Source organism: Glaciecola sp. G7-5 (genome assembly GCF_055808975.1).
Genome location: NZ_CM147892.1, coordinates 2,883,575 through 2,941,245 on the forward strand (window position 1 = coordinate 2,883,575; position 57,671 = coordinate 2,941,245).

At 41.1% G+C, this 57,671-nt stretch carries 42 protein-coding genes and 1 pseudogene (2 of these 43 running past the window's edge); 30 read left to right on the forward strand and 13 right to left on the reverse strand.

Features of this window, described 5'->3' with window-relative positions; genetic code table 11:
• The 6 genes from AC0L6H_RS12745 to AC0L6H_RS12770 all read left to right on the forward strand — a co-directional run.
• On the forward strand, positions 1 to 321 hold the 3' end of the coding sequence (locus AC0L6H_RS12745) for a hypothetical protein (RefSeq protein ID WP_473389392.1). It extends 903 nt beyond the left edge of the window; the window shows 321 of its 1,224 coding nt (coding positions 904-1,224); its start codon lies off the left edge, out of view; its stop codon occupies positions 319 to 321.
• Positions 322 to 714: 393 nt separating this feature from the next.
• Positions 715 to 951: a TOBE domain-containing protein gene (locus AC0L6H_RS12750; protein ID WP_473389393.1), complete on the forward strand. Its 237-nt coding sequence runs from the start codon at positions 715 to 717 to the stop codon at positions 949 to 951.
• A gap of 24 nt (positions 952 to 975) precedes the next feature.
• Positions 976 to 2,448: a mannitol dehydrogenase family protein gene (locus AC0L6H_RS12755; RefSeq protein ID WP_473389394.1), complete on the forward strand. Its 1,473-nt coding sequence runs from the start codon at positions 976 to 978 to the stop codon at positions 2,446 to 2,448.
• 15 nt (positions 2,449 to 2,463) lie between these two features.
• Entirely contained in the window at positions 2,464 to 3,132 is a 669-nt protein-coding gene (locus AC0L6H_RS12760) for an HAD family hydrolase (protein WP_473389395.1), read from the forward strand.
• A gap of 11 nt (positions 3,133 to 3,143) precedes the next feature.
• Positions 3,144 to 4,100: a sugar-binding transcriptional regulator gene (locus AC0L6H_RS12765; protein WP_473389396.1), complete on the forward strand. Its 957-nt coding sequence runs from the start codon at positions 3,144 to 3,146 to the stop codon at positions 4,098 to 4,100.
• A 12-nt stretch (positions 4,101 to 4,112) separates the two neighbouring features.
• On the forward strand, positions 4,113 to 5,075 hold the full coding sequence (locus AC0L6H_RS12770) for a PfkB family carbohydrate kinase (RefSeq protein ID WP_473389397.1): 963 nt from the start codon (positions 4,113 to 4,115) through the stop codon (positions 5,073 to 5,075).
• A gap of 93 nt (positions 5,076 to 5,168) precedes the next feature.
• Here the strand turns inward: AC0L6H_RS12770 and AC0L6H_RS12775 are convergent, their stop codons facing one another.
• From AC0L6H_RS12775 to AC0L6H_RS12785, 3 genes are all read right to left on the reverse strand, one after another.
• Entirely contained in the window at positions 5,169 to 6,185 is a 1,017-nt protein-coding gene (locus AC0L6H_RS12775; RefSeq protein WP_473389399.1) for a family 43 glycosylhydrolase, read from the reverse strand.
• 122 nt (positions 6,186 to 6,307) lie between these two features.
• Positions 6,308 to 7,897 (reverse strand): TonB-dependent receptor, encoded by a 1,590-nt coding sequence (locus AC0L6H_RS12780; RefSeq protein ID WP_473389400.1) that lies wholly within the window; start codon positions 7,895 to 7,897, stop codon positions 6,308 to 6,310.
• Positions 7,833 to 9,035 (reverse strand): TonB-dependent receptor plug domain-containing protein, encoded by a 1,203-nt coding sequence (locus AC0L6H_RS12785; protein WP_473389402.1) that lies wholly within the window; start codon positions 9,033 to 9,035, stop codon positions 7,833 to 7,835. Before AC0L6H_RS12785 ends, AC0L6H_RS12780 begins: the two co-directional genes overlap by 65 nt.
• A gap of 410 nt (positions 9,036 to 9,445) precedes the next feature.
• On the opposite strand from AC0L6H_RS12785, the gene AC0L6H_RS12790 reads away from it, so the two are divergent.
• From AC0L6H_RS12790 to AC0L6H_RS12800, 3 genes are all read left to right on the forward strand, one after another.
• The gene (locus AC0L6H_RS12790) at positions 9,446 to 12,508 is read left to right on the forward strand and encodes a TonB-dependent receptor (RefSeq protein ID WP_473389403.1); all 3,063 of its coding nucleotides are present in this window, start codon (positions 9,446 to 9,448) and stop codon (positions 12,506 to 12,508) included.
• Positions 12,509 to 12,574: 66 nt separating this feature from the next.
• Complete coding sequence (locus AC0L6H_RS12795) at positions 12,575 to 19,252, forward strand: pectinesterase family protein (protein ID WP_473389404.1); 6,678 nt, start codon at positions 12,575 to 12,577, stop codon at positions 19,250 to 19,252.
• Positions 19,253 to 19,399: 147 nt separating this feature from the next.
• Positions 19,400 to 20,176 carry a rhamnogalacturonan acetylesterase gene (locus AC0L6H_RS12800; protein WP_473389406.1) on the forward strand — a complete coding sequence of 259 codons (777 nt, stop codon included), beginning with the start codon at positions 19,400 to 19,402 and terminating at the stop codon, positions 20,174 to 20,176.
• A gap of 26 nt (positions 20,177 to 20,202) precedes the next feature.
• On the opposite strand, the gene AC0L6H_RS12805 is transcribed toward AC0L6H_RS12800, so the two are convergent.
• The 6 genes and pseudogenes from AC0L6H_RS12805 to AC0L6H_RS12830 form a co-directional block, all read right to left on the reverse strand.
• Positions 20,203 to 20,976 (reverse strand): rhamnogalacturonan acetylesterase, encoded by a 774-nt coding sequence (locus AC0L6H_RS12805; RefSeq protein WP_473389407.1) that lies wholly within the window; start codon positions 20,974 to 20,976, stop codon positions 20,203 to 20,205.
• Positions 20,961 to 21,989 (reverse strand): LacI family DNA-binding transcriptional regulator, encoded by a 1,029-nt coding sequence (locus AC0L6H_RS12810; protein ID WP_473389409.1) that lies wholly within the window; start codon positions 21,987 to 21,989, stop codon positions 20,961 to 20,963. Before AC0L6H_RS12810 ends, AC0L6H_RS12805 begins: the two co-directional genes overlap by 16 nt.
• A 35-nt stretch (positions 21,990 to 22,024) precedes the next feature.
• Complete coding sequence (locus tag AC0L6H_RS12815) at positions 22,025 to 23,317, reverse strand: TRAP transporter large permease (RefSeq protein ID WP_473394529.1); 1,293 nt, start codon at positions 23,315 to 23,317, stop codon at positions 22,025 to 22,027.
• A 5-nt stretch (positions 23,318 to 23,322) separates the two neighbouring features.
• Entirely contained in the window at positions 23,323 to 23,808 is a 486-nt protein-coding gene (locus AC0L6H_RS12820) for a TRAP transporter small permease (RefSeq protein ID WP_473389410.1), read from the reverse strand.
• 5 nt (positions 23,809 to 23,813) lie between these two features.
• Positions 23,814 to 24,790: pseudogene (locus AC0L6H_RS12825) on the reverse strand (TRAP transporter substrate-binding protein).
• A gap of 8 nt (positions 24,791 to 24,798) precedes the next feature.
• Entirely contained in the window at positions 24,799 to 25,560 is a 762-nt protein-coding gene (locus AC0L6H_RS12830; RefSeq protein WP_473389411.1) for an SDR family NAD(P)-dependent oxidoreductase, read from the reverse strand.
• 131 nt (positions 25,561 to 25,691) lie between these two features.
• Here AC0L6H_RS12830 and AC0L6H_RS12835 point away from each other — a divergent pair, with 131 nt between their 5' ends.
• From AC0L6H_RS12835 to AC0L6H_RS12855, 5 genes are all read left to right on the forward strand, one after another.
• On the forward strand, positions 25,692 to 27,158 hold the full coding sequence (locus AC0L6H_RS12835; RefSeq protein WP_473389412.1) for a tagaturonate reductase: 1,467 nt from the start codon (positions 25,692 to 25,694) through the stop codon (positions 27,156 to 27,158).
• A complete protein-coding gene (locus AC0L6H_RS12840) occupies positions 27,158 to 28,651 on the forward strand; it encodes a UxaA family hydrolase (protein ID WP_473389414.1) in 1,494 nt (497 codons plus the stop codon). Before AC0L6H_RS12835 ends, AC0L6H_RS12840 begins: the two co-directional genes overlap by 1 nt.
• A 169-nt stretch (positions 28,652 to 28,820) precedes the next feature.
• On the forward strand, positions 28,821 to 30,254 hold the full coding sequence (gene uxaC / locus AC0L6H_RS12845) for a glucuronate isomerase (RefSeq protein ID WP_473389415.1): 1,434 nt from the start codon (positions 28,821 to 28,823) through the stop codon (positions 30,252 to 30,254).
• Positions 30,255 to 30,263: 9 nt separating this feature from the next.
• Positions 30,264 to 32,771 (forward strand): glycoside hydrolase family 88 protein, encoded by a 2,508-nt coding sequence (locus AC0L6H_RS12850; RefSeq protein ID WP_473389416.1) that lies wholly within the window; start codon positions 30,264 to 30,266, stop codon positions 32,769 to 32,771.
• Positions 32,772 to 32,827: 56 nt separating this feature from the next.
• Entirely contained in the window at positions 32,828 to 34,201 is a 1,374-nt protein-coding gene (locus tag AC0L6H_RS12855) for a glycoside hydrolase family 28 protein (protein ID WP_473389418.1), read from the forward strand.
• A 49-nt stretch (positions 34,202 to 34,250) separates the two neighbouring features.
• On the opposite strand, the gene pelA is transcribed toward AC0L6H_RS12855, so the two are convergent.
• Entirely contained in the window at positions 34,251 to 36,377 is a 2,127-nt protein-coding gene (pelA, locus tag AC0L6H_RS12860; RefSeq protein ID WP_473389419.1) for a pectate lyase, read from the reverse strand.
• On the reverse strand, positions 36,364 to 37,440 hold the full coding sequence (locus AC0L6H_RS12865; protein ID WP_473389420.1) for a pectinesterase family protein: 1,077 nt from the start codon (positions 37,438 to 37,440) through the stop codon (positions 36,364 to 36,366). Before AC0L6H_RS12865 ends, pelA begins: the two co-directional genes overlap by 14 nt.
• A 321-nt stretch (positions 37,441 to 37,761) precedes the next feature.
• Between AC0L6H_RS12865 and AC0L6H_RS12870 the strand changes: the two genes are divergently transcribed.
• From AC0L6H_RS12870 to corA, 9 genes are all read left to right on the forward strand, one after another.
• On the forward strand, positions 37,762 to 38,586 hold the full coding sequence (locus AC0L6H_RS12870) for a hypothetical protein (RefSeq protein ID WP_473389422.1): 825 nt from the start codon (positions 37,762 to 37,764) through the stop codon (positions 38,584 to 38,586).
• Between the two features lie 21 nt (positions 38,587 to 38,607).
• Entirely contained in the window at positions 38,608 to 40,191 is a 1,584-nt protein-coding gene (locus AC0L6H_RS12875; RefSeq protein ID WP_473389423.1) for a S8 family peptidase, read from the forward strand.
• A gap of 197 nt (positions 40,192 to 40,388) precedes the next feature.
• Entirely contained in the window at positions 40,389 to 41,294 is a 906-nt protein-coding gene (rimK, locus tag AC0L6H_RS12880; RefSeq protein ID WP_473389424.1) for a 30S ribosomal protein S6--L-glutamate ligase, read from the forward strand.
• A 91-nt stretch (positions 41,295 to 41,385) separates the two neighbouring features.
• Positions 41,386 to 42,855, forward strand: coding sequence for an OmpA family protein (locus AC0L6H_RS12885; RefSeq protein WP_473389425.1), 1,470 nt, complete (start codon positions 41,386 to 41,388; stop codon positions 42,853 to 42,855).
• Between the two features lie 58 nt (positions 42,856 to 42,913).
• Positions 42,914 to 43,174, forward strand: coding sequence for a hypothetical protein (locus tag AC0L6H_RS12890; protein ID WP_473389426.1), 261 nt, complete (start codon positions 42,914 to 42,916; stop codon positions 43,172 to 43,174).
• Positions 43,175 to 43,182: 8 nt separating this feature from the next.
• Positions 43,183 to 44,025, forward strand: a complete 843-nt coding sequence (locus AC0L6H_RS12895; protein ID WP_473389427.1) for a mechanosensitive ion channel family protein — start codon at positions 43,183 to 43,185, stop codon at positions 44,023 to 44,025.
• Positions 44,026 to 44,036: 11 nt separating this feature from the next.
• Complete coding sequence (locus AC0L6H_RS12900) at positions 44,037 to 44,612, forward strand: sigma-70 family RNA polymerase sigma factor (protein ID WP_473389428.1); 576 nt, start codon at positions 44,037 to 44,039, stop codon at positions 44,610 to 44,612.
• Positions 44,613 to 45,065: 453 nt separating this feature from the next.
• Positions 45,066 to 46,382 carry an NAD(P)/FAD-dependent oxidoreductase gene (locus AC0L6H_RS12905; RefSeq protein ID WP_473389429.1) on the forward strand — a complete coding sequence of 439 codons (1,317 nt, stop codon included), beginning with the start codon at positions 45,066 to 45,068 and terminating at the stop codon, positions 46,380 to 46,382.
• Positions 46,383 to 46,429: 47 nt separating this feature from the next.
• Positions 46,430 to 47,500, forward strand: a complete 1,071-nt coding sequence (corA, locus tag AC0L6H_RS12910) for a magnesium/cobalt transporter CorA (protein WP_473389430.1) — start codon at positions 46,430 to 46,432, stop codon at positions 47,498 to 47,500.
• Positions 47,501 to 47,521: 21 nt separating this feature from the next.
• Here the strand turns inward: corA and AC0L6H_RS12915 are convergent, their stop codons facing one another.
• Positions 47,522 to 47,926: a hypothetical protein gene (locus AC0L6H_RS12915; RefSeq protein ID WP_473389431.1), complete on the reverse strand. Its 405-nt coding sequence runs from the start codon at positions 47,924 to 47,926 to the stop codon at positions 47,522 to 47,524.
• Between the two features lie 324 nt (positions 47,927 to 48,250).
• Here AC0L6H_RS12915 and AC0L6H_RS12920 point away from each other — a divergent pair, with 324 nt between their 5' ends.
• The 4 genes from AC0L6H_RS12920 to AC0L6H_RS12935 are packed head-to-tail and all read left to right on the forward strand — an operon-like array spanning position 48,251 to position 53,477.
• On the forward strand, positions 48,251 to 50,791 hold the full coding sequence (locus tag AC0L6H_RS12920; protein ID WP_473389432.1) for an efflux RND transporter permease subunit: 2,541 nt from the start codon (positions 48,251 to 48,253) through the stop codon (positions 50,789 to 50,791).
• Positions 50,792 to 50,795: 4 nt separating this feature from the next.
• Positions 50,796 to 51,608 carry an outer membrane lipoprotein-sorting protein gene (locus tag AC0L6H_RS12925; protein WP_473389434.1) on the forward strand — a complete coding sequence of 271 codons (813 nt, stop codon included), beginning with the start codon at positions 50,796 to 50,798 and terminating at the stop codon, positions 51,606 to 51,608.
• A 1-nt stretch (position 51,609) separates the two neighbouring features.
• Entirely contained in the window at positions 51,610 to 52,911 is a 1,302-nt protein-coding gene (locus AC0L6H_RS12930) for a hypothetical protein (RefSeq protein ID WP_473389435.1), read from the forward strand.
• Positions 52,912 to 52,958: 47 nt separating this feature from the next.
• Positions 52,959 to 53,477: a PepSY domain-containing protein gene (locus AC0L6H_RS12935; protein WP_473389437.1), complete on the forward strand. Its 519-nt coding sequence runs from the start codon at positions 52,959 to 52,961 to the stop codon at positions 53,475 to 53,477.
• 220 nt (positions 53,478 to 53,697) lie between these two features.
• Here the strand turns inward: AC0L6H_RS12935 and AC0L6H_RS12940 are convergent, their stop codons facing one another.
• Positions 53,698 to 54,615, reverse strand: coding sequence for an AraC family transcriptional regulator (locus AC0L6H_RS12940; protein WP_473389438.1), 918 nt, complete (start codon positions 54,613 to 54,615; stop codon positions 53,698 to 53,700).
• A 134-nt stretch (positions 54,616 to 54,749) separates the two neighbouring features.
• Here AC0L6H_RS12940 and exaC point away from each other — a divergent pair, with 134 nt between their 5' ends.
• The 3 genes from exaC to AC0L6H_RS12955 all read left to right on the forward strand — a co-directional run.
• Positions 54,750 to 56,270: an acetaldehyde dehydrogenase ExaC gene (gene exaC / locus AC0L6H_RS12945; protein WP_473389439.1), complete on the forward strand. Its 1,521-nt coding sequence runs from the start codon at positions 54,750 to 54,752 to the stop codon at positions 56,268 to 56,270.
• Between the two features lie 316 nt (positions 56,271 to 56,586).
• Positions 56,587 to 57,159 (forward strand): outer membrane beta-barrel protein, encoded by a 573-nt coding sequence (locus AC0L6H_RS12950; RefSeq protein WP_473389440.1) that lies wholly within the window; start codon positions 56,587 to 56,589, stop codon positions 57,157 to 57,159.
• Between the two features lie 367 nt (positions 57,160 to 57,526).
• Positions 57,527 to 57,671: the 5' end (the start) of a BspA family leucine-rich repeat surface protein gene (locus AC0L6H_RS12955; protein ID WP_473389441.1), read on the forward strand. It continues 5,684 nt past the right edge of the window; 145 of the gene's 5,829 nt are visible here — the first part of the coding sequence; it begins with the start codon at positions 57,527 to 57,529; its stop codon lies beyond the right edge, outside the window.

Below are 57,671 nucleotides of genomic sequence, written 5' to 3' on the forward strand. Positions count from 1 at the left end.
CCCAGTGTAAAAGAGCAAATTACAGCCAACAAAGACTACCAAAAAGCCCAAGCTTTAAAAAATACACCCGCCGCTAATGCCACCCAGGCCTTGTTGGGCAAAGGCTGTAAAGGAGCCGGCCATAGTGACGAATTTTGTTCATGCTTTGTTACTAGCTTTATAAGCGAAATAGGCGGGGAAGGCGGCGCAGCAGCGCTACCTGTGATCCAAGATGGTATTAACACGTCTGAAACCATGGCGTTGATGCAGTCCATTGACCAAAGTCGTTATATGCAAGACATGTTAAAGGCACAATCCATTTCAAACGAGTGCGAACAGTAAATAAGTACTTAGCCAACTTACTACTATTGCCACTTTCAACCTTCGCTCGCAAGCCCTTGCAAGCGAATACACCATTCATTATTTACCTAATCTCCTTAAAATATTTCTCGGATACAGCCAGATTTTTGCCCTTCCCAGAAATAACTTCTTATTTCTAAGTTAACAAGCCATAACAAAGCCTTTAAAACTATAAACCTAAAACCAAATAAAAACGATGGCTTAAGTTGTTTTTTACAAAATAGCAACAAAACAGTTGATCGTGGTTGAAAAAACTGGAATTATGCATACCTTGATCGGGCATATGCCCGCTTGGATAGCATATGCCCGTTTGGTTGGCATATGATTAGGTTGGCTTGAGGCGTGCAATAAGATTGCGGTTGAGTATTGATGTAATTGCATAATATTTTTAAACCAAATTTAGCTAAAAGTGAACATTTGGGGTCAGAGTCCTTTTTGCATGTGAGTTTGAATGATGGAACGTCGATCACGGTGAAAGCCTCGGGCGATTGTGAGCTTGAATACGGCGATGAAATTAGCCTGACTGCAAGTGAAGATAAAATGTTTTACTTTGACCAAGCCGGTTTAAATATCAGCGACAAAGTACCTAGTTATATTCAACTATTCTCATAAACATTCTCTTTAAGGAAACTGCAAATGTCTATTGCATTAAGTAACTCGTCGTTGGGCGAGTTATCTAAGCCCGTGCGAATTCCAAGCTATGACAGAGCTTCGCTTAGCAAGGGAATCGTTCATGTGGGTGTTGGAAATTTTCATAGAGCACACCAGGCTATTTACTTACACAATTTATTTGAAAAAGGTGAAGGCTTAGAGTGGGGCATATGTGGCGCAGGCGTTAAATCTTACGATAAAGTCATGCGTGATAAGTTAATCAAGCAAGACTTTCTTACTACTGTGGTAGAGCTAAACGAAGACAACATTACAGCGCAAGTTTGTGGCGCGATGATTGATTTTATCGACATTGATGCAGCGAAAATTATCGCTACTATGGCTGAACCATCAATAAAGATAGTGTCATTAACCATTACCGAAGGCGGTTATTATATTGACCCTGATACAGGTTCATTTGATAAGTCATCTAGCGAGATTCAGCATGACATTAAACACCCTGAGCAGCCACAAAGTGTGTTTGGAATTATCTTGCAAGCACTAAAACTAAGACGTGATAAGGGCTTAAAGGCGTTTACGCTAATGTCTTGTGACAATATTCCGCACAACGGCGATGTGGCTAAAAAAGCGGTAATTGGTTTAGCAAACGAAGTTGATGAAATTCTGTCTACTTGGATTGAACAAAACGTTAGCTTCCCTAACTCGATGGTTGACTGTATTGCGCCGGTGGTAACACCACAGCAAATAAAGCGAATTGAGACTTTGTTTGGTATTGTAGATAACGCGCCGGTTGTGTGTGAATCCTTTCGCCAATGGGTACTTGAAGATAAGTTTGTAAACGGACGGCCCGCACTTGAGAAAGTGGGTGTTCAGTTTGTTGAGAATGTTGCGCCTTACGAATTAATGAAGCTAAGAGTATTAAATGGTGGCCATGCTGCCTTGGCTTACGCATCTGGTTTGTTGAGTATTGAGTTTGTTCATGAAGCTATGCAAAACGACTTGGTCACACAATACCTTGAGAAACTGATTATTAGCGAGGTTATTCCTACTTTGCCAACTGCGCCTGGTATTGATCCGAATGACTATTTGCAGATCATCAAGCATAGGTTCTCAAACCCAGAAATAAAAGATACTATTGAGCGCTTGTATCAAGACGGTTCAAACCGTTTGCCTAAATTTATCTTGCCTACGATTGCAGACAATATCGAGCAAAACAAAGGCATTGACGGACTATCGTTGGTCATTGCCTTATGGTGTAAACTATGCGCAAGTACAACTGAGGAAGGTGCAGGTATCACTATTTTAGATGCTCAAAAGCAGGTACTTGCAGACAAGGCTAATGTTGCCGCAAATGATTCAAGTGCTTTTATTGGTATGCAAGAGGTATTTGGTAACTTGGGCCACAACGAGCGTTTTCAACAAGCCTTTGAGAAGTGGTTAGATATCATTGATAACAAAGGTATAGAGAAAACCTTAGCTATTTACATAGACGCTGATTAATTAAGGAGTGCGGCATTGAAGCCTGAAGATATTCAACTGGTCATTTTTGATTGCGATGGTGTGCTAATTAATAGCGAGATCCTAAGCAGGAGAGTGCTATTAGCGCTGTTAGAAAGCAAAGGTGTATCAGTAGATGAAGCTTATTTCAATGCCCACTTTTTAGGCCGTACATTTGAAAGTGTGACACAACAAGTATTAGACGATTTTTCTGTTGTGCTTGATGAGCAGTTTAGAGAGCAATTTCGTTTGTCGCTTTTTGATACATTTTCAAAAGAGCTTGAGCGGACTGAGGGAATTAAAGAGGTTTTGGACGAACTGAATAAACCGTGCTGCGTTGCGACCAGTAGCAGCCCGGCTAGAGTGACACATGCCCTTGGTGTTACTGATTTAGCAAGCTTTTTTGTTGAAAATATTTTTACCGCATCGCTTGTAAAAAACGGCAAACCAGCGCCTGACATATTTTTATATTCAGCTGAAAAAATGGGCTTTACACCTTCTCAGTGCTTGGTGATAGAAGATTCTATATCAGGTCTTAAGGCGGCATTAGCAGCCAATATGCAAGTCGTTCAATATAATGGCGCAGCGCATATGCAACATTTACAAGATAAAGCACTAATCGATGGCGTATCGGTAGTGTCATCGTGGACTGACTTTAAAACAAAACTTCCTTCTTTATTTAATTAACAAGGCAAAACATGAGCTTAGCTTCTAAAGAATCTAAAAAGCTAGATGATGCTGCCCGCGCTGGTTGGCTGTATTATGTAGCGGGTAAAACGCAAGATGAAATTGCGCAAAGTTTGAATGTATCTAGGCAAAGTGCCCAGCGCATGGTGGCTTTGTCGGTGAGTGAAGGTTTGATAAAAGTTAGGCTTGAACATCCTATCGCTAAGTGTATGGATTTATCTAATCAGTTAAAAGAAAAATACAATCTACGCGAATGCATAGTGGTCCCAAGTCCTGGTGGCGATAAACGTTCAACACTCGGCCTTGCTCAGGCTGGCGCGGCTGAAATTGAACGTCATTTAAAGGGGAGCGATCCTATTGTCATGGCTTTTGGAACAGGGCGCGTATTAAAATCATGTGTTGAAGAGCTTGGCTACTTTTCATGTGAACAGCACAAGATAGTGGCTTTGTTAGGCAATATTGCTAACGATGGTTCTGCTTCTGATTTCAACGTGGTTGTACAAATGGCGCAGCGTGTTAACGCTAAACACTATCCTATGCCACTGCCAGTGTTACCTAAAAGCAAAGCGGAAAAAGACCATCTACATTCTTTAGAACTCGTCTCACGCACAATAGGTATGGCTGAAAAGTCTGACGTGATTTTTGTTGGCATAGGGAATGTGGGACTAAATTCACCCATGCTAAATGATGGCTTTATTAGTGAAAAAGAAGCCAAGCAATTACTTGATTTAGGCGCTGTAGGTGAGGTGATTGGCTGGGTATATGATAAACACGGCCAGTTATTGGATTGCGACCTAAACCACAGAGTTGCTAGCACCAAGCTCAATGCCAATAAAAATAATTTGATTTATGGCATCGCGTCGGGCGAAGAGAAGGTGCCGGCCATTCATGGCGCTTTGCAATCAACCTTTATTAACTGTCTAATTACTAATGAGTATACGGCAGAATCCTTACTAAAACTTAAATAACACGGGGTATTTATGACTGAAAAAGCAGCTGTTTTTGGTGAAGCACTTTTTGATTTAATTGAGCAAAAAGATGGGACGATCCATCCTTTTATTGGAGGCTCTCCTTTTAACGTCGCTCGCAGCTTTGCCAAGCAAAATATAGATATCAGTTATTTATCGCCTATCTCAACGGATGAATATGGAAAGCGTATTTATAACTATGCGTTAAGCGAAAACATTCATTTGCCGGCAAATAATCGCTCTGATTTACCTACCTCGTTAGCGCTCATATACAAAGACGACAAAGGCCAGCCTGACTATCGCTTGTATCGTAAACATATCGCTGATTTAGATATAGATACAGCGCAGCTAATATCACTCATTTCAAATGACATTTCACTTTTCCATACAGGCTCATTGACTCTGGTACCAAGTATGGTGAATGTACTAAAACCATTATTCACTGAAATAAAATCTCGGGGAATAGTCCTTAGTTTAGATATCAACATGCGTAAAAATGTTGAGCTAGATGAAGCGAAATATATTGATGCTGTGCTTTCACTACTTCCCTTTGCCGACATAGTTAAAGTAAGTGATGAAGACTTGCTACTACTGGGCATTGATGCACCGCCTTTAGAGGGGGCTAAACAAATATTAAGCAAGCTTACCAACGGTATGGTCTTACTTACAAAAGGCGAGCTAGGAGCAACACTGCTAAGCAATGAAGTATCGATTACTAAACCTGTTTTTCAACCTTCTCAGTTTGTTGATGCGGTGGGTGCAGGAGATACCTTCTTCTCTGCGTTTTTGTCTTATCTATTAAGAGAGGGCCAAATTAAACAACCGTGGCAAGAAGACGTGCTAGCTAAGGCGCTAGAATATGGTTTGATGGCCGCAACCCTAAATGTTGAAAAAGATGGCTGCCAACCACCATCGAAAGAACAGGTGTACGAGGCACTAGAGTTGCAAAGAGGTCGTTCAAGAGACCCACTGTAGTTAAATGAGTGGTAGAAGTAAGGAGACCTATTAATTTCGAGCCAAATAGGTCTTTTATTTACAACTTCATTCTTCAGGAGGCTAGCTTACATATTATTGATTGGTAAAATCGCTTACACCTTTCTCTGTCCTTTGCACCGGTTTAATAGTGCCATCTTCGTTAAAGTATAAGTATTCAGCAGCACTATGACGTTGGCGGCCACATTGCGACGCTAATTCTAACCAACGATGATAAAAAAGTATCCACTGACCTTTATATTGAACGATTGAGTGGTGGTTATTGCTATTATGTTCTTGCTCCATAAACTGGCCTTTATATTCCCATGGTCCAGTAGGTGATGTAGACATGTAGTATGTTAGCACTCTGTTGTTTTCTGGCATGGTAAAATAATAGTATTGGCCACGTTTAAACACCCAAGGTCCTTCCATTTTGGGTTCGTAGCCGCCCATATCCATTTTGCTTAGCTCGCCTTTGGTGCTGCGCATATCGTCAGCCATTTTGATAACGTGGTAGTCTTTATTTGTTGCATGAACATATAAATACGCCTGACCATCATCATCTATAAACATAGCAGGGTCGTTAGAATAGGGCGTGCGCCAAAGTGGCTCGCCTATCATGTCTTTAAAGGGGCCTGTGGGGCTATCGCTTTCGGCGATACCAATGCCCATCCATTTAGTGCTGTTTTTGGGGTTAACTCTGTCTTTGTGACCGGTGCCTGCGGGAAAAACAAAATAATATTTACCATTTTTATAGGCAGCATCGGGCGCCCAAGCATAATTGTCTGCCCAACTTAGGTCATCAACAGAAAATATGGGGCCATGGGATTCCCAATTTTGTAAATCATTAGATGAAAACGCATACCAATCTTTCATCCAGAAATCTTCTTGGCATTCTTGATCATGAGACGTGTACACATACATTTTACCGTCTTTCCAAACATGAGCTGAAGGGTCAGCCGTTCTTAGGCCTTCACCAAAACGCAGGGGATTGCCATTAACTTGAATAAGGCTACTTGCGTCTTTTTTACTTGTGCCATTTTCTATAACACATCCTGCAACAAACAATGTAATTAAGGCAATACAAAACACTTTCTGTTGAATAATTGACATATCAAGCTCTCTTTATTTAGCCATATACTTCTTATTTACATGGATCTTCATCTATTAGCGGTCAAACGGAGTAAAAAAAAGGCATGTACCTAAGTAGCATGCCTCACTTCACACACGAAAACTTACATTTTGTATGAAACGCCTAGCATCCACTGGGTGCCAGTGATTTGCTCGGTAATTAAGCGCCCAACGCCGGGAGCCATATAATCACCAATCGTTTCATCCGTTAAGTTAATTCCATCTAAACTCACTTTCCATTGATCAGTTATTTGGTAACTTGCAGCGAAATCTAGAGACTTAGCGGGCTCTCTATAACGGATTTTATCGGTATTAGAATCATTTCTTGTGGTGTAGTCACCTCTGTAGGTATATGCCAAACGAGTGCTGAACGCGTCATCCTCGTAATAAACAGTAAAGTTGTATGTTTTATCAGATTGACCAGTTAGAGGGAGACCCGACCCATCAACCTTTGAATCAACAATAGTAAGGTTACTTATTACGCCTAGGTTTTGCATCCACTCTTGTGGTAAGAAGGTCAAGTTCTGTTGGTATTGAACTTCAAAACCATCAAGCGTAGCACCGCCACCATTTGTTCTTCTTGAAACCTGAAATTCGGCATCTATCAAGTCGTCAATTTGCGACCCTAATAAACTATTAGGAAGGCCTGTGTCTGCCCACAGCAAAGTCGTTGTTTCACTGGTTGGGAATGATTCAATATCTTTATCAAAATAGGCAACTGAGAGTAGGGCACCAGACTCAAAGTACCACTCTACCGCTAAATCAATATTGGTTGCTCTAAATGGTTCAATAAAAGGGTTACCATAACTTACCGCTGGGTCTCCAAAAATACTTACGCTTCCGCCTGGGTTTAGGTCTGTCAAATTTGGACGAGACATTACTTTTGCCCAGCTCGCTCTTAATACAACATCTTCAGTAATATCATAGGCTAAATTGAATGAAGGTAAGGTATCGCTATATGAGTGAGTAACATTGACCGTTTGACCACTATTAATACCCGTTGAATCTAAGTCAGTATCAACTTTTCGAACCCCCGCGTTACCTTTTAACTCGCTGTCACCAATGTCTAGTAAAAAATCTACTTGTACATACATGCCCATAACTGATTCTTCGACATCGCGAGTATCGCCAGCTCTAATGGCTGCTGGCCAACATGAGTTAGTTCTTAAATCAGCAATTGAATTAATATCACCAATAAAGAAGGTTTGGCCGCCATAGGTTTCTACAGAGCCCATTGAAGACGTGACTTCAGGAGTAACGCCACAAGCAACGTTGTCAACAGTGCCATCAAGAGCATCAGCTGAAGCGAAAGATCTATCTGCTCTGGTACCTTCTATTTGATAGCTGTAGTCACGATTTGAAATCCCAGCTTTAAGTGTAAAAGTGTCATTTAAATCATAAGCTAGGTCCAATTTCAAAGAATCTGACCCCGAAGAAGCTACATATACGCGGTCTCTAAACTCTGACAATTCCCAATTCGCTGGGTTAGCAGTATCAAAACTATAGCCAATTGTTGGCGATGTCATTGAGCTGAAATCGTAAGATACAGCCGACGTGTTGTCTGCGTAATTGATGAGTTTACGGTCATCATTTGAACTGTAGTGTTCAAAGATAATAGTTGATTCGCGATTATCTAGAATCAGAGGTGGCAGTTGATGCCATTCCTTTAATACGGAAATCGTCATTAAATTCATGTTCAACTTCAATGCTATATTGTTTGAAGTCTGATTCCCAGTCAGCAATAAATGCTTCTGAGCGTATATCAACTTCATCCATTGTTGCTGAAATAAGGGTGTTGTTTGCATCAATATTATAGGCAGCAACATCAGTTTGTTGCACACCTGTTGAGCCTGTTCTCGCAAGCGAGATGGCTTGCATGAAAGGTTCTTCACGATGAGACTCTAATACGGCAGAAAGTGCATCTACTGTGATTAATGTTCTGTCAGTAGGTCTAAACTGGAAGGAAGCAGTTAAGCCTGTGCGGTCTTGATCATGTGTTTTTTCTGCAACCCTGGGGAATCTTGGGTGCCAAGCTGATTTTACTTGATCAAAGTCGGCGTCGGTTGCGCATGCGCTACAACTGCCAAAATTATCGTCTTCCCAACGCCCAGTATCAGCGCCTTCATTTTGTACAAATCGTTGTGCAACTGAAAAAGATAGTAAGGCGCCAAAAGTGCCCTCATCATTTTGATAAGTAAATAAACCAGAGGTTCTTGGTTTTATCTCACCTGCTTGGTCGTTATAACTAAGTTGGCCGTTTAGCACGACGGTATTGTCAGCATAGTCAAAAGGGCGACCGGTATGCAAGTTAACGGTTGCGCCTAAAGAACCTTCTTCCAGTTCAGCTGATTGGCTTTTATACACATCTAATTGATTAAAAAGTTCAGATGCAAATACGTTGAAATCAAACGCTCTAGAGGTTCGTACGCCGCCTGAACCTGCTGCTAAGCTTTGGCCCATTGCATTGTTGATCATGACTCTGGTATAGGTACTTGATAAGCCTCGTACAGTTATTTCTCTACCTTCACCAGCTTCTTTTGTAATTGCGACGCCAGGTATGCGCTGCATTGATTCTGCTAAGTTGGTGTCTGGAAAGTCGGCGACATCTTCAGCCAAAATAGTATCGACCATACTGGTGCTGTTGCGTTTGTTATCTAACGCTTCTGCTAAACTACCACGATAACTGCCTTTTACATTGATGACTTCTACCGCTGAATCATTCTCTTGGGTTTCTTGTGCAAATGACATTGCGCTACCCATGACCGCTAAATTTGCAATGATGAGTGCTTGGCTTATTTTGTTAAATCGATACTTTTTTTGTTTAATGTGCATGTTATGTCCTTACTTTAAATATGTTTGTGTGTTTTTAATAACGATAACAGCCACTGATTTGCTACCGGTGGCAAATAAGTTAACAAAGTTGTCTACCGGTGGCAACAAAAAATTACAAAATATTCACAATAAATTTAATTCACCTTATTTTTACTGCTAATCATTTCACAGTAACGCAACTTATGTCTACGCTTTTTTTGAGTGTAAATTTCGCTTCAACCCCATATTCTATAGTCTATACAAGATGGCACGCTTCACTTTACACCACTATTTTAATATTAAATAAGAACTAATTTCTGAAACAATTAAATAACAATTTGACAACGTAAAAATAAAAGTGATATTGTTTGCTACCGGTGGCAATGAGAATTTATAAGCTAATCTTACAACTAACTTGGTAGGACTAAAATATGAAGCATTGGAAATTAAATGCTTTTGCTCTCGCAATTGCAGTGAATTATCCGGTTCATGCAATGCAAGCAGAAACTGAAAATGAAAAGAAAGAAGAAGAGGCTGTTGAAGTTATTGAAGTGACAGGAGTTCAATATAGTGATCAAAAAGCCCGCTTGCTTGAACGGGAGAAAAAACAATTTAGTTCGGTGGTCTCAACCGATGATTTGGGCAACTTTGTTGACCAAAACGTCGCTGAATCGCTTCGCCGTATGCCTGGTGTCACGCTGCAACGTTCAGAGGGCGAAGGCAAATTTGTTACCGTACGAGGGTTAGGCCCTGAATTTGTGTCTGTCAACATGAACGGTTCACAAATGGCAGGTATGGGTGATGAGCGTAAAATTGGGCTCGATGCGCTGACAGGTGATGCGCTAGGGTCAATTGAAGTATTTAAAACCTTAACACCAGATATGAACTTAAACTCTATTGGTGGTGCGGTAAACGTAAAAGCGATATCAGCTTATGAGCGTGGAAAAAATACTTTAAAACTAAAAGCGCAAAATTCTTATTCAGAGCTACGTGAGGCCAACTCTCCTAAATTTACCGTAGACGGCACCCAGTTTTTGTTTGATAAAAAGATTGGTTTAGGCTTTGTGTTATCGCGTGAAGACCGCAGCTCAGTTGTTAATGAACAACGTCACCATAGCTCAAACAACATGCAGTTTTACCAACAAGATTTTGGTCAGCCTGTATTTGAAGTTAACGAAAATGGCAGCGTAGGGAATGTCATTGATTATAGTGTTGATGATGTCGATAGAATTTTAGGTCCTCAAGAATACGAAATTCGCCAAGAGTTAGCTGATAGAACCCGAAATACGGCGGCCCTTAATATAGAATATAGGCCCAACGATGCAAACCAGTTCTACTTGCGTGGCAACTATGTTGACTATACCGATGAAGATGTCGCTTACCGCGAATTTTACCGTTTTACCTCTGGCGGCGGCAGCACCGGTGAAACGCTTTACGTTAATCCCCAGACCAAAGAATTTATCGTATCAGATGCGGATTTGCAGCACCAATTCTTCATTCAAACTTCAAAGAAAGAGACCACTACATTTAACTTCGGTGGTAAGCATCAATTAGGCGAAGCCTGGACTATAGAATACGATGTAACTAATTCTAAAGCGGTAGAGGATGGCACCGGAGACCGCCGCGTACAATTTAGAGAACGTGATTTAATCATTTATGGGCGCGGTAGTAGTGACCGTATTGATGCGCGTATATTGTCACAAGAAGACGTTTTAAATTATCGTACAGATTTGGGCATTATTAATCCAAGTTATTCAACGGATATCGATCCGAATAATAACAATGATATTTATGGAATTGGTTTAACAAAAACGCCAACTGCGACGAGTAACGCAACCAGTGGTGACATCAACAACCCCGCCAATATACAGTTTGACAATGTGTTCTTAGAAGGCAGTACACGCACCGATGAAATAAAAACATTTAACTTCGACGTGCAGTATGACTTTATCGATTCTGACTGGCTATATTACGTAAAAGCCGGTATCGCTGGCAGTAATCGTGACCATGTTACTGATAAGAATCGCTGGAGCTATGTGCCTGAAACTAGCTATTGTAATGAGGGTGATACAGTATGTACTAGCGCAATTGGTGCAAACCATGAAAATATTGTCAGTGATTTTGGTTTTGATGTAGCTATCCCCAAAAATAGTGATTTCCAATATCCATTTGTGAGCCAAGATGCGCTCAATTATTTAATTGATTCAATTGAATATACCAAAGACATCGCTACATCGGGCACTCAAGGTTACGTTAGTTTAGCCAATGACTATGAGTTAACCGAAGATACTCAAGAAGCTTATGTGATGGGCGAAATGGAGTTGGCAGAAAATGTCACCTTAATTACAGGTGTACGTTATGTTCAAACCGAATATGCATCAACAGGCTTTATGACCATTCGCAACGATGAATTTTCATTTGCAGGTTCTGCGGTTGATGTTTTCCAACCGCTCCCAGAAGCATCAATCAAGTACAGCGAGTTTTTCCCAAGCTTTCACTTACGTTACGAACCAACAGATGATTTGTTAGTACGTGGCGCAATTTGGACCAGTTATACGCGGCCTTCTTTCAGCCAAAGCCGTGCATTTGCGCGAATGGATGACCGTGTGTTTTTGTGTTCACCCGGAAGCACTGATGAAAACCCTGATTGCTATGATGACCCTGATGACTTTGCAAATTACTCAGCTTTGGATTTGCAAGATTATACTCTTGCCCCTGGCAACAGCATTGACATTGGTAACCCAAATCTTATTCCGATGACGGCGACTAACTATGATGCATCAATCAGTTGGTATCAATCTGAAGATCTCTTTATGGAAGCGGCTATCTTCTATAAGGATATTAAAGACTTTATCGTTGACGCCCGTGGCACAAGAGGCAGTTTTGATACCTTGCCAATATCATTGCCGATTGGTCAAGTGACTGAATTTATCATCCCGCAAGAACAAACCCTTGCAAACATCAACATGACACTAAACGGCGAATCAGCGAAGGTGTATGGGGTTGAATTAAGTTACAACCAATTTTTTGATTCGGGCTTCTTTATTCAAAGTAATGCGACCATTCAAACCAGTGAAGCCAAAATAGATCCCACTGTGCGTCAAGGCAGCATCGTTTTACCAGACCAAGCTGACACCACGGCCAACTTAACCCTTGGATGGGAAAATGATGATTTAAGTGTTCGTTTGATTGCTAACTACCGCTCTGACATTTTGGAAGAAATTGGTGCGTGTCCAGAAGGGGAAGAACTCAACAGCGCAGAAAACTGCCGAATTTGGTCTGATCAATATCAGTCTGGTCTTAAAACGCTAGATTTTAAGGCGATTTATGACGTCAGCAAAAACTTATCTGTTTACTTTGATGCAATCAACTTAACTGACAATGTTGACCTTAGATACTTTGAAGGTAACGAGTTAAGTGGTGGTAACGTCTTGTACCAGCGAGAAGAATACGGCCGTACGTTGCAAGTTGGCGTGAATTACAAATTCTATTAAGAAAAAACGCTTACTTATGCAAGCGACCTGCGCCTAGTGTAAAGCTAGGCGCTAGATAGAGGATTTATGATGAAATTTAAAATATCGTTTATAAGCACTATTGTTAGTGCATCACTGCTATTTGGCTGTGGTCTTGAAGTTGAAAAGAATGTAACAGAACCGCTGCCACCAGCGCTTTCAGGGCAGTTTGTAGATAGCCCAGTTAGTGGCCTTGAGTTTGATAGAAAAAATATTGATGACGAAGTCGTCGTAACAGGTACGACTGATGCTGACGGCAACTTTGAGTATCTTAGGGGCGACCGCATAATCTTTAAAATTGGTGACAATTTTAAATTGCCTGAAATATCACCTAAAAACTTTGTAACGCCGTTGAGTTTTTTTACTACCGACAATCCGGTTGCACCACAAGTGGCTAATTTAGCGCGTTTGTTGCAATCATTGGATGTAGATGGCGATCCGACAAATGGAATTGAAATTACGCCAGCGGCATCTTCAGTTGCGAATATGCCGTTAAATGACGGTGAAACGGTTGCTGAATTCTTTAATCGCTCACCAGAAGATTTTGCGGCTGCCATTGAGCCTTGGCTGGCCCAAGCTATTCCTGATCGCACTATGACATCCTTTGATGACGCGGTTGCACACTTTGTTAATACCTTAGAAAACGATTTTGGTGATGTATCGAGTGGCGCTTTTGATTTAAGTCTGTTTAGTGGAGAAGTCTTTAACCCCTTCATTGGAAATGCAGAAGTTATAGATCAAATTGTCACCTTTACGCCTGATGAGTTAGACGATAACGACCCAAATGCCGTTGCTGGCAAAAAAGGCACTTATAGCATTAGTGTAGATGGCACAGTAACACAAAGCGGCACTTATGAGTTTGTATTTGGACGCAGAGTGCTTGCTATGACCTATATGGATGGCGACACTAGTTCGACTAAATATCTTGTCTCTTTAGCGTTTGACACGCAATCTCAGGTATACAGTATTTGCGCCGCAGATGACAGCATGGGCGTGGCATCTATAGTTGCTAACTGTGATGCGGTAGATGAACGCAATGTTAATAAAGTCGCATTTTCAGAGACGGTCAAAGATGCACTGATTATCGATTTAGAGCAAGCAGCAGAAGAGCTGTCTATCGAATTAAAAGAAGATTTTAATACCGATACACAAAACTTCTTTTCTTCTAACCACAAACGCTTAAGCCAAGACTTATCTAGTGGTGCACTGTATTCAGTCATCAGCGGTTCACCAGAAATTGTAGATGGTCAATTTGAATTTAATGGCGATAGAATTTCTATTGGTAACACTACGCCTGGACGCACAACTACTGCCGCTGATACCACTGGCTCAGGAATTTATAACTTAAGTGAAGGTTTTACCATTTCCTTTGATGTCATTGCTGCAAGTGAAACCGGTAATTTTTACTTTTATGCTGACAACAATACGGCGTCGCAATCTCAGTCATTACATGGCGATATTTCGAAAATGGTACAAATTGATTTAGCTACCGGCGAGACAACAGAAGGTGGTTTGTTTACCTTAGGTGCTTCACTTCCTACTTTTACCGTAGGTGAGAGAGTGACATTTACCTACGAAGGTGACGCTTATGCAGGTTCGAGCAATTCATTTATTCAGTTTCGTGCGGCAGGTGGCTCTTTAATCACTATCGATAATTTAGTGATTGATACCGTAGCTAGCTCCACTGGCGAGCCTGACACACCAACAGAACCTACCGGTCCCAATGATTCAGACGTATCTGTTGATTTACCATTTTCATTTGATTTTAGCACCGTCACAGGCGATTTATTTGACTCAAGTACACTCGCTATTGATGGCTCAGTAGATGCAAGTGGTCAAGCAGATCCCATGTTCTTTAAAACAGGTGGTACCGTAGAAATTACCGACAATGGCCTTATGCTAAGTGGCGGTCGATTTACCATTGGTAATACAGAAACACTGTATGAAACTACGGCAGAAGAAACAGCGACTGTTGGCGTGTTTGATTTATCTAAACCTTACAATATTGTAATGGATATTATTCAAGTTCAAGAGCCAACAGCAGGCAAGAAGTTTCAAGTTTATATTGATAACAACACCTCAGGTAGTGCGAATTCGCAACATGGTGGGTCTTCTCGTATATACAACGAAGCCGCAAGCTCGGTGCCTCTTGGCACGCTAACTATCCCAGGTGAAATAGGCACAGCCAATTCGTTTATTCAGCTACGTACAGAAGGTGATTCTATTGTTGAATTTAACAACTTACGAATAGAGTACTTGAATCCCTTTGAAGCACCTACGTTTAGTTGTGACAACGCTGCAGACGAAGTTTACTATTGTGATGATTTTGCCGACGGTAATTTAGACGATTGGGATTTAGATGCAGGTTCTAATGATGGTGTATTTGATGTACTTGAATTAGCAAGCGGCAACAAAGTGATGAGATACACTGCAGGTAGCGAAGGTGGCGTACTGGCAACACTTAAAGATTCAGTGATGTCGAATGTACCTAGCGCGGATTATTTTGTTGAGATGAAAATTCGTCCTCGTCAAAATAGCACAACCAGAAATAAACAGTTGTATGTGTTAGGTCGTTATCAAGATGAAGACAACTGGTACGGTGCAGGTTTAAATCTACAAAATGCATCTACGTCTACTCAAGTCGAGGTTGCTGTTAACCTTGATGGTAGTTTGAGTCGTCCAGTGCAATCAAGAGTTCCTTTATTCTTAGGTGAAAAAGACGCAACTGAAGATGGTGTTTGGTATACCGTGCGCTATGAAGTCCTTGGCAGTGACATCAGCCTTTACCTTGATGGTGAAAAAATGGGTACCCACACCGATACTACATTGACTGCTAAAGGTTTGATTGGTCTATTTACTAACAATCGTTCTTTTGAAATCGATGATTTAAAAATAGGTGACGCAACAGTAAAGCCTGTTTTACTAAGCACTGATTTAACACAAAGCAACTGGACAGGTAGTGCTTTAGGCGACCAATTGGTATTTACTGTCAATGCTGTTCAAAAAGATGGCGTAACGCCTGACACCTTTATCGCAGAATCATCTGACGTTTCTGTTGCAACAGTTGAAGTTAACGGTAACACGGTAACCATCACGCCGCTTAAAGAGGGTACGGCAACACTCTATTTAAGCGCTGGTTCAGATGCTTCTGTTATCCGTCAAATTGACTTGGATATTGGGCCTGCATTTAATGAGTCATCAACACTGTATGGTGACTTAGCAACTAAAGTTGTACCTATTCCAGGTTCACAAGCACAGTACATTGATACAAGCATTATGCTTGAGTTTGATACTGCGCCAACCCTCGGTGTTTCTGGTGTGGTTAGAATATTTGATGTCACTACTGATGAAGTGGTTGATGAGATAAAAGTGTCTGGTGACACTACATCTTTAGGCCAAAGTGTAGCGCAAATTACGGGGAAAACTCGTGACTTGAATTATCGTCCATTTATGATTGAAGGTAATACACTAACAATCAAACCAGCAGACGGTGTACTAGAGTATAACAAGACTTACCGTATTGTTGTGGGTAACGATGTAGCGACGGGTACAGCTATTAATGGTGTTGATTTTGACGGCATCGGATCGGCTGCTAATTGGACCTTTACCACAAAAGAAGCAGCTCCAAGCACTACTGATATCACTGTTGATGATGACGGTTTTGCTGACTTTAGAACATTGCAAGGTGCATTAAACTATGCAATGACTGATAAAAATACCGCGATGACGATTACTGTTAAAGAGGGTGTTTACAATGAGCTGTTGTTTTTACGTAATAAAAATAACCTAACCATTCAAGGCGAAAGCCGCGAAAACACCATTGTTCAGTATGATAACTCTGAAGGCTTTAATGGTGGCTCTAGCTCGCGTGGTGTGTTCTTAGTTGAAAGTGCAGATAACTTAGTGCTAAATAACTTTACGCTGAAAAACACACATACACGCACGGGTTCTGGCGACCAAGCTGAAACTATCTACTTTAATAGTAGCTACCGATTAATCGCCAACAACATGAACTTTATCAGCGAGCAAGATACCTTGCTAATGAAGGGATACAACTGGTTCTATAATTCACTTATTGCCGGTAACGTTGATTTCATTTGGGGTTATAGCGTAGCGACCTTATTTGAAAATAGTGAAATTAGAAGTATAGGTGACTCTAAGAATGCGCCAAGTGATTCTAGTGGTGGCTACGTGCTACAGGCGCGTATTCAAGACCCATCTTATCCTGGCTTTGTATTTTTGAATAACGAGTTTACTTCTGGTCCTGGGCCTTTAGGTAATGGCGTACAAGACAATTCAACTTACATTGCACGTAGCGCAGGTGTGGGTGATTTATACGATAATATTGTATTGATTAATAACAAACTCGGGCCGCATATGATAAGCGAAGGTTGGCACATTTCGCCAATACCTAATCCTGTAAGCGCTGATGCAACCTCTGGCTGGCGCGAATATGGCAGCATGGACTTGCAAGGTAATCTACTGGACATAAGTGGTCGTGTTAGCAATGCTACAGCTGAAACTACACTAGCTAACGCACCGTATGCGACTCGTGCAGAAGTATTTGCTAGCTATAATGGTGGTCAGGGTTGGGATCCTCAACCCCTTGACGCTCCCGTTGTTGTTGACACTGAAGCTCAGGGCGATGGCGGCTTTGCTGGAGAATTAGGTGAAGTTACTGGTGGCGCTGGCGGCACGATTGTTACGGTTGACAATGGTTTAGACTTAATCGCAGCACTTGAAGAAGCTAAGACCAATTCAATGCCCGTTACCGTGTATATTGCAGGTACCATTACTGCAGCTAACTCAGGTGATACTAACCGCAGTATTCCGATTAAAGATATGCAAGACGTATCCATAATTGGTGTTGGTACTCAAGGTGAGTTTGCTGGGATTGGTCTGCAAATTGAACGTGCGAAAAATATCATTGTGCGTAACTTAAAAATCCATGAGGTTCCTGCCGGATTTGGCGATGCAATTGGTATCCAAAGCGATCAGGGGCAAGACGATACCATGCAAATTTGGATTGACCATAATGAACTTTATGGCTCATTAAATGTGGATAAAGACTTGTATGATGGCTTGATCGACTCGCGCTATAACGCGAGAAATATCACCATTTCATACAATCATATTCACAACCATCATAAAGGGATGTTGAATGGTTCAAGCGATGCAATAGAAGAGAAGGGTGACCGCTACATTACTTGGCATCATAACTATATTGCTAATTTGTCATCACGTGCACCGCTGTTTCGATTTGGTTATGCTCACATTTACAATAACTATTTCTATAATATTACGGGCTCAGCTATAAATACTCGTATGGGTGCGGAAATACTGATAGAAAACAACGTATTTGAGAACGTAAAAAACCCAGTTGTAACGATGGACTCAGCAGAACCGGGCTACTGGAATGTACGTGGTAACGAGTTTACTAACGTCACATATTCACCTGCAAATACCTTTGGCAGTGGCGAAAATTCACTAGAACTTGAAAATGGCCAATCTACCTCTTCTTATGAAGTCAGTTATGATTATCAAGATCACCTAATGGATACGGCTGATGTTAAGAACTACGTTTTAGCTAATGTGGGTGTAGGTATCATTGATCAAACTCAAGATGATATTCCAGAAATCGAGGGCGGTGGTGATGGTGGTGGTGGTGAAACGCCAGCGACAGGTTCTTTAACTGAAGATTTCTCAGCTGCTGATAGAGATACTTTCTTTAGTGCGGATTATCAATCATTGTCAACAGATGTCACAGCACCTCTTTATGTAAGAACCGGTGGTGGTGTTGACCCTGTAGATGGTCAATTGGTTATTGGTGGGTCAAGTGGTGGACGCTTTACTATTGGTGATATTGATGCCGCATTAGGCGTTAATACCGCCAATGAAGTAGCGCCTAATGGAACCTTAGATTTATCTGCTGGTGTGACTATTACCTTTACCCTTGTTGATATCGCGCTTGTGGATTCAACAGGAAGTGATAAATCCTTTATGGTCTACATTGATAATAATACGTCAAGCAGTTCAGCTTCAATTCATGGTGGCGATTCTAAGATTGTGATTGGTACCGTCTCTGAATTAATACCGCGTATTGGTGAGATGATTACTGTTGACACTGATTTAGGTACAGCTATGTCTTTCATTCAGATACGTTCTGAAAGCAATGTGCTAGCAACCATAGATGACCTAGTCATTACGCCAAAAGTGAATGGTTGGGCTGAAGATTTCTCAGCCGCAGACAGAGACACTTTCTTTAGCGCGGACTATAAATCTTTACCAGATGATAGCACTGCTCCTTTCTATACCAGAACGGGCGGTAATGTAGACCCTGTTAATGGCCAATTAGTCATTGGCGGCAGCAGTGGCGGACGCTTCACGATTGGTGATGCAGGAAGTGAAGATACTTCTGATTTAACATCACCTGAAGGCGTCTTGGATTTATCAAATGGGGCTACGGTTAGCTTTACTTTGATTGACGTTCAAGGGGATGAAAAAGGCTTCTTTGTATATATTGATAACAATACATCAAGCAGCGGTAAATCAATTCACGGTGGTTCTTCAAAAATTACTGTGGGTACTTTGTCTGAACTTACGCCTTTAATTGGTCAAACGATAACGGTAGATGTGCCTGTTGGCACAGCAACTTCGTTTATTCAATTAAGAACAGAAAGTAATATCACTGTGACGATAGATGATTTATTAATTACACCTAAATAAGTGGCAGGTAGACAAGTACAGTTAGCGTATTTTAGCTGTGCTTGCATCATATACAAAACGATAGGGGTGAAGCAGCGATGCATCATCCCTCTTTTATTTACGCAGTTATATCATGCGCGTTTTACTTAACCCGCTTTTGGATACATAATGAATATTAAAATAAGCCTTTCTCTACTAATAATAGCGCTATTACTAGTGCAACCCTGTTACGCAAGTACACTGTTTTTGGCAGGAGATTCAACCATGCAAGATGTAGATCCTTTGCGTGGTCCTGACTTTGGTTGGGGGCAGTTACTTCCTAAATTACTCAAAGAAGATTCAGGACTAAAAATAGATAACCGCGCAAAAGGGGGTCGTAGCACCAAAACCTTCATCAGTGAAAATCGCTGGCAAGACCTAATAAAGGACACCAAACCAGGCGACTGGGTAGTCATTCAATTTGGCCACAACGATGCGTCGTTTGAAAAACAAAAACGCTATACCGCGCCGGTTGATTATAAGAAGAACTTAATACAATTTGTAAATGACGTTAGGCAACGCCATGCCTTTCCAATTCTTGTTACACCAGTGATGCGTCGCTATTTCGATAACGAAGGAAAGCTAAAAGATGCACATGGAATTTATCCCAGCATTGTCCGCGATGTGGCAGCTAATATGGAGGTAGCACTGATTGACTTAATGCGCTCTAGCTCACAATTATTGCTTGAATATGGGCCCGGAAAATCCGCAGATTTATATATGAGCGTTAAACCAGGTGAACATCCCAGATTCCCAGAGGGAAAGACTGATAAAACGCACTTTTCAAAGTTTGGTGCGCTTGAAATAGCAAAACTGGTGGTAAATGAAGCAACGCAAAAACATGTTCAAGTCTTTACTTTGCATTTTAACAGTGAGTTGGCGCAACTAGCCCATAAAAACGATTAGTGTAGAGACCTTTGGCGCCGGGTCTTTTAATAACTATTTTTTAAATGCTTAGGATCGACGTCTCTTAAGTGTTTACTTAATTTATGCTGGTGTGTTCTTAACTCTTTTAAAACTAACTGGGCTACTTCTCTGGCGCCTAATTCATTAAAATGAGTGTCATCTCTTACCCCATTTGGATAATTGGGGTGAGTATTGGGTTTTATGTGCATAAATCTAATCGTTGAATCTGCATCGCCCAGTTGAGTGAGCCAATCGTGACTAATATTTTCCATATCGATAAACAACACGCTAGGGTTGGCTTTAGCAAGCTTTCTTACATTGTCGGCGTATGGATGGGTTCTTTTTAATGTACCGTCAGTGTCAAAATGGCGGCGAGAGACGGGCGATAATAGTATAGGATTGGCTTTTTTTGCCTTAACTTGGTCAATCATAAGTTGCAAGTTATTGCTGTATTGTTCAGGCGTTGTGTAGCGTTCTTTTTTACTTATTGACTGATCATTGTGACCAAATTGAATAAATACAAAATCATTCGCTTTTAAGTCATCTATGATTGTTTGCCACAATCCTTCTGATTGAAAAGTTTTTGTACTGCGGCCATTTTTGGCTAAATTAACAACTTTTATGTTATCGGCAAAAAAAGTTGCGAAGGGCACGCCCCAGCCGGTTTCAGGATAGTCTTTTGGATCTTTGATAGACATAGTTGAATCCCCAGCCATATAAATCGATATTTCATCCGCTGCGTTAGCTAAATTGGACATTAATAATAGACTAAGGGTTAAAACAACTATTTTTCTACGCATTTTCCGGTTGACTCCCGTTTGATTAAATAAGGTTTGACTTGCGTTGTTGATTCAGGCTTTGAAAAATTAGGATTAATACTACTCATGAGCTTGTTGGCAGCAGAGGTCGCCATTTCTTCTACAGGTCGTTTTATGGTCGTTAAAGACGGAATAATACGACTGGCAAATAAGTTATCATCAAAGCCAGCAACAGAAAGTTCATCCGGAATGGAAATATTCATGTCGCTTGCTACTTTGATCACGCCTGCCGCCATTTCATCATTGTTAGCAAAAATTGCGGTGGGGCGGTTTTCCATAGAAAGTATGGTTTTTGCCCATTCGATTCCACTTTGATAGGTATTTAAGCCTTCGACGATATGCTCGTCTAGCAATGTAATTTTTTTCTTTTCTAGTGCGGTAACGAAACCTTCTAAACGTTCTTGTGACGAAGTAAACTTTTGTGGGCCGGTGATCATCATAATGTTTTTATGCCCGAGTTCTACAAAGTGGTTTGCAATTTCGCTCATGGCTAGTCGGTCTTTAGACACTACGATCTTTTCTTTGCTGTCTAATTCAGATGAGGCAATTCTTACATAAGGAAATTCTCTATCTGCTAAGACGCGCGCCAATTTATTGCTTTCAGATACAGGCGGTAGAATAATAACGCCTTCAACCCCAGAGCGCTGGATAAACATTTCACAGTCTTGAATAAAATTTTCTTTATTCCATTGGCAAGGGTGGATAATTAGCTCGTAGCCAACGGCGTTGCATACATTTAATACACCCCGTTGCACTTGGTCGATATACAGAGCATCTGGATTGTCATAAATAATCCCTATTAAATAAGACCGTTTAGACGCTAAACCACGAGCTTGTTTGTCTGGTTGATAATTGTATTCTTTTATGACGCTCTGTACGCGCTCCAAAGTGGCTTTGCCCACCAAAGGTGAACCATTCAATACTCTAGATACTGTTCGTTTTGAAGTTTGCGCCAAACGAGCAATATCGTTGATGGTTATATTGGTTTTTTGCACAGCTAGTTCCCTTGTTTATTTTTATTGTTAATATACTACAACAAATTGAAAAACCTAGGTAATACTTCACTTACTTGAGGCACATAAGTGACTAGCATTAACACGGCAAACATAACAAAGTACAAAGGGATCATGGGTTTAATAATTTTGTGTATAGAGGTTTTGCCTACCGCACAGCTGACAAACAGTACGCTCCCCACAGGCGGCGATACTAGCCCTATAGATAAGTTAAGCACTAACATAATTCCAAATTGAATGGGTGACATACCCATTTCCATCGCTACCGGCATAAATATTGGTGTAAATATCAATACCGCAGGGGTCATATCAACGAAAGCGCCCACTACGATCAATATTAAATTGATCATCAATAATATAAGAATGGGGTTGTCGCTGAGCGTAAGGAAAAAGTCACTTATCGTTTGTGGTATATGAGCGTAGGATAAAAGCCACGACATGGCTGATGATGCACCAATAATTAACATCACGATGGCTGTTGTTTCGCAGGCTTTCAGTAAAATTTCGGGCAACTTGCTAAGCGGTATTTCTTTATAAATAAACACAGCCAGTACAAATGCGTAGAGCACTGCTACAGCGCCAGCTTCGGTTGCCGTAAATACGCCACCAATAATGCCACCAATAATAATAAATATTAAAAATAAAGACGGAAGGGCGGCGATAATTTTTTGTAATGCAATACCTATTGGTAATCTTGCTTGTATTGGATACTTATTCTTAATCGCAAAACCAGCACAAACTACCATTAGAGCAAGGCCCACTAAAATGCCGGGCAAATAGCCGGCTACAAATAAAGCGGCTACGGAAACACCACCGCTGGCAATTGCATATATTATCAGTATATTGCTGGGCGGTATAAGCATTCCGGTTGTTGCCGCTGAGGCTGTTACCGCTGCTGAGAAGTTTTCGTCATAACCGTGTTTTTTCATTTCAGGTATCATAAAACTGCCAATAGCCGAGGTTGCCGCCACGGCTGAACCTGAAATTGCGCCAAACAGCATGCAGGACATTACATTAACCAATGCTAAGCCACCCGGTAATGAACCTATCAGGGCCATGGCACAATCAATCAACCTTTTGGCGATGCCGCCTTGGCCCATAATTAAGCCAGATAGAATAAAAAAAGGTATGGCTAAAAGTGCAAAACTGTCTATACCACCAACGAGTTGTTGGGCAATGGTTGTCGTTGCGGGTGAAAAGTCTATATGCAACACAAATGCAGCCAAAGTGGCCAGTGCGATACAAATAGAAATAGGGACATTAAGGACCAATAGACCAAAAAACACACATAATAAAACAATTGCTGACATATCCACTATACTTCTCCTGTAAGTTTAATTAGGTGTATTAAATTGTTAATTGTATGCAAGCTTATTAAGCATCCAGATAAGGGCAAAACACTGTATACCCATGCTATTTGTATACCTAAAGTCGCTGATCTCTGTTCTAGCTCTAAGGTAAGCAATACTAATGAGAGTCCACCATAAACCAGTATTAGTAGGGCAAAAATAATGACCACTATTTCGTTTAGAATTTTGGCTATGCGCTGATTGTTTGGCTGTAGTTTAGTCACAAAAAGATCTAAGCCTAAATGTGCTCGCGTGAAATAAGCGTATGACGCACCCAATACCCCAATCCAAATTAGTAAGAATCTAGAAAGCTCTTCAGTGAAGGAGCTAGGCGTTTGTAGAATAAACCTAGAAAATACCTGCCAAGTCACCGTGAGCACGATGGCAAGCATCATGATAATGAGCAACTTCTGTATAATATTGTGAATGCCTTGAACGAGTGAATTTAGCATATGTATTACATCTCTTTTATTATTTGCATGGTGGCAGCGACAGGGGTATCAGCAAAAGACTGATGAAAGACCTCTACTTGGTCTTGAAACTTACTTTTGTCAGGGTAGATGACAGTGACACCTTCGGCTATTACGGCTTGCAATGCGTCGTCTGAGGCTTGTTGCCAAAGAGACTTTTGATACTCGACTGAATCTGCCATGGCTTGACTTAACCAGCCTTGTTGCTGCTCGGTTAAATCATCCCAAACGGGTAGACTGGCTAAAATAATGTCTGGTACAAAAGTATGCTCATCAAGAGTGTAATAGGGTGCAATTTCATAGTGGCGTGACAAATAATAACTTGGAGGGTTGTTTTCTGCGCCATCAACAACGCCTTGTTGGATTGCCGCGTATAATTCACCCCATGCGATAGGTGTGGCCGCGCCGCCTAGCGCTTGTACCATCGCTATAGCCGTTGGACTATTGAGTACTCTGATTTTTTTCCGTTTAAATCCGCAGGACTTTCAATAGCCGCGCCAGAAGTATAAAAGCTACGACTGCCGGCATCATAATAAGCCATGCCTTTTAATCTTGCAGATTCTGTTTTTTTCAATAAGCCTTGTCCTACAGGGCCATTTAGCACGCGCCAAAAATGTTCTCTGTTGCGCATTAAGTAGGGAATACTAAACACTTTCATTTCGGGAACAAAACCTTCAAGTGGGCTGGCTGATACTTTCGTCATCGACAAGCTACCAATTTGTAAAAGTTCGATCATTTCGCGTTCAGAGCCTAATTGACCGCCTGGATAAATAACCAATTCCATACTGCCATTTGAATATTCGTCTAAGCGTTCACCCATAAATACCATGGCTTTATGAACAACATGGCGCGTATCTAATGTATGGCCTAAGGTTAAGGTCAACGTTTCCTTCTTATCAGCACAGCTAAGCAGTAATGTGCTTAAAAAAAGAATAAATGCAAGTGGGTACTTTTTAGTTTTCATCACTTTTCCTATCGAGCCAGCCAGCCACCATCAACAGCTAAAATATGGCCGTTAACGTAATTACTCGCACTTGAACTTAAAAAGATTGTCGCTCCTACTAAATCTTCAGGCTCACCCCATTTTGCGGCAGGAATGCGGCTGACTATCTCTTTATTTCTGACTTCATCATCTTGCAAAGCTTGGGTATTGTCTGTGCGAAAATATCCCGGCGCAATCGCATTAACTTGAATGTTGTGGTGAGCCCATTCGTTTGCGAGTGCTTTTGTTAGGCCGGCAACAGCATGTTTACTCGCTGTATAAGCAGGCACAGTAATTCCACCTGTATAAGAGAGCATAGATGCTATATTGATAATTTTTCCCGCTTTGTGGGCGATCATATGAGGGGCTAGCGCTTGAGCCAATAGGAAACTAGCATCTAGGTTTACTTGCATAACTTTTTGCCATTGAGCATAGTCATAGTCAACAGCAGGACTCCGATAAATAGTACCGCCCACATTTACCAAAATATCGACGCCACCACTTTTTTCTAGTGCCATCTGTGCCAATGCTTTGACTGAGCTTGCATCACTTAAATCAGCGGCTAACTCAATGGCTTGACCATTTTGCTTTGCGATGAGTTCTAATGTTTCTGCACATCCGCCTTTTCTTGAGCTACTGCAGATAACGCTTGCACCGGCACTCGCTAGACCGAGAGCAATTTGTTGACCTAAGCCTCGGCTAGCACCTGTGATTAATGCTGTTTGTCCGTCTATTTTAAATAAGCTATTCATGTCTATTGTTTGCTCTTGTTGTTAATAATACGTTACTATTGTTTGCTACCGGTAGCAAAAAGTCAATTGTTTTGTTGCTACCGGTGGCATTTTAATGTAAAGTTTGTGAAAATATCGCATTGGAGATTGGAATGAAACAGTTAAACCGCGCGTTAATCAAAACGCAAAACTTCCCTACCAAAATTATGCAATTTGGTGAAGGAAACTTTCTCAGAGCTTTTGTTGATTGGCAAATCGATCACTTGAATAAACATACGGATTTAAACGCGGGGATAGCGATTATTCGCCCGATTGACTATGATCAATTGCCATTATTGAATACACAAGACGGTTTGTACAATTGTATTATTCGGGGCATCAACGAACAGGGCGAACCTACAGAAGAAATCACAGTAATTGAATCTGTGAACGAAGAAATTGCCATTTACAAAGATTTTGCAGCTTATTTGCGACTCGCTGAAAACCCCGATCTTCAATTTATTTTTTCAAATACGACAGAAGCCGGTATAGAATTTATTGATACCGACAAGCCCGATGACAAACCAGCCAAAGCCTTTCCTGCAAAATTAACGCAGTGGTTGCTTCATCGCTATCATTACTTCAGTGGAGACGCTAGCAAAGGCTTGATTATCATCCCTTGCGAGTTGATTGATTATAACGGTGATAAGTTAAAAGAAATCGTGCTTAAATATTGCGAACTTTGGTCACTTGAACAAGCCTTCGTTGACTGGGTAAATGAAGCCAATGATTTTTGTTCAACCCTAGTCGATCGCATTGTGACTGGGTACCCAAAAGACGAAATTGAGCAAATCCATTCAAAATTGGGCTACAAAGATAACTTTGTTGTAACCTCTGAATACTTCCATTTGTTTGTTATTCAGGGCCCCGAAAAATTATCAAAGATGCTGCGCCTTGAGCAATCAGACCTACATATAAAAGTTGTTGATGACATTTATCCATATAAACAGCGTAAAGTTGCTATTCTAAATGGTGCTCATACCGCGATGGTGCCAGTTGCACTGTTGTCTGGCATTAGCACTGTTGGTCAAGCAATGGATGATCAACTAATAGCTGAATTCGTTGAACAAGCCATTTTTAATGAAATTATTCCAACCTTGAATTTGCCTAAGGATGAGCTGAATACTTTTGCTAGAGATGTTATTAAACGCTTCCAAAATCCTTACATCAAGCATCATCTGATAGCAATTGCATTAAATAGTATGACTAAGTTTCAAACTCGAATATTGCCGCAATTGATCAAATTTGTTGAACAAAATAAGCAAATCCCCGCTTTGTTAAGCCTGGCACTGGCCGCCCAGATTTTGTTGTATAAGGGGCAGTTTAATGACTTAACATTTACCCTAACTGACGATGAAAAGTGGATGTCCTTGTTCTCCAAATTATGGCAGCAACATGATGCTGGAGATATATCAACTGAACAATTAGTCACTGAGATTTTAGCAGACAAGCAACATTGGGACACAAATTTGTTAGAGATCCCAGACATGCTAAGTACGGTGACAACTCATTTGCAATCAATTCTCGACAAGGGGATTGAGCAACGCATCGTCGTTTGTTTAGACAAAGGTGAAGTATAATGAAAGCATTTATTCAACTACACACGAGTGATAATGTCGTAATCGCTCTGAAAGATTTCAAAAAAGGCGAGACTCTCAGCGTCGGTGAAGACCAAATTGAGTGTCAAACAGATATAGACAAAGGTCACAAAATAGCAATTTGTGACATATCTGAAAAAGCTAACGTCATCAAATACGGTGCTCCAATTGGCTATGCACTTTCACCCATCTCATGTGGTGAATGGATACACACAGATAACATTAAAACGAATCTGAGTGACGAACTAGAATACGAGTACGCCCCAGAAGAAATATCTGTTTTTGCTCAAGAAGATGATTCACCAGAAGTACAAATATACCGACGCGAAAACGGCAATATAGGGATTAGAAACGAGCTTTGGATAATCCCAACGGTCGGTTGCGTAAACGGTATGGCGAAACACATGGCTGACCGTTTTTTAAAGCAGCATCCTGACTTAGGCATTGATGGCGTGCATGTATTTCCGCATCAATTTGGCTGCTCACAATTAGGTGATGATTTACAGACGACCCGTGTACTATTACAAAACATGGCGCGCCACCCAAATGCAGGCGGTGTATTGGTTGTTGGTTTAGGTTGCGAAAATAACCAAGTTTCAGAATTTAGATTAGGCATTCATAAAGAGACAGATGCTAATCGAGTCAAATTTTTGATAACCCAGCATGTTGAAGATGAAGTTGAAGCTGGCATTGAAATGCTCAATGAAATCTATCAAGTAATGAAAGAAGATAAACGCGAGCCAGGCAAGCTCTCGGAAGTTAAATTTGGACTTGAATGCGGCGGCAGTGACGGCCTCTCAGGCATAACTGCTAACCCAATGCTTGGCATGTTTTCAGACTACATTATTGCGCGCGGTGGTACCACGGTACTTACTGAAGTTCCTGAAATGTTTGGTGCTGAAACAATTCTCATGCGTCGTTGTAAAGACAAGAAAACCTTTGATGATTTAGTCGCCATGGTTAACGGTTTTAAGAGATATTACAAAGAACATAATCAGCCTATTTATGAAAATCCATCACCGGGTAACAAAAAAGGTGGCATTACAACCTTAGAAGATAAGTCCTTAGGCTGTACTCAAAAAGCGGGGCGTAGTCCTGTTCAAGCAGTACTAGACTACGGAGAAATAATATCGCAACCAGGCTTTAACTTACTAAATGCCCCAGGTAATGATGCAATCGCAACCAGTGCCCTAGCAGGTTGTGGTTGTCATATGGTGTTATTTACGACAGGTCGCGGTACTCCTTACGGTGGCTTTGTACCCACGCTTAAAATATCAACCAATTCAGAACTTGCAAATAAGAAAAAGCATTGGATAGATTTTGATGCAGGACGCTTAGTGGTCGATAGAGATTTACCCACCATTTTAGAAGAGTTTACTCAGTTGCTGGTTGATGCCTGCAGCGGCAAAGCGGTGAAAAACGAAATCAACGAGTTTAGAGAAGTCGCTATTTGGAAAAAAGGCGTCACGCTGTAGCGTCTTTAACAAAAGCAAGTGCTATTGGCAGATACAAAATGCTGCCAAATAGATAAAGCGAAACGCGCGCGGGTGAATACCTTTCCCGTCAAGCAATACAATAAAAGGGACGAAAGTACCCGTTTATGATTATTTATTAAAAAAACAATATTAGAGAGGGGTGCATACAATGAGCGCACTAACTATGAATCCAGATAGACTATTAGGCACAGAAGAAAAAGCAATCGATGTAGCAAGAGCCTTATATGAAGACATTAAGAACTTACCGATTATAAGCCCTCATGGTCACACTGATCCTAAATGGTTTAATGAGAACGATAACTTCAAAAATGCCACTGACTTGCTCATTAGGCCAGACCACTATGTGTTTAGAATGCTATACAGCCAAGGCTATACTTTAGAAGAACTAGGTATACCCCAGCACGGTGAGCTTGGCGATATTAATGCGTATCTTGATACTGACCCACAAGCAATCTGGCAGATATTTGCTGATAACTACTATTTGTTTGTGGGCACACCGTCAGGGTATTGGTTGGATTCGACCTTTAGTGAAGTATTTGGTTTTACTGAAAAGTTGAGCTCTAAAAATGCAAAACACTATTATGATGAAATAAACCGTCAACTGGCATCTGAAGAATTTAAGCCTCAATCCTTGATGGACCGTTTCAATATTGAGCTTATTTGTACTACCGAAGGTGCGCTTGATTCACTTCCTCATCATAGTGCTTTAAAAGGCAACAGATATGAGAAAAGAGTAATCACATCATTTAGACCCGACGATGTAGTGGATGCCAGTCGCGAGGATTTTACGCAAAACCTGCAAACACTAGCAAAACTAACTGATGAAGATACCACTGATTGGGAAGGCTACTTAAACGCGATAAGAAAACGCAGAAAGTATTTTATTGAAAATGGCAGAGCAACGGCAACTGACCATGGTCATCCAACAGCCCTCACTGCTGATTTATCGAAAGAAGATTGCCAAGCACTATTAACTAAATGCATAGACAATCAGGCCAGTGAACAAGAACAAGAGTTATTTAGAGCGCAGATGCTAACCGAGCTCGCAGGCATGAGTATTGAAGATGGATTGGTCATGCAAATTCACCCTGGCGCACATCGCAATCATAACAAACATGTATTTGATTATTTTGGCCGAGATAAGGGGGCCGATATTCCTAGCCAAACCGAATACGTGAATGCACTTAAGCCTATGCTCAATAAGCACGGCCATAATCCTAAGCTCAGTATTATCTTATTTACGCTAGACGAAACAACCTATAGTCGAGAACTTGCTCCACTAGCTGGGCATTATCCTTGTCTTAAGCTTGGGCCTGCTTGGTGGTTTCATGATAGTCCAGCAGGTATGCTCCGTTTTCGCCAGCAAACCACAGAAACCGCTGGGTTTTATAATACGGTAGGCTTTAATGACGACACTAGAGCATTTTTATCGATTCCTGCTAGACATGATGTAGCGCGCAGAGTTGACTGTAGATATTTATCCGAGCTTGTCATGAATAAGCAAATTAGCTTTGAAGAAGCGCAAACCATCGCTTATGAATTGACTTATGGTTTGGTTAAAAAAGCCTATAAATTAGCTTAGGGGAATAGTATGAATAGTTATCGTCACGTTGTTAATACCTTAGGATTAAGCGCAGCTTTTGCCCTAATGGGATGCACTCAATCTGCTCAGGAAAATCAACAGATCAAGCAAAGTACGCCTATTGCCACAGCTAGCATTAGCAATCCGTCGGACTATGACCGGCCAGGCAATATGCACTATTTTTCTTTTCATGACTTAGGTTTGTCAAAAAGTTTTGCGGGTCAGTTGTCAGTGCTGTCAAAAGGCACTGAATTATCGTCAGATATGTTTGATAGAGATTTCGATGGCAACGTCGATGGCGTGTTTGTGCATGTGCCCTTAAAAAGTGCTGAAACAATAAACCTCGAGTTCGTTGAAAAGCAAAGCGTTGATACTAACTCAATAAAACTAACGCAAGCTGAAATTGCGCATAAAATAAAAGGTGAATGGGTTGAGCACAGTAAATATCCAGATTCTGATAAACAAGAGTATGTGGGTGGAGAGTTTGTTAACGTTGATAGTCTTGTAGCGCCTTCTCAATACACCGACCACTCCAATTACATTAAGTATGAGGGCCCAGGTATTGAATCCGATCAAGTAGGCTATCGGATTTATTTAGATTGGCGCAACGGCTTCGATATTTTTGGGAAGTTAACTCGCCAGCCCGTATTGCAAAATGTGGGGCAAGACGGCTACCAGAGTTACCACGATAAGCAAGAGTGGGGAATGGATATCCTTAAAGTTGGCAACTCTTTAGGCGCAGGTGGCTTTGCTTTGTGGCATGATGAAAGCGTGCACTATATTAATAATGTTGGCCAACACAAAGCCACAATTGAAGCCAATAACAACCTGTATTCGGCTTTTACTATTGACTATATCGATTGGGAAAGTGAGCAAGGTAAACAGTCCTTTAGTTCAAGCTTAAGTATGCAAGCGTTTTCGCCATGGGTCGAAAACAAGTTAACTTTCACAAAAGACCCAAAGAAGATAGCTGTTGGCGTGGTTAAACATGCTGATACTGAGTTGCTGCAAGGTGATGTAAATATAACAGGCAAAGCTTATTCTTATTTCGCCAGTTGGGGACCACAAGCTTTAGACGGCAGCCCATTAGGCATGGCTGTCATGTTTAAAAAAGAAGACTTAGATAAACTAAGCGGTGATGACAACAATTACATTGCCGTATTGGAACCATCGGGGACTGATTCACCAAGTAGTAATAGTCCTTATGAGCTAACTTATTCTTTTGCGGCTTTTTGGGCACCACAAAGCGGCATTACTGACAAAGAAAGCTTTGAGGAAGTGCTTAAGCAACATGTACAAAACAAGACTGTTTTGCCAAGAGTCACGATTAAAAACAATCTAGCAATTAATGCAAAGAAGCAAGTCAAGACAAGTGAAGACGCCTTATTTTGGGCTAAGCAGCTTGCCGACAGTGAAATATTACGCAAGGGCGATACCTATGCTCATAACCACTGGGATGTGCATCGTAAGCGATTACCTAAATTTGAATATGACATTGTAGGCCTATACCCCTATTCACTATATAAATTATCATCAGCGACCGGTGAACAAAGCTACGCCAGTGCTATTTTTGATATTACGTCTACCTTTATTACATCTAAAGGCGGCATAGAGCGCTATACCTTTGACTCGTTTAATATCGATAGTGTTGCTCCGGGCCGTGCTGTGCTTGCTCTCTACAAAGAAACCGGTGAACAAAAATACAAATTAGCCGCAGATTTATTACGTAAACAACTTGCCAAGCAACCGACCACAAAAGAAGGTGCTTTTTGGCATAAACGTAAATATGATCATCAATTGTGGCTAGACGGTGTATATATGGGCCTGCCCTTTTTAGCTGAATATGAAGTTCAATTTAATAAGGGGAAGGGCTTAAAAACGGTCGTTAAAGAATTTGAATTAACTGAAAAATATTTAAAAGATCCTAAAACAGGTTTGTATTATCACGGATGGGACGAGGCCCGCCAACAAGACTGGGCCGATAAACAAAGCGGTTTATCACAAGAAGTGTGGGCTAGAGGTCTTGGTTGGTTTGCGATGGCTGTGGTTGATGTGCTCGACATTATTCCTGAAAATGAAAAAGAACTCAGGGCACCATTAATTAGGATTGCTAACGATTTAGTACAAACCCTTTTACGCTACCAAGACCAAGAATCTAAATTGTGGTGGCAAATAATGGATAAACCAGGTGCGACGGGTAACTACTTAGAGTCATCGGCTTCATCTATGTTTGTGTATTTTATGGCCCGCGCGCAAAGCCAAGGCTATTTGAACATCGACATTTCTGAGCAAGTTGTTTCAGCATATGAAAGTATGCTCAATACCTTTATTTTGCCTCATGCAGATGGCACTGTCAGTATGACGCATCAATGTTATGTCGCTGGATTGGGGTTTGGAAGAGATGGTAGTTATTACTATTACATGACCGAACCGGTATTTCGAAATGATCCTAAAGGCAATGCACCTTTTATTTTCGCTAGTATTGCAGTGGCAAACATGATTGAGGAGTTTGAATAGTATGAAACAACTATCAAGACGACAACTATTAAAGGCTATGGGGATAAGCGCTGCTAGTGCTGCGCTGTTGCCTATTAGTGGATGTTTTAGCGAAGAAAAAAATACAAAGCTTATCACCTTGGGATAAGGAAGAATCAGCTATCCGCGCTAGAATTATCGCGCCTAGTTTTCCTGACAATACAGTTAATATTGTTGATTTAGGTGCAAAACAAGGTGATGCTAATAATAATACTGAGGTGTTTAAAATAGCGATTGAAACGCTTTCCCAAAAAGGCGGCGGTAAATTAGTGGTTCCAAAAGGTAATTATTATACTGGGCCAATACACCTCAAATCCAATATCAATCTGCACATTGAGCAAGATGCAGTGCTGCACTTCATACCCAATCCAGAGCTTTATAAACCCTATGTTTTCACTCGTTGGGAAGGTATGGAGCTTATGGGGTTTTCACCTCTGATTTACGCCTTTGAAGAAACAAATATTGCCATAACAGGCAAAGGGATTATTGAAGGGGGCGGCAGCAATACAAACTGGTGGCCTTGGAAAGGAAAGTGGAAAAAGGACGATTGGGTAATAAGTGATGTAGAAAATCAAAAGCATACCCGAAACGCCTTAATGGAAATGGTAGAAGAAGGTGTTGCGGTAAATGAGCGCGTATTTGATGAAAATTATTTACGTCCACCACTCATCCAGCCATACCGCTGCACCAATGTACTAATTGAAGGGGTTGAAATTAAAAACTCTCCGTTTTGGTTAGTTAATCCTGTTTTGTGTAAAAACGTGACAGTAAAAGACGTGCATTGTGAAAGCTATGGGCCTAATTCAGATGGCTGTAATCCTGAGTCATGTACCGATGTGCTAATTGAAAATTGTGTTTTTGACACTGGGGATGATTGTATTGCGATTAAGTCGGGGCGAAATGCTGACGGAAGACGCATTGCACAGCCATGCTCAAACATTGTAATTGCCAATTGTCAGATGAAAGAGGGGCATGGTGGCGTAGTAATAGGCAGCGAGATATCTGGAGGAGTTAATAATTTATATGCTCGTGATTGCAGTATGAGCAGCCCAGAATTAGAACGGGGTATTAGGATTAAAACCAACTCGGTGCGCGGCGGCCATCTTTATAATCTTAATTACCGAGATATTGATATTGGACAGGTAAAAAATGCGGTTGTAATCAACTTTTATTATGAAGAAGGGGATGCAGGTAACTTCCCACCCAAGTTAGAAAACATTAATATCTCTGACTTACGCGTTAAAAAAGCTGAAAGGGCGTTTGTCCTTAGAGGTTTTGATCATACGCCCATTACTGGCGTAAATTTGAAAAATATCACAATCGACAATGCTCAAAAAGAAAGTATTATCGAGAATATAGACGGCTTTATGCAAGCCTCAGTGATGGTCAACGGTAAAGCAGTGAGAATATAATTCTCACTGCTACACTCCTGCTCCAGGTTATTACTACCTAGCAGCGAATTTACGGCTTTATATAGGCCTCTTTGTTGCATTGCTTTAAGACTTTTTTGGGGCTTGTATGGTACCAGGCATAACCCAACTGACGCTCCATAGAAATTTTATCAACACTTAAGTAGACCTTGCCGTCTCGGTCGCCAAAAAGCGCTACGCCGCTTGTCGCTGAAATAAATCTAGGCCATATAACGTCATCACTATTTCCATCAATTATTTCGCTTGGTCGGTCAGTGTGTCTTTGCCATACCTTTGCTGACATTTTGGTTTTATCTAGCCATTTGCAGGCGCGAACGATCATGCTATCTATACTGGGCGTCGTTGTTGTTAAGTCCATTAGTGCATCAACCATTTTCGCCGTTTCCATAGTAGCTAGGCTCGCCATCTCATATGCTCTCGCCGGTTGTAGCGAAAAATCAAGCGGGTGATGTTGTTGTCCCCATGCGCCATTGCCATCAGCAAGTTGTATTTGATCTCGCTCCAATCTCTTAATTAACAGTTCAAAGGATCTTGTTACTTTCGCTAGTAATTCAGCAGAAAGCTTATAATCTTCAGGATTATGCACTAAGTCGTCAAAAACTTTAAAAATAAGGCTTAAGGCATCATCGTTATAGGTCACTAAGTCATGATAACCGCCAACCAATGGGTAAACTTGTGGAAAGCCACCATTTGGGAATTGCGCATCAATTAAAAAGTCGATGGCACGGTGCAAAGCTTCAGAAATACGTTTTTCCCCATAAGCTTTAACCGCTGTTTTTAGCTGAAAGATTTGCAATATAGTGGCTTTATTGTCAATCGTAGAAACGTAACTGGGTTCGCTTGAGAAATGCTGAGCAACTTGTCTTTTTGATGTATAAAAGTCAGTGTTCTTAGACCAACCGCCGTTTGGGGCTTGCCACGATATCATGTTGTTTATTTCAGATAGAGGAATAACTTCGTTGTCTTTAACAGACTCCCAATAACGTTTGCTGTCATCTTTTTTGATTTTGTTTGCCACAATGGGTTCTTCGCGAGAGGCTGCAATCAGCTCTTTTCTCATATTAGCCCTGTCTTTTTCTTCAACTGTCTTATTTTTATCTAGGTATTTCTGCCACTCAGATAGGTTAAAATGATTTGGGTTGGCTTGTTTTACTGAATCTTCAAGACTTAAAAATTGTGGCTGCGTGACAATGCTTTGTGCAAACGAATGATTGAGAAAATCAACAATATACTGGCGCATGTTATCGACCCACGGATGAAACAACCAAAATGGGTGGGGTGTGTCTTCAATCATATGCACTTTAGAATAAGTTCCCAGTTCATCCAGTTGTTGGGTAAAAGAATCTCTGCCTGTATGAAAGCGTTCTTTCGACGAGTTGATAAACAATGTGGGGGGCGTGTTTTTGTCTACGTGTAAAATGGGCGAAACTTCTTCCCAAATTTTAGGGATTTGTGCAAAGCGCCCACCAAGCCATAAGGCTGCATAAGACGTCTTATTGGGATTGTCTTCAAATGAACGAGATTCCGCAGAGCTTAAATCAGGAACGCCATCGATATTAATCAAGCCTTGCACTTGGCCATACTTGCTTTGCTGCGTAGCAATGACCGTCGCTAAGTGCGCGCCAGAAGAAGCCCCACTAATGACAATCTTGTTTGGGTCAATGCCATATTCTTTGTGATGTGTTTGAAGCCATTTTATGGCGTCGCTAATATCTTCGAGTGCCGCTGGGTATAAAGCTTCTCTAGATAGGCGGTAATCTATTGTCACAGCCACAAAGTTTTGTGTGGCAAGGTAGGATGCAGTTTCATTGTGATGTGAACGATGGCCGGTCCGCCAAGCGCCGCCATGCACAAATACGACAACTGGTCGCAAATGTGCAGTTTGCTTAGGCAAGAATAAGTCAAGGTAAAGTTCAGAACTAGGGCTTCTTTTGTAAAGTATATTGTGGTGAGCCGTTACGCCATTATCTTGCGGATGCGTTTGCACAGGACTTATAAAAGGATATTGACCGCTTAACTTTTCAAACTGACTTTGTATGGTAAATGCATCTAGTTCGTCAGATTGGAGGGGTAGAAGTTGTCGTTTATGCGCGCAAGAAACGATGCATAAGATCACGCTAAGTATTAGCGTAATGCTCGCTGATTTAGTTATTTTCATTTATTGGATCCCAGCCATCTAGTAGCTTAACGATTGAAGAAAACTGACGCATTTGCTTTTCGGTTAACCTTCTTCGTGATTCTGTATTGTGTGCACCAGGCCCACTACTATTGTATTCATAAAATCTAGCATCAGCACCTTTGTATGTCATTCTTGAGCCATCTTTTGCCCAAGCGCCCATGTCGTGCCATGGATCTTTTTGAATGTGATCATCCATCCAAGTATTAATAAACAAAGTGTGACCAATTGCATTTGGATCGCCATAGCGACCATCTTTAAAGCTTGTAGTAGGGTGCCATGGTCTGCCGAGGCCAACACTGCCAGCCCTAACGTTTTTGTCTTTACTTAAGCGAGATTCAAGAAAAACAAAACCGGTAGCTTGCTTAATATTCGTACTTGGTGCGGTGATATAAGCGATAGTACCGCTTTTATCAGGACGGTCACGGGTATGAATAATAGATTGATAAAATAAGCTATTTCCCGCACCAAAAATAAAGTCTACATGCCCTGAGATATAGCTGTTTATAAATACCGAGCGCCCCGAATCAGCAAATAAGGTATCTTGAAAACCTTTTAAATGGACACGTTTAAATATCGCTTTGTCGCTGCCTTTATCAAGCATCAGTGCGACTGCCTGGCTATGTTTCTTTTTGTCTGGGTGATTTTTGGGCAGGCTGTCATTTTTTGGATAATCGAATGAATTTTCAATACTTAAATCTTGCGCGCTAAAATTCTTGGCTCTTACTATCAGCGTTGCGCTTAAACTTGTACCCCATGTATCTCTGTCCTGTGTTGTCACCTCAGGATATTCATTGTGATATCTAACAGGAATTTCTTGACCTGAAAAAGCATTAAAATGTAAGCGCGTTTTATTCGCGCCCGCGCCAAGTAATTGAATATTGCTCCTCTTAATAATAATTTTTTCATAAAAGTCACCAGCGGCTATTTTTATAATATAGGGCTCACCATCATTGCTAGGCGCATCATCGATAGCTTGTTTAATGCTCTTAAATGCATTCTCGTTTGCAGGATCAACAAGTGCATCATATTCCGTAGACTGCACAATTGAAGCTAATAAAATTCCAAAAAAGAAAAAGTGAGCATGTTATAAGCAACTATATTTGAAGAGATTGTAACATCTTAGCAATAAATGCTACCGGTGGCAATAAGCTGTTTTGTTTACTACTTAAAAAGAAATCAAATTTTCATTCAAAAAAATATTCACATTTTTAAAAACACTTCATTTTCTTTATATATGAGCAATTTTTAAGCAAAAGAAACCGAAAATCAAATGGCACGGAAAGTGTAAAACACCCGCTAAATAACAATGGGTTTAAATTGCGGCTCGAAAATTTCGATTCCTAAGTCAACAGGTGTAGTACGAATGAAAAAATACGTAGCATTAGCAGGAGCAGTCGCACTAGCGCTTGTAATCAATTCAGGCTTAAGCGGTCAGCCCGCTAAAGAAGAGCTTACTGAATATATTTTGCAAGGTGCAAAAAAAGCGACCATCTTAAAAGATGTTGAAAGTGTGGGCGGCGAGATTATTCACGAATACTCAGTCATCGAAGCTATTTCTGTGCGCTTATCAGCACATCAGTTAAGCGCGATTAAAAAACTAAATCCAATTATAAGGTCTTTTAAGGACCAAAGTATTGAAGTCGCCAGTGCTGTTCAAAGTTTTTCAAGCGACAATGTCACATTTGATTTAGAACGTAATATTATTCTTTGGAAAGGAATTAATTCTAGTAATAGTTTTATTACTATCGATTCACTCAGCTTAAATATGCCTAGTGATAACAAAAAAATAAAGTGGGTTAAGATAAATGGTCAAAGATTATCTGCAGAGTCAATTAGCTTAAACGATACGCTAGAATTGGCGGAAAACGAACAAGCTGAGTTTGGACCTGGACAAATAATTAAAGTTAAGATTAGGTTTGAAGAAGTAAATGATACTGTTCCGAGTAATTACCAAATTGCTTTTTCTGAAACGCTTGATGAAAGCTTTGCACAAACAAGTACAGAAACGATTGCAACTAATGACACAAGTGAAACGTCGAAGCCAATTGTAGATTCTGATGAGACAGACTTAGGTAAGGTTTCTGGAAAACTTAAGTTTTATGCACAAAGCAATGAAGTTGATTGGACGGTAGCGAATGTGAAAAGCTTCCCTCAAGCTTTATCACAAATAAAAGTGCTTTATCCATAGGGCAACAATGCGATAAGCACGTTGTCGATTAATGACACACCGGTTTCATTTGAACAAAGTGGTAGTGTACTGAGTTTATCTACTCCAGCAGATATTCAGGCAAATACACCAATAAAGGTCAAACTTGGTTTCGAGTCATTAGCATCAGTCTCTACTGATCTTTACGATTTAGAAGTAAACTTTGATAGTGGTGAAAAACAAAACGTTATTGTACCGCTTAAAACCTATGCACAAGGTCGCAATAGAGATACACACTTTCCAACGCTTGTACGCGCGGATGAAGCACATCAAATGGGCTTGACTGGCGAAGGTGTGACCGTTGCGATTTTAGATACAGGTTTAAGGTGGATAGAAGAAGTTGTATATAAAACAGGCAACACTACCAGAGAGATGACTAATGTCAGTATTGTTGATAGATACTTTCATAACGAGACATTAGTACTAAATGATGATGGGTTCTTAGTTGCCCCGGCAACTTTAGTCACAGATAACCCAGATGATGGAAACGGTCATGGTACTCATTTAACCAGTATTATTGCCAACTCAAGCCGCAGTATAGATGAAAACGGTAATGAAACCGGCGGTTTTAACGGTATTGCACCTGACGTTAACCTCGTATTGGTGAAAGCATTTGATACGCAGGGACAATCTAGTTACCTAGACATCATTAAGGCTGTTGAGTACGTAGTCGAAAACAAAGACAGGTTAAACATCCAAGTATTAAACCTCTCGTTTAGTGCGCTTCCTAGCTCATATTATTGGGACGATCCACTTAACCAAGCTCTAATGAGAGCATGGCAAGCGGGGATCACGGTTGTTGCGGCTGCTGGTAACTGCGGTCCAGATGCAATGACCATTGGCGTGCCAGGCAATACGCCATACGTAATTACCGTTGGGGCGATGTCAGACAACTACACTCCTGATAATTTAAATGATGATTTTGTGACTACCTTTTCAAGTGCAGGACCAACTTACGAAGGCTTTGTAAAGCCAGAGTTAGTTGCACCCGGTGGTCATATCCAGGGTTTAATTAGTGCAGGCTCACTTATTCGTACGTCGTTTCCGCTATATAATGAAAAAAATAACGAATATCACAACTACTACGAAATGTCAGGTTCATCACAATCAACAGCGGTTACCACCGGTATAGTTGCACTAATGCTGCAAGCAAACCCTAATTTATCGCCTGATGACATAAAATGCCGCCTGATCTCTACTGCTAGAGCTGCGACGAATGACAATGGTGATTTAGCCTTCAGTATATTTCAACAAGGCGCAGGATTAGTTGATGCGATGGCCGCAATCGAGAGTACCGAGACAGGTTGTAGTAACGCGGGGCTTTCTATTGCCAATGATTTATCGGGTGAAGAGCACTTTATTGGGCCAGCGCGAATCAACGAAGAAGATGGTAATTTCCATATTCCGGGTGTTGAAGGCTTAGCATGGTCTGGCGTATATACCGACTCGCAATTATGGCGCAATAGAACATTCGATTCAGACTCGCAACTTTGGCGCAACAGAACATTTGATGCAGACTCACAACTTTGGACGAGCTCTTTGTTTAACGCTGACTCCATTGCCAGAGAATGGGTTGACCACGAATAACAGGAAATATCTTTGAATAAAAACGGTGGAACATTTGTTTCGCCGTTTTTTTTTCAAAACGCTTTGTTTCTGGTCTATCCGCCTAGGTGTCGTAAAACGATTACTGAACTACTTTCTATTATTTTCAATTAAATTGTGACTTTTCGCCCCTTGTCTTTGTCTCTCTTATAACAATACGTTAACACAAAGGCAAAAACATGAAGATTGCGATACTTTCACGAAACAAAAAACTCTACTCCACTAAAAGACTACAAGATGCAGGTAGAGCGCGAGGTCATGAAGTTGATGTAATAGACACAATGCATTGCTATATGGACATCACAAGTAACCGTCCTGTGGTTAGGTTAAAAGGTAAAGAACTTCCGCAATACGATGCCGTTATTCCAAGAATAGGTGCGTCAGTATCATTTTATGGTACAGCTGTGGTTAGGCAGTTTGAAATGACCGGTAGCTTTTGTGTTAACGAATCGGTGGCGATTAGCCGTTCCCGCGATAAGCTTCGCTCAATGCAGTTGTTATCAAGAAAAGGGGTAGGCTTGCCACGAACAGGGTTTGCACACAGCCCAGATAACATCAAAGACCTGATTAAAAACGTAGGTGGCGCGCCGGTGGTGATAAAATTACTGGAAGGGACTCAAGGAATTGGGGTGGTGCTTGCCGAAACCGCTAAGGCTGCAGAGTCGGTGGTCGAAGCTTTTATGGGGCTTAAAGCCAACATTCTTATTCAAGAATTTATCAAAGAAGCGGGCGGTGCTGACATTCGTTGTTTTGTAGTTGGCGATAAAGTCGTGGCGGCCATGAAAAGACAAGGTGCAGAGGGTGAATTCCGTTCAAACTTGCATCGCGGCGGTAGTGCCGTGTTGGTTAAACTTAGCCCTAAAGAGCGCGCAACTGCAGTACAGGCTGCTAAAATTATGGGGCTGAATGTTTGTGGTGTAGATTTGCTTCGTTCTTCTAGAGGCCCGGTGGTAATGGAAGTGAATTCTTCACCTGGTCTTGAGGGTATTGAAACTGCAACCAAAAAGGATGTAGCTGGCTTGATTTTCGATTTTATTGAAAAGAACGCAAAACCCAATAAAACCAAAACGCAAGGCAATGGTTAAAAAGATAAAATAAATTGTGACTTTTCGTAAAAGCTTGTCGTCTACCTACAAAATCGCCAATAGTGGCGGCCATTGTTAAGGAAAAACGCAAATGAAAAAAACAATTGTTAGTATCAGTATAGCCATGATTTTACTTGGCGGGTGTGCATCAAGCCCGTCAATTAGTGAAAAAGATATCTTCGAACAATACCCAAATATCAGTCAAGCAAGTACGCTTATACAAAAAGCCAATGACGACAATTTAGCGTTTTTTGCACCAGAGCAAATGAAAGAAGCTCAGCGCGTTTATGAGGAAGCTTTAAAAGATGCTAAAGCGGGTAAAAGCGATGCTGCAAAACTTGCAAGCGAAGCGGTGGCTAGAGCAAAAGCAGCCCGAGTGCAAGCGGATAACGCAAAATATACTTTTGAGGAAGTCTTGCTCGCAAGAGAAAAAGCGCTTGTGGTAAATGCGGCGACTGTGTCTCCAGAAGAATTTGAAGAAGCTGAGCAAACCTTTGCTAAGGCCATAGCACAATTAGAGTTTGGTCAAGAAGCGAAAGCAAAACGTGATATCGAGGCGCTTAAAAATCAGTACTTAGCGATTGAATTAGCGGCCCTTAAAAAGAATATGCTAAGTTTCGCACAAAAATCGGTAGCGAACGCTGAAAAAGCCGATTTAGACGATGTTGCGCCAAGAACCGTTGCTAAAGCAAAAGATGAACTAAAGCTTGCTATGGACACCCTTGAAGCAAATAGAACCGATACCGCGAAGGCGAATATTCATTCAAACCGTGCGATATGGTTGATTAAGCAGGCCGAAGGTATTGCTGATATACACGCTTACTTTGAAAATGCTGACTTTGATGAAGAACAAAAAATATTGTGGTATCAAGACCAGTTAAGCACGGTGGTAGCACCTTTTAATGAAGACGTGCAGTTTAACAATACCAACAAAGAAGTAGTTGCGGGTTTGCGTCAACAAGCGTCAGTTTTGGTTAATAGCAATGCGTCGTTAAGTGCACAATTAGATTCGGCGCAAACACAAGTACAAAGCATAACTGCAGAGTCACAATCTCAGGCAAGCAGACTTGAGCGCGACAAGGCAGAAGCCTTAATGCAAGCGCAACTATTGCGTGAAAAAGAAATTGCAGCGAAAAAAGCAGACGATGCACGTTTTGCAGCAGTGCAATCAATGTTCTCTGAAGATGAAGCGACAGTTTATCGTCAACTAGACAACGTGTTGATTCGTGCGCAAGGTTTTTCATTCAAATCTGGTGGTAGCGAAATCGAATCTTCAAATTTTGTGATGCTTAACAAAATAACTGACGCAATTAAACGCTTCCCAAATGCAAGCGTTGTAGTGTCTGGTCATACTGACTCGACGGGCAGTGCTGAGCTAAACTTAGAACTGTCAAAAGCAAGAGCACAAGTGGTTGCTAACTTTATTACTCAGGTGAGCGACATTGAAAGTAGCCGTGTTACCTCAACGGGTTATGGAAAAGACAAGCCAGTTGCATCAAATGAAACTGCTGAAGGCCGAGCCGAAAACAGACGTGTTGAAATTTTGATTGTGAATAAGTAATGTATCTAAAGCGGCCTACTATGTAGGTCGCTTTTTTTTAGCCTATTTGGAGATTAAGATGAGTATCGATGAAGAGCAACTTAAAGCCCTTTGGCCCGATGATCCAGAACCTATTGACGACAAGCTTGCACTTAAAGCGGTTTTGCAAAAATCCGAAAAAGCGGTGGCGGTAAAAGACGTGGCGAGTCTTTTTGTTGGGTGGATTTGGGTTGTTCTTTTAGGCTTTGGCGCTTCAGCTTATTCAGCAAAAAGGCGTTTGGCGCTACACAAACAACAAAAACAAACAGCGGTCAACAAACCATCAAATAATGGATTATAGGAAAAATAATGAATATCAGCGCGTGGACTCAATCATTTAGTAATGCACTTTCTCGGTTTTGGACTGAAATTGCGGGGTTTTTACCCAATCTTATTGCCACTATTTTGGTGGTTGTCATTGGTCTTTATGTATCAAAGTTTGTTACCAAATGGATAGCAAAGCTTGTTGAGAAAGTAGGCTTTGACAAGTTATGCAAAAAGTTAGACATCGATAAAGGTCTGCAGGCACTTGGCTTTAAAGCAACGCCATCGCGCTTAATTGGCGCAATATTACATATTTTCTTTGTTCTGATCATATTAGTGGCGGCAGCCGACACCCTTGGCCTTGAAAGATTCTCGGCTATTTTAGATGAGTTTGTATTGTATCTACCGAAGATATTTGGTGCGATGCTAATCACCTTGGTGGGTCTATTTATTGCCGCGAAAGGTAAAGCGCAGGTTGAAACGTCACTCGAGAATTTTGGCGTAGAGTATGGTTCATCTGTGGGTAGAGTGCTTCAGGTGCTAGTGCTATTTATCACCTTTTCTTTGGTTGTGGGTCAATTGGAACTTGAGACTGAACTGCTCAATACCATTTTTACTGTGCTTATTGCTAGCTTAGGTGTAGCCTTAGCATTAGCTTTAGGCTTGGGCACAAAAAGTATTGCCAATAGCATAGTATCGGGCATTTATGCCCGGGAACAGTTACTCCCAGGGGACGAGATAAAGTTTGACGACTTTGTGGGTAATGTTGTGATGGTAAGCACCGTAAATACGCTCATTGAGAATAAAGATGGTGAGCAGTTAAGCATCCCAAATCAAGAGTTACTGACCAAGAAGTTCACCATTGTAAAGCTTGCTAAGCAAAAATAAGGGAATCAGACATGAAAGCCACAGAGCACGGTGTTGATCGTGTCTCTGATCGGCTGTCTCAAATGGAAGATGCTGAGTTGGTGCGTATCGCCCAACTCCAATTACCTTATGTGACAGCAGCCTATGAAGTGCTTTTTCATCGATATCATAAACCGCTAGTAAAGGTATGTTATCGATACCTACGTTCCATGGAAGAAGCTGAGGAAACGGTTAGCGATGCAATGTTTAACGTGTTTAACAATATTGTTAGGTTTGAACAACGCGCCAGTTTTAAAACGTGGGTATACAAAATCACCCATAATTTAGCCTTAACACGTTTACGCAAAAAGCAGCTTGATACCGTAGATATTGACGAAGCTTCTCATCTGCCCGCGCAAGAAGGCGGTGATATGATGAGTGAAGGTAAAGAAAAAATAGACAAATGGCTTGATTCACTTAATGTCGAAGACAGGTCTATTATCGTTTTTAGAGTGGTAGCCGGTTTAGAGTTTGCTGAAATTGCAGAGATTATTGGCCAAAAACTCAGTACCGTAAAAATGCGTTTTAAGCGGGCCTTAGATAAAGTAGAGCAAGCAAACGAGAGTTAAACATAGTACTTTTTATTATGCTTTTTCTACGATGCAGTTTTTAAGTTCAGTCGCGTAAAAAAGCTAACTATCCCATTTTATCGCTAACAAACACAGTGTGTATGCATGTTTTCGCTTTTTTTCATTAGTATGGAATAGTCAGCCTCGGTGCAAGAGCCATCCATGGCCCCATCTTCCCCAACTTTCATATCTGCAAGTATTCGTTACTCGTTACGAGCTAAGCTATATACATAGACGCAAGCTTCGTTCTAAAAGTCACAAAAAAATTGAAATATTTAACAGGAAATCAATTCCTTAAGGCACTAAAAGGGTAATCGACAAGGTCGCAATGAGATAAAACCTTAGTTCTCTAGCCTTAGTCTAAACTTACGTTTACAATAATAATCTATCGAAACGCTTGTAATTTCGTACTTTGTTTATTGTTTACTTAACATTTCCAATGGAATCAATACCTTGTCTATTCCAACTGTTCATAAAAACACGTCTTCTAATATTGTTATCGTTGGCGGTGGGGCGGGCGGCCTTGAATTGGCAATAAAATTAGGTCGCCATTATAAAAAAAGTAACAAAAAAGTCATTTTAGTTGATCAAAACCGGACACATATTTGGAAGCCCTTACTGCATGAAGTCGCTGCAGGCTCTTTAGATCCTGACATTGACGGCGTAGATTATTTGTCATTGGGTACTAAAAATGGTTTTGTATTTCATTTAGGCACGATGACCAAACTTGACAGAGAATTACGCAACATCACCCTGGCACCATTATTAGATGATGAGGGTAATCTTGTTTTAGATGCCCGTGACATCGAATATCAAAAACTCATCTTTGCGCTGGGCTCAGTCACTAATGACTTTGGCACCGAAGGCGCGAAAGAAAACTGCATCTTTTTAGATTCCCCGCGCAGCGCACAAAAATTTCATATTAAGTTACTTAACGAGTTTTTGAAGCTGCAGTCGGATCACAGTAATAATTCGCTAGAAATTGCGATTGTTGGTGCCGGTGCAACAGGTGTTGAATTGGCCGCTGAGCTATATAAAACGTCTGAATTACTGACGTCCTATGGTTATAATCATTTATCGAGCAATCGTTTAAAAGTGAGATTAATCGAAGCCGGTCCCAGGCTCTTACCAGCCTTACCTGAACGAATTGCCGAAAGCACCAAACACGAGCTGGAAAAGCTCGGCGTAGAGATAATGTTAAACACAGCAGTGTCGCAGGTAAGTAATGATGGTTTACACACCAAAGACGGTCGTTTTATTAGTAGCCGCATGTCTGTGTGGGCGGCAGGGATAAAAGCGCCCGACTTTTTAGCCAACATCGGTGGTCTTGAAACCAATAGAATTAACCAGCTTGTTGTTCAGCCGACCTTGGTCAGCGCGAGCGATGAAAACATTTATGCCATAGGTGATTGTGCACACTGTATATTGGCTGATGGCGCAAAAGTTCCGCCACGTGCACAATCCGCGCATCAAATGGCCAGTCATGTGTTTAAAAATCTAAAGCTACTCGACAACAACAAAACGCAAGTCGACTATGAATATATCGACTATGGCTCCTTAGTGTCACTTTCGACCTATTCTACCGTAGGCAGCCTAATGGGTAACTTAACCAAAGGGAGCATGTTTATTGAAGGCCGCTTAGCACGCATTGTTTATATTAGTTTATACAGGATGCACCAAGTGGTGATTTACGGGAAGCTCAAAACCCTGCTGTTTATGTTGGTAAACCGAATCAACCACAAATTACGTCCCAATTTAAAATTACATTAAACCAATATTTTAGTTGTTAATTCGATTTGCTAACACGAGGCTGGGCAATGAAATTATTTAATAAAAAGTATCATACACCTGGCACGAAGCCCGGCACATTGAATGTTAACGACAACAATAAAGTTTATAGCGTAAATCTCTATGACTACAATCAGGAGCATTTTGACGCCTTTGCCGATGTTGGTGTTGAAAAATGCAAAGATTTTATCCAAAGCAATTCTTCTACGTGGATACACGTACAAGGCGATCCTTCAAACAATACGATGAAGCAGCTTGCGAAAAGTTTTGGTATTCACGAATTGTATGTAGAGGATATTCTGAATGTTGGGCAGCGACCGAAAAGTGAAATTAACGACCAACAGATATTTCTCATTATGAGTTTGCCACTAAAACAAGATGGCAATGCGCATATCGAACAAGTTAGTTTGTTTCTCGCTCATAATACTCTTATTTCCTTTGTAACAGGCAGCACAAATCCTTTTAAAGCAGTAGTTGAACGCTTAGGTAAGAACATAGGTAAACTGCGTAAACAAAAAACCGACTACCTCATGTATGCCCTAATTGATACGGTGATTGATTTTGGTTTTCCCTTACTTGAAGCCTACTCCGATAAAATACAAGGGCTTGAAGATGAGTTGTTAGAAACTAAGAATGAACGTTTATTAGCAGAAATTCACCAACTTCGTCGTGAACTGCTGTTGATTCGACGACGTTTATGGCCGCAACGAGAAGTGGTCAATGAATTGTTGCGTGCAGACGATAATCCTTTGCTCTGTGAAACCACGCTTTTGCATCTTCGAGACTGTTACGACCACGTTATTTCAATCATGGAGATGCTAGAAACCTACCACGAAATGACATCGGGCCTAATGGAACTCTACCTCACGAGCGTTAGCCTTAAGCTCAACGATGTAATGAAGTTTTTAACGATATTTACGACTATTTTTATTCCACCTACGTTCATCGTTGGCCTTTATGGAATGAACTTTAGCAACAATGCGAGCCCCTTTAATATGCCCGAACTTTCGTGGAAATATGGCTATGTAATGGTCTTAGCTGTAATTGCCGTGACCATTAGCGCAATGTTGTACTTTTTTAGACGTAAAAAATGGATTTAAATAGAGTATAAAAGCGCCTAATTAGTATTCATTTCTGACGTAACTCGCTTTTAATGGCGTATTTATATCACTCGTCATCATGCCGGTATCTAATGACACGGTAAGGTCGTTTGTGGTCGATAGTTGTTGGTATTGCTCAGTTGTTAGCTTGGCATTAACCGCGTTAATTATTGGGTATGTATTTGCGACTTGTCCACCAATCGCCTGTACTTCTTCTACTACCTTTTCAAAGTTATTCGAATGAACAATATAGGACTGCGGCGCGTTGGAGGAAACACTGCGCTTCACTGCCATTTGCTCTGAAGGTTTTATATCACTAGATAGACCGCGGCTTTCATTTAATTCTAATTCAAATAATGAGCCGATTAACATCACACTACCTGCTAAAGCGCTGCCCGCTAAAATCGCACCAAATGTTGCGTTCATACTTAATTTACTCCATTTGCTTTGTGATTGATTATTTTCTTCATCACATTATTTTCGTTCTTATAGTATGTTTTGCATGAAGCTTGCCAACATTGTGCTTAATTTTATCTACATGATATTTAAAGGGAAAAAATAATAGCAAGGTGGAGACCGAAAAGTAGCTTAAATACGAACTTAAAAAATGAACGAAAAGTTTATTTGTTAATTCATTTTTTTATTCACTCTTTAAAACCACTACTGGTTAGCCACTAAATTATAAATTTTTTATAAGCTGGCATAGAACTTGTTGAAGTGTTTTTATTGTCGTTAAAAATAAAGCCAAATATGAAAAGTAAAACTAAGAATCTTGTCCATTTTTGCACCCAAAAACCGAAAATGGTTTACCTCATTTTACTGCTATTAGTGCTAGTGTTTAGCGCCCAAATACAACGCATCCAAATCGATACCGACCCAGAGAATATGCTAGATTCAGAGCATCCGGCTAGAGTATTTCATAATCAAGTGAAGTCTGACTTTACGATGTACGATGCTATTGTGGTTGGCCTTGTTAGCAATGATGAATCGGGTGTTTTTACGCCAAAGCTATTGACTGACATATATGACATCACAGAGACAATATTGTCAATTGAGGGTGTCGTTTCAGCGGATGTCATGTCCATTTCTACCGTAGATAACATCACCCAAGCAGGGCCGGGTACAATCAGGTTTGAATGGATGATGGATAAGCCGCCTCAAAGCCTTGAAGAGAGTGCTCAAATACAAGCTTCTTTGGCGCGACTGCCTTTGTTACAAGACACGATTGTGTCTACAAATGGCAAGGCAGCGGCTATTTATGTACCCATAGTAGATAAAAACCAGAGCTACAAAATTGCCGAGCAAATCCGCGATCAGGTCAAGCAATTAGACAGTCCTGCAAAGTGGTACATCACCGGTTTACCAGTTGCTGAAGACCAGTTTGGTTTCGAAATGTTCATTCAAATGGGGATATCAGCCCCTTTGGCCGGCCTTACTATATTCATCCTACTGTTTATCTTCTTCAGAAACATCCCGCTCATTATCGCCCCTATGATTGTTGCAATGTCGGCAGTGTTAATCACGATGGGCGCTTTAATAGGCATGGGGTATACCGTCCACATTATGTCGTCAATGATTGCTATTTTCTTGATGCCCATCGCGGTGGTTGACTCCGTGCATATTTTGTCTGAATTTAGCGACCGATATAAACCCGGCCAAGATTTACAGGCTACTATTGAAGAAGTGGTAGGGCACTTGTTTACGCCCATGCTATATACCTCAATTACCTCGTCTGTGGGCTTTTACTCGCTAATGCTAACGCCCATCCCCCCAGTTCAAATATTTGGTGCTTTTGTGGGTAGCGGCATATTGCTCGCGTTTGTTATTACCATCACTTTTATGCCTGCGTATTTGCGGCGGATGAATGTCGCTTCTCTTGAGAAACTTCAAGATGTCATGCATGACAGCCAAGGCGGCAGCAAAATTGCTCAATTTGCTAAATCATTAGGTGGCTTTGCGCTTAAATTCAAAGGCATGTTGATATTCGCTTTTGCGAGCATTTTTGTTGTATCGGTATGGGGAATCACGCAAATACAAATTAACGACAATCCCGTCAGGTGGTTTAAACAAAGCCATGAAATTAGAGTGGCCGATAAAGTACTTAACGAAAATTTTGCTGGCACCTACGACGCCTACATAGTGCTTAGTGCAAACGATTCATTGCAACCACTTGAAGAGCTTATGCAGCAGAATCTGCCTGATAGCTTACGCGGCTGGGTGAGCGAACAACAAGACGGCTTGGCAGGGCAGGCGCTTAATGAACAATATCAACAAGCCATTATCAATATTGACGATAAATTGTTCACGCAGCTAAGGGCCGATGAAGAGCGTTATTTATTGGGACTTATGGATGAGATAGAAAGTAGTTTGAGTCAATCCAAAGCTTTTCAATCTCCAGAGCTACTTCAATACATGGCGTCACTGCAAAGCTATTTGCAAGAATCGGGTTTAGTTGGTAAATCAAATTCACTTGCGGATGTAAGTAAAATCGTTAACCGTGAACTGCGTTCTGGCAATGATAGTGATTATCAAATACCTAATTCAACACAAGCTGTGGCACAAAGCTTGTTGCAATATCAGTCGTCACATCGCCCCGGTGATTTATGGCATTTTGTGACGCCAGATTATCAGCAATCACTCATTTGGCTGCAGTTAAGTTCGGGCGACAATCAAGACATGAGCAAAGTTATTTCGCTTGTTGATGACTACATAGCTAACAATAAATTGCCAGACAATATCAGTTTAGGCTGGGCGGGAAAGGCTTATATTAATGTGGTTTGGCAAGATAATATGGTCGCCGGTATGCTTGATAGCTTGGTGGGCGCCTTCATCATTGTATTTATCATGATGACGTTATTATTCCGCTCGGTCGTTTTTGGCTTATTAGCAATGTTGCCGTTGACCATTACGATTACCTTTATTTATGGTCTTATTGGCATCATCGGTAAAGATTATGATATGCCCATTGCGGTGCTGTCTGCCTTAACTTTGGGTTTATCGGTTGATTTTGCGATTCACTTTTTGGAGCGAGCCCGTGAGGTGTATAAAAACTGCCAAGACATCAAGCAAACCTTTGCGCTGATGTTTGACGAACCCGCTACAGCCATTACCCGTAATGCGCTTGTTATCGCACTTGGATTCACGCCGTTATTGTTTGCCCCGTTAGTACCCTATATTACGGTAGGTATCTTTTTAGCCAGTATTATGGCGATATCAGCCCTAGTAACATTATTAATTTTGCCTGCGGTGATGACCATGGGTAAACGTTATGTATTTAATTCAAAGGAATAAAACTATGTTAAAAGTAGCTTCTAAAATTATGTTTGCTTTGCTTGTGTGCGCGTCTTCTGCAGGCGCAATAGCGCAGGCAAACCTAAGTGAACAAGTGAATGTTAACGACATAGTGCAAAGAGCAGAGCGCGCAGCCTATTATAGTGGGCAAGATGGGCGCTCGGATGCACGTATGATGATTGTTGATGCGCAAGGAAGAAAGCAAATGCGTCAATTCACTATTTTGCGCAAAGATATTAAAGACAATGGTGATCAGCAAATGATGGTGTTTTTCTCACGACCGTCTGATGTCAAAGATATGGTATTTCGAGTTGAAAAACACGCTAGCCTAGAAACACCAGATGATCGCTGGCTATATTTACCAGCGTTGGATTTGGTTAAGCGAATTTCCTCTGGCGATAAACGTACTTCGTTCGTGGGTTCTCACTTTTTTTATGAAGACGTATCGGGCCGTGCAATTCTTGAAGACGACTTTGTCTTGCAGGAACAAAACGACAGTGATTACATTTTAAAGGCGACGCCAAAAGACCCAAGTAGTGTTGAGTTTGATTGGTACATCGTGACTATTAACAAGGCGACTATGCTGCCAATGCGAATAGATTTTTATACAAAAGACACTAACGTAAGGCGCGTAGAAGCGGTGCTTGTGGAAGAAATTCAAGGCTATCCTACCGTAGTACGTTCAAAGGTAAGTGACTTGCAAAGCGGTGCTTACACCTTGATGGAGTTTCGAAATATATCTTACGATATTGGCCTTGAGGACGACGTTTTTAGTGAGCGCAGTCTACGCAATCCACCTAGAAAATGGTTAAACTAATATGAAGCTAAGATTTATCGCCTTTGGGTTGTTGCTAATTACAGGGTCTGTCTATGCTCAAGATGAATGGGCTATGGACGAGTGGGAAGAAGTCAGTGAAGAGCCGGCCTCAGCCTTTTCTGGCTTTGGGGAAATTGCGCTTGGTGGACGGGTCTTTTCTGATGAGGCGATAAGTAGCGACAAAACGCTAGCGGATTTACGCGTGCAGCTTCAGTGGGATAAAGACTTTGAGGACTCAGGGCTAAAGTTTATTGCTGACCTCTATTACGACGGTGTGCTTGAAGAAACGCGCGTTCAACTGCGCGAACTCGCCTGGCAAGGTAACTTAGGCTTTCTTGAAAAGTGGGGAATGAACTGGGGCAAGAAAGTTGATCTAAAGGCCGGCCAGCAAGTGCTTACATGGGGTACTGGTGACTACGTTTTTTTAAATGACTTGTTTCCAAAAGACTTTCAGTCCTTTTTTGCGGGGCGCAATGATGATTATTTAAAAGCGCCGTCGCTTTCAGCAAAATTTTCTGGCTTCTTTGATTGGGCAAATATAGATTTGGTTATTACACCTGAGTTTACCCCTGATAATTATATAAACGGCGAATACTTTTCTTTCTTTTCGCCCTTTGCTCAAGAAAATGTTGCGCCGCGTTTTAGCGTAGACTCACCACTGCAACCAGAATCTCCTGAGTATGCTGTGCGCATATACAAAAACATTGCTGGCAGTGAATATGCCCTATACGGGTACAGAGGCTTTTATAAAACACCCTCTAGCTTTACTGAATTGGCAGAGCCTTGGTTTGCAGAATTATCTGTTTATGGAGCAAGCCTGATTAGGCCTTTTGCAAGTGGCTTGTTGAACGCAGAAGTGGCTTACTATTATTCCTTAGACGACAAACAAGGTACAAATCCATTAATACCAAATAGTCAAACGCGTTGGCTACTTGGCTATGAACAAGAATTGCTTAAAAACCTTAACTTAAGTGTGCAGTGGTATGCAGAGCAAAATCATGACTATGAAAAGTTGCAAAGTAATTCTTCCTATCCCGATTTAGAGCCCGAAAAATTGCGGGTAGTGTTAACACAACGCTTACGTTACCAAGCTATGCAACAAACGCTCACCCTTAATCTATTTAACTTTTATTCAACAAGCGATAAAGACGGCTACCTTAAATTGAGTGTTGATTATAGTCCGGTTGATGAATGGCAATTGTCTATTGGAGCAAATGCTTTTTATGGTGAAGAAAACTATACTTTTTTTGGGCAGTTTAAGGATGCGAGCAACCTTTTTGCACGATTCAAATACTATTATTAATAGGGTAAGATAATGCCCCTTAAAATAGACTATCAACAGAGACCCTAATGGCATCACCAAAAGTTCATAATAGTATTCGTCAATATCATCGCTGGTTAGGTTTCTTTTTAGCGGGGATCATTTCTATATATGCTATTAGCGGCGTATTACTCATATTTAGAAAGACAGATTTTCTTAAGTTTCCACAAACAGAAATACGTCAATTAGAGGCGGGGCTAGACGCGCAATCATTAAGTGCGCAACTGAGCTTAAAGGACTTTGCCGTGGAGTCTGAATCAGCACAGCGCATCAGCTTTAATACCGGGCATTACGACAAGCAAACGGGAAAAGTTACAACTTCCTATACTGATTATCCTATGCCTTTAGCAAAACTCGTAAAATTACATAAGGCTACTCATAAAAGCCCTTTGTTTTTTCTTAATATCTTTTTTGGCTTATCACTTTTATTTTTTGTCGTGTCGGCATTTTTCATGTACATGCCTAAGTTAGCTTTCTTTAAAAATGGCGTGAAAATTTCAATTGCGGGCGCCATTTTTGCGCTATTGGTAGTTATATTCGCATCTTAATGAGTGATTGCAATAATTTGCACTCTAGCCTTTCTTTGCTACCTTATTTGATACTATTCGCTCAACATAAAATCCAACTTATCCGTCATTCCCGCGGAGGCGGGAATCTACCAACGAATCCTTTAACTATCTGATTTTACTGTATTTAAAGGAGGTTTCCGCCTCCGCACGAATGACGTTTTGATGGTATTTACTCACCGAGATTAACGCTACGTTTGCTTCATTGCATATCGCAAGTCGATTTAGCCCGGTACTGGCTTGGATTTGTGCCCACAAACTTCTTAAAACACCGGCTAAAGTGACTGACATTTAAAAAACCTAACTCAAAAGTAACATAGGTTACTGAATAACCTTGATTCAATAAAACCTGCGCGCGTTTTATTCGTAGTTGCTGTTGAAAAATAGATGGGCTACAACTTAGTACTTGTTTAAATTTTTGAAAAAATTTGGTTCGGCTCATACAGGCAATTTTGCATAGGGTTTCTATATCTAGGGGCTTGTGCAGATTTTCTTCTATATAAGATATTGCTCTACTTAGGCCGTTTTTAGAAGGATCTATGCGGCTAAAATTTACAATCATTTCGCGCGTTTGATGGCGTAATAGCCTCGCCGTTAACTCTGAAACAGCAAGATCACTTAAAAAATGTCGGTCGGGGTGGTTTTCAGTAAATATATGGACAATTCGGCCTAACAAGGCTTGAGTCTCTTGACTGTGCGGGATGTGGATCATTTGTTCGCCATAGTGCCACTGGTCATATTCGTTGGGTAATGGCGCACTTTTATTCAGATGTTCAGCAACCTGATTTACCTTGTCTTTTGATATTTCAATGGCTAAGCAGGTGGTAGGCGTATGATGTTGTGCGTTAGGGAAATCAATTTCAACGCGCTGGTCAGGGGCTAAAATAAAGGACTCGTGCGGCAAAAACGCTTTGTGATAGTTTTCATCATCTAAATGCATTATTTTTTTGCCCGAAATCATACCACAGTAAAGCAGTTGATCAGATTGCAGCGCGACACGTTCGGCGCTTTCAAAGGTATCGTAAATACTCAGCTCAGCGTCAGAAGCTGCAAAACTAATTTTATTTTCGACCATAGTATAGGGCTGTTTACGCTGCTTTTGCACAAGTTCATTAATCACTTACTTTCCTCACTTTACCATCATAAAAGCCAATGGGTACTCAAAGACAAATTTTTAGCACTCACAGTCAAGTAGACTCAACAATTAACATTTATGTTGCATATGTCAAACAAAAAAACAACAAAGAGGCTAATATGATATATGAAAATCCAGGCACAAAAGGTGCTGTTGTAAACTTTAAGTCACAGTATGAAAACTACATTGGTGGTGAATGGATAGCTCCGGTAAAGGGTAAATATTTTGATAACCCAAGCCCTGTTAATGGGAATGCTTTTTGTAAAATTCCTCGCTCTAGTGCAGAAGATATAGATTTAGCGCTAGATGCAGCCCACAAGGCGAAAGACGCATGGGGGAAAACCTCAGTTGCAGAACGTTCAAATACACTGCTAAAAATAGCCGATGTAATGGAACAAAACATAGAGATGTTAGCTGTCGCTGAAACGTGGGATAACGGCAAAGCCGTGCGCGAAACGCTAAATGCGGATATTCCTTTGTGTATTGACCACTTTAGGTATTTTGCCGGTTGTTTGCGTGCCCAAGAAGGTACCATGGGAGAAATAGACGAACACACCGTTGCTTATCATTTTCATGAACCTTTAGGCGTAGTTGGTCAAATAATCCCATGGAACTTCCCACTACTAATGGCGGCATGGAAATTAGGACCGGCATTGGCAGCAGGAAATTGTGTGGTGCTTAAGCCTGCTGAGCAAACGCCAGCATCAATTCTTGTGTGGCTTGAATTGATTGGTCACTTGTTGCCAGCAGGCGTTTTAAATGTTGTTAACGGTTACGGTAAAGAAGCGGGTGAGGCACTTGCAACGAGTAAACGTATTGCCAAACTTGCCTTTACCGGTTCAACACCTGTAGGCCAGCACATATTGAAATGTGCCGCCGACAGTTTAATTCCCTCCACAGTTGAGCTAGGTGGTAAATCACCTAATGTTTATTTTGAGGATATATTTAATCACGATGATGATTACCTTAGTAAATGCGTAGAGGGCGCTGTACTTGCTTATTTCAATCAAGGCGAGGTTTGCACTTGTCCCTCACGTTTGCTTATCCAAGAAAGCATTTATGATAGGTTTATCGCGCTAGTTATAGAGCGAGCAAAATCAATCAAGCGCGGCAATCCTTTGGATGACGAAACTATGGTAGGCGCACAGGCCTCTCAACAACAGCACGACAAAATCTTAGATTACTTGGAAATTGGTAAAAAAGAAGGCGCTGAAGTTTTGCTTGGCGGTGAAATCGAATCCCTAGACGATGATTTAGCCAGTGGCTACTACATTAAACCAACCTTGTTAAAAGGGGATAATTCGATGCGCGTCTTCCAGGAAGAAATTTTTGGTCCGGTAGTCTCTACATGTACTTTTAAAGATGAAGCCGAAGCGCTTGCTATAGCCAACGATACTGACTTTGGTTTGGGCGCTGGCGTTTGGTCGCGCGATATGAATGTAGCGTATCGTATGGGGCGGGGTATTCAAGCTGGTCGGGTGTGGACAAACTGTTACCATTTATATCCAGCCCACGCCGCTTTTGGGGGTTATAAAAAATCTGGGGTAGGCCGCGAAACTCATAAACTCGCATTAGGGCATTATCAACAAACGAAGAACATGCTTGTGAGTTATGACGTTAATCCGCTAGGATTCTTTTAACGACACCTAAGGTTTTACGCAAACTGTCATGCTCGCGAAGGCGTAATGCGGTTCGGTTAAGCAAAAAACATCAAAAACGTCATTCCCGAGGCGGCGGGAACCTCGTTGGAACACAGTAAAATCAGATAGTTAAAGGATGTGTTGGTAGATTCTTGCCTTCGCAAGAACGACGCTTGTTAGGATTCGTGCTTAATCGTTCAGTATTACGCCGCCGCGGGAATGACGGATATGTTTGGATTTTATGTTGAACGTTGGCAAAGTAATGGTGGAACTGATATAAAGCACTGTGTAAACCGCCATTACCTTAAGGTCCGCCATGTATAACACTTTAATTTTTTTACTTATATTGAGCTTTTCAGGCGCAAGTATAGCCAAAGATGGAAGCAGTAATTGGTATTTAGGTGCTGGGCTAGGTAGTGCTAGTTTCAACGAAGGTAACTTTAGCGCTAGTGATACTTTGTTCTCTGTTTCTGGAGGCTACGTTGTTAATCAGCTTTTTTCGCTCGAAGCCAGCTACTTAGATCTTGGCAGCGTTTCTAGCCGCATATTACCTGATGACATATTAAGCCTATATCAGGATACTTTGTCGATAAGTGCGAGTGGTTTTGTTCTTAATGCTAAGTTTAGCTGGGAGCTTGCTGACGCGCTTGAACTTTCAGCTAAGGCTGGGATTTCCATTATCGACAACGACAAAAGATGGTTGGGTGGCACCGTTATTGACGAGACACTTGCGGATGATACTGGAGGCACCGAGGCAGAGCTTTTTCTTGGCTTACAAATTCGTTATCAAATCACTACGGCCTACTCAGTTGAACTGAATTGGGATAGATTTACAGTTGAAGATATAGATGTTGACGGAGTTTACGCTAAAGTTAACTATCACTTTTAGGCGCATGTTCTCTGGCCATATTTACGCATGTAAATATCTTCTAAAACATCCTCTTTTGCATTGGTGACCTTATTTAGCAGATTCTTGCATACGCATAATACTGTTCCCTTAACATAAAATTCAAACATATCCGTCATTCCCGCGGCGGCGAAATGCTGTTCGGTCAACATAAAATCCAAACATACCCGTCATTCCCGCGGCGGCGGGAATCTGCCAATACATCCTCTAACTATCTGATTTTACAGTGTTCCAAGGAGGTTCCCGCCTCCGCGGGAACGACGTTTTTGATGTTTTTTGCTTAAGCTAAGGGTGTTATTCCTGCGCGGGAAAGGCTAGATTTTCTTTGTGACTTTAGTTGCTAGCGAACATGGCAACAATATTGCTAACTCATCAATATGAACGCCAAAATAATTACGCTAGTATGAATCATTGTATAAAAATTTCTGCCATGCTTTTAGCCGTGGGCCTTGTTGCGTCATGCGGTGGTGGGGCTGGAGAGTCTGCGCCTGCTT

Coding starts and splice junctions, on each gene's coding strand:
- AC0L6H_RS12755 (WP_473389394.1), top strand. CDS start 976: ATGTCTATTGCATTAAGTAACTCGTCGTTGGGCGAGTTATCTAAGCCC.
- AC0L6H_RS12765 (WP_473389396.1), top strand. CDS start 3,144: ATGAGCTTAGCTTCTAAAGAATCTAAAAAGCTAGATGATGCTGCCCGC.
- AC0L6H_RS12770 (WP_473389397.1), top strand. CDS start 4,113: ATGACTGAAAAAGCAGCTGTTTTTGGTGAAGCACTTTTTGATTTAATT.
- AC0L6H_RS12775 (WP_473389399.1), bottom strand. CDS start 6,185: ATGTCAATTATTCAACAGAAAGTGTTTTGTATTGCCTTAATTACATTG.
- AC0L6H_RS12780 (WP_473389400.1), bottom strand. CDS start 7,897: ATGAATTTAATGACGATTTCCGTATTAAAGGAATGGCATCAACTGCCA.
- AC0L6H_RS12785 (WP_473389402.1), bottom strand. CDS start 9,035: ATGCACATTAAACAAAAAAAGTATCGATTTAACAAAATAAGCCAAGCA.
- AC0L6H_RS12790 (WP_473389403.1), top strand. CDS start 9,446: ATGAAGCATTGGAAATTAAATGCTTTTGCTCTCGCAATTGCAGTGAAT.
- AC0L6H_RS12795 (WP_473389404.1), top strand. CDS start 12,575: ATGATGAAATTTAAAATATCGTTTATAAGCACTATTGTTAGTGCATCA.
- AC0L6H_RS12800 (WP_473389406.1), top strand. CDS start 19,400: ATGAATATTAAAATAAGCCTTTCTCTACTAATAATAGCGCTATTACTA.
- AC0L6H_RS12805 (WP_473389407.1), bottom strand. CDS start 20,976: ATGCGTAGAAAAATAGTTGTTTTAACCCTTAGTCTATTATTAATGTCC.
- AC0L6H_RS12815 (WP_473394529.1), bottom strand. CDS start 23,317: ATGTCAGCAATTGTTTTATTATGTGTGTTTTTTGGTCTATTGGTCCTT.
- AC0L6H_RS12820 (WP_473389410.1), bottom strand. CDS start 23,808: ATGCTAAATTCACTCGTTCAAGGCATTCACAATATTATACAGAAGTTG.
- AC0L6H_RS12830 (WP_473389411.1), bottom strand. CDS start 25,560: ATGAATAGCTTATTTAAAATAGACGGACAAACAGCATTAATCACAGGT.
- AC0L6H_RS12835 (WP_473389412.1), top strand. CDS start 25,692: ATGAAACAGTTAAACCGCGCGTTAATCAAAACGCAAAACTTCCCTACC.
- AC0L6H_RS12840 (WP_473389414.1), top strand. CDS start 27,158: ATGAAAGCATTTATTCAACTACACACGAGTGATAATGTCGTAATCGCT.
- uxaC (WP_473389415.1), top strand. CDS start 28,821: ATGAGCGCACTAACTATGAATCCAGATAGACTATTAGGCACAGAAGAA.
- AC0L6H_RS12850 (WP_473389416.1), top strand. CDS start 30,264: ATGAATAGTTATCGTCACGTTGTTAATACCTTAGGATTAAGCGCAGCT.
- pelA (WP_473389419.1), bottom strand. CDS start 36,377: ATGAAAATAACTAAATCAGCGAGCATTACGCTAATACTTAGCGTGATC.
- AC0L6H_RS12870 (WP_473389422.1), top strand. CDS start 37,762: ATGAAAAAATACGTAGCATTAGCAGGAGCAGTCGCACTAGCGCTTGTA.
- rimK (WP_473389424.1), top strand. CDS start 40,389: ATGAAGATTGCGATACTTTCACGAAACAAAAAACTCTACTCCACTAAA.
- AC0L6H_RS12885 (WP_473389425.1), top strand. CDS start 41,386: ATGAAAAAAACAATTGTTAGTATCAGTATAGCCATGATTTTACTTGGC.
- AC0L6H_RS12890 (WP_473389426.1), top strand. CDS start 42,914: ATGAGTATCGATGAAGAGCAACTTAAAGCCCTTTGGCCCGATGATCCA.
- AC0L6H_RS12895 (WP_473389427.1), top strand. CDS start 43,183: ATGAATATCAGCGCGTGGACTCAATCATTTAGTAATGCACTTTCTCGG.
- AC0L6H_RS12900 (WP_473389428.1), top strand. CDS start 44,037: ATGAAAGCCACAGAGCACGGTGTTGATCGTGTCTCTGATCGGCTGTCT.
- corA (WP_473389430.1), top strand. CDS start 46,430: ATGAAATTATTTAATAAAAAGTATCATACACCTGGCACGAAGCCCGGC.
- AC0L6H_RS12915 (WP_473389431.1), bottom strand. CDS start 47,926: ATGAACGCAACATTTGGTGCGATTTTAGCGGGCAGCGCTTTAGCAGGT.
- AC0L6H_RS12920 (WP_473389432.1), top strand. CDS start 48,251: ATGAAAAGTAAAACTAAGAATCTTGTCCATTTTTGCACCCAAAAACCG.
- AC0L6H_RS12925 (WP_473389434.1), top strand. CDS start 50,796: ATGTTAAAAGTAGCTTCTAAAATTATGTTTGCTTTGCTTGTGTGCGCG.
- AC0L6H_RS12930 (WP_473389435.1), top strand. CDS start 51,610: ATGAAGCTAAGATTTATCGCCTTTGGGTTGTTGCTAATTACAGGGTCT.
- AC0L6H_RS12935 (WP_473389437.1), top strand. CDS start 52,959: ATGGCATCACCAAAAGTTCATAATAGTATTCGTCAATATCATCGCTGG.
- exaC (WP_473389439.1), top strand. CDS start 54,750: ATGATATATGAAAATCCAGGCACAAAAGGTGCTGTTGTAAACTTTAAG.
- AC0L6H_RS12950 (WP_473389440.1), top strand. CDS start 56,587: ATGTATAACACTTTAATTTTTTTACTTATATTGAGCTTTTCAGGCGCA.